Raw genomic sequence first — 57,671 nt, 5'->3', positions numbered from 1 at the left:
CGCGGCCGGGCAGCCGCGGCCATGCCAGCAGCAGGGTCAGGGTCACCGCGCTCATCGACACGGCGGCCGGGTGCAGGCGGGCCAACTGCTCCGGCAGTGCGCGGAGGTTGGCGAGGACGGAGCTGTCCGGGCTGCCGCCGAGCACGATGTGCAGCTGGGCGACGGCGATGGTGAGACCGATGCCGGCGAGCATGCCGTGCACCACGGCCGGGCTGACCGCGAGCGCGCCGCGCGCCACCCGCAGACAGCCGAGGCCGAGCTGGGCGAGACCGGCGAGGACGGTGATGCCGCAGGTGGCCCGCCAGCCGTAACGCTGGATCAGGTCGGCGGTGACCACGGTCAGTCCGGCGGCGGGGCCGCTGACCTGCAGCGGACAGCCGCCGAGCCGCCCGGCCACGATGCCGCCGACGGCGGCGGCGACGAGGCCGGCCTGGAGCGGGGCGCCGGTGGCGAGGGCGATGCCGAGGGACAGGGGCAGGGCGATCAGGAACACCGCGACGGCGGCGGACACATCGGCGCCCTCGACGGGGAGGCGGCGCCGGCGCCGGGCCGGTGGACTGTGCGGCGGGTGGGAGTGCTGGGCGTGAGGGGGTGCGCAGGCTGACATGGTCCCGTCTCCTCCGGGGGCGGCGCGGTCGCGGACTGGGCGGGATGGATCAACATCGGTAAACGAACCGTAATGAAGCGTAAAGACAAGGCATAGCTTTCCGGGGCAAATGGCACAGAGGATCACTCACCCGGGTGGAAGAAAGTCCTTTCATCGGTTTGTCGTACTAATTCCTTCCCGGTCCCGTGCGACCTTGGCGGCGCTGTCGGGACAAGCACGGCACATCATCCGAAATCCCCCTCGACAGCGTGTGCCTGAGAGAAGGAAGAAGGTGGGCGGAACATGGCCGCCACCCAGAGGATCGCCGTCGGCGCCGTCGTCGCCGCGGCCTGTGCCACCTCGCTCGCCGGTTGCTCGACCGGCACCCACGGTTCGAAGGAAGGGGCACCCGGCCCGCAGCAGGGGGCCCCGGCGCCGGGCAGTGTGCTGCGGCTGATCGGCGACGGATCCACCGCGTACACCGGCTCCCAGCCGCATCTGCCCAGGCCCGAGCGGTTGAAGCCAGGTCAGAAGCCGCCCCAGTTCGTCGTGTTCTCCTGGGACGGCGCCGGTGAGGACAGCCAGAAGCTGTTCTCGCACTTCCGCAAGGTCGCCAAGGAGAACCGCGCGACCATGACGTTCTTCCTCAGCGGCGTGTACACGCTGCCGGAGGAGAAGCGCGACCTGTACAAGCCGCCGAAGCACGCGCCGGGCAGCTCCGACATCGGCTTCAACGACGAGCAGGGGATCGCCGACACCGTCAAGCAGGCGCGGCTGGCCTGGCTGGAGGGCAACGAGATCGGCACCCACTTCAACGGCCACTTCTGCGGGCCCGAGGGCGGGGTCGGCACCTGGTCGGTGGACGAGTGGAAGAGCGAGATCGCCCAGGCCAAGCAGTTCGTGAAGACCTGGAAGACCAACACCGGGAGGAAGACCGCGGCCCCGCTGCCCTTCGACTACGACAAGGAGCTGATCGGCGCCCGCACCCCCTGTCTGGAGGGGCAGAAGAACTTCATGAAGGCGGCCCGCCAGTTGGGCTTCCGCTACGACTCCAGCGGCGTCAACAACCAGGTCTGGCCCAAGAAGAAGGAGGGCCTGTGGGATGTGTCGATGCAGCTGGTGCCCTTCCCGGGGCACACCTACGAGCAGTTGACCATGGACTACAACTTCATGGTCAACCAGTCCGGCACCCAGACCCAGGGCGACCCCGACATGTTCGACTACTGGGGCGACCAGATGCGTGACGGCCTGATCAAGGGTTTCTACCGCGCCTACGACGGCAACCGCGCGCCCTTGATCATCGGCAACCACTTCGAGTCCTGGAACGGCGGCACCTACATGCGCGCCATCGACGACGTGGTGAAGGAGGTGTGCAACAAGCCCGAGGTGCGCTGCGTCTCCTTCCACCAGCTGGTCGACTGGCTGGACGCCCAGGACCCGGCGACCCTCGACAAGCTGCGGACCCTGGAGGTGGGCGAGGCCCCCCGGCAGGGCTGGGCGTCCTTCCTGTCCGGCAAGCCCGCCCCGGCGCCCAAGGGAGTGCCCGGGGCGCCGGCGGCCAAGCAGTAGGCGTCAGGCGGGAGCCGCCACGCTCTCGCCGAGCACGAAGGCGGGGTCGACCTGCGCCGCCAGGTCGGCCCCGGTGCGCTCATTGCCCCACGCCTCGGCGTTCTTCAGGTGGAAGTGCACCATCTGGCGGGTGTAGCGCTCCCAGTCGCGCAGCCCGTGGGTGGCGTCCGCGGTGGCCCGAAGGGTGTGCAGGGCGCGGACGTTGGCCTCCTCGAGGAGGTCGAACCGGGGCGGGCGCCCCTTCTCCATGGCGCGCACCCAGTCCGAGCGGCCGACCGTCACGAGCAGGTCGTCCCCGACCTCGGTGCGCAGGAAGTCGATGTCGTCCTGTTCCTGGATCTTGTTGCCGACGACCTTCAGGGCGATGCCGAAGTCGCGGGCGTACTCCTTGTACTGGCGGTAGACGGAGACCCCCTTCCGGGTCGGCTCGGCGACGAGGAACGTCATGTCGAAGCGGGTGAACATGCCGGAGGCGAAGGAGTCCGAACCCGCGGTCATGTCGACCACGACGTACTCGTCGGGGCCGTCGACGAGGTGATTCAGGAACAGCTCCACCGCTCCCGTCTTGGAGTGGTAGCAGGCGACCCCCAGGTCGGCGTCCGTGAAGGGGCCCGTGACCATCAAACGGGCGGCGCCGCCGTCGAGTTCCACCGGCCGCGCGCAGGCGTCGTAGATCGGGTTGGGCTCCCGCACCCGGACCAGCCGCGAGCCCTCGCCGGGCGGGGTCGTCTTGATCATCGTCGCGGCCGAGGAGATGCGCGGGTTGGCTCCGCGCAGATGCTCCTTGATCAGCGGCAGTCGTTCGCCCATGGCGGGCAGCGCGGCGGCCTCCGCCTCGCCGAGGCCGAGGGCGGGACCGAGATGCTGGTTGATGTCCGCGTCGATGGCGACCACCGGGGCGCCGGAGGCCACGAGATGGCGGATGAAGAGGGAAGAGAGCGTGGTCTTGCCGCTGCCGCCCTTCCCGACGAAAGCAATTTTCATGTTCACCAAGAGTAGTCAGGTGATAGCTGTATGTGTCAGAGGGAAGTGAAGAAGACCACTCCTTCGAGGGGTCGGCCGGTGGGATGCGTAGGGTCGTACTCATGAGTACGACAGGCGCGACCGCCGATCCGCTCGCGGCCCTGGGTTCGCTGCCCGGTGTGGCCGAGTCCGTGGAGTCCGTGCGCAAGGCCGTGGACCGGGTCTACGGGCACCGGGTCATGCGGCGCCGCAGCAACGAGATCAGCTCCGAGGCCGCACTGCGCGGCGCCCGCGGCTCCGCGGCGCTGTCCGGTGCCGACTGGGCACTGGAGGAGGTGCGGCGGCGCACCGACTTCGGCGCCGACGCCGAGGCGCGCGTCGTGGGCGCGGCGCTGCGGCTGTCGGCCGAGGCGGGACAGCTGCTCTCCATCTGGCGGCAGTCACCGCTGCGGGTGCTGGCCCGGCTGCATCTGGTGGCCGCGGCGGGCGACGGCGACGAGGTGGGCAGGCCGCGCCAGCCCGGTGAGGCGGTCGACGAGCCGCTGATCGAGCTGCCCCTGCCGGACGCCCAGGAGGTCTCCGGCCGGCTGGAGGGGCTGGCCGGCCTGATCATCGCGGGTACGTCCGCGCCCGCGCTGGTGACGGCCGCCGTGGTGCACGGCGAACTGCTCGCGCTGCGCCCGTTCGTCTCCGGCAACGGGCTGGTCGCGCGCACGGCCGAGCGGATCGTGCTGATCGGCAGCGGCCTGGACCCGAAGGCGGTCTGCCCCGCCGAGGTCGGCCATGCCGAGCTGGGGCGCGCCGCCTACCTGGCCGCACTGGACGGATACGTCTCCGGCACCCCCGAGGGCATGGCGGCCTGGATCACCCACTGCGGGCGGGCCGTGGAACTGGGCGTGCGCGAGTCGACGGCGGTGTGCGAGGCGCTGCAGCGCGGGGCGGCCTGAGGGCGCCCGGAGAAGTCCCTGAACAGGGTTGCGGCGGTACGAGTGCTCGTACCGCCGCTGGCATGTTCACCGGGTTACCAAGCGTCCTCGATATGTGCCCATCAGGTCGGGGACTTTGCCCGTCACCTGGTGCGGCTGGCCCGTAATCGACGGGTCGACGTCGCGTGGGTGCCCGGTGTTCATGCGGGGGTCCGTGGGCCAAGTGCGTAGTAGTAGGTGATCCTCGCGGATGTCCTTTGGTCTCGCGGGCCTGAGTTCTTTGTACCGCGCGCCCCCGGGAAGCGGAACCCCCGCCCGCACTTCTTTACTTTCGGGTGCGAACGAGGGCGAAACGGGCGCCGCTCAGGCGGTGCTGCGGCGCCGGTTGGCGTACCAGACGAGGCCGGCGGTCGCGGCCGCCGCCCCTATGGCCGCCGCCGCGACCAGTGCCGGGCGGGGCGGCACGGACAGGGTGGGCAGCCGCTTCTTCAGCGGAACCGGGTGGCGGAACTCCAGCACCGGCCAGCCGCGCGCGACGGCCTCGCGGCGCAGCGCGCGGTCCGGGTTCACGGCGTGCGGGTGGCCGACCGCCTGGAGCATCGGCAGGTCGGTCGCGGAGTCGCTGTAGGCGTAGCAGCGTTCGAGGTCGTAGCCCTCGGACGCGGCCAGCTCGCGGATCGCCTCGGCCTTGGTCGGGCCGTAGGCGTAGTACTCCACCTCGCCGGTGAAGCAGCCGTCGTCGCCGACGACCATGCGCGTGGCCACCACCCGGTCCGCACCGAGCAGCTCGCCGATCGGCTCGACCACCTCGGCGCCCGACGTCGACACGATCACCACGTCCCGGCCCGCCGTGTGGTGCTCCTCGACGAGGGAGGCGGCCTCGTCGTAGATGATCGGGTCGATCAGGTCGTGCAGGGTCTCGGCGACGATCTCCCGGACCTGCTGCACGTTCCAGCCGCGGCACAGCGTGGACAGGTACTCGCGCATGCGCTCCATCTGGTCGTGATCCAGGCCTCCGGCCAGGAAGACGAACTGGGCATATGCGGTACGCAGCGCGGCCCTGCGGTTGATCAGCCCGCCTTGGTAGAAGGACTTGCTGAAGGTGAGCGTGCTCGACTTCGCAATGACCGTCTTGTCCAGGTCGAAGAAGGCTGCTGCGCGGGGCAAGGAGTGGTTTTCCACGCCCCTGAGCATAGGCGCAGCCCATTCGGCGTAAGGTGGGCGCGTGGGTTTGCCTGAGAGGGCTCTCGGGTACACCATGGAAGTCACGGATCGTTCGCGACCGTGCTAACCCGGTCCGGCTCCTCCCCCCCCCGAGTCGGCCGTGGAGACGACCCCCGCTCTCCCCCCCGGCGGGGGTCGTCGCATGTCCGGACGGGTTTTTCCCTCCTCCCTCTTTCTCCGTGCGGCCGCGAGGCCTGCGTCGCGGCCGCTGCGGCCGCCCTTTCTGCATGTCCATGATTGGTTACTCAAGGTAATCGCAGGGCTGCTCTGTGGAAAGACGTACACGGGCCGCTGCAGGGGTCACCGGTATGGGTGACGGAGATATTCACAGGCACCGAGTTGTCCACGGTTTTCGACCAAGATCCACACGATTTCCCGGATCGCTGCACCGTGATTCCAGCGCGCTCCGGCCGTGGCGAGTTCATGGCCGGTTCCGATTGCCGGAGTGCGTTTGGCCGGATTCTGTCGGCCGCTCCTATGGGGACCGCTCGGCGGTTCTCCACAGGTTGGGGAATCGCGTGGCCGCGGAGGCTGCGCGGAACACGCAGCGAAGGGGGAACACACGTGTCCGGAACCGTCACCCACGACCCGCCGCCCGGCACCGCGGACCGGCCGGGACGGCCGCTCATCGTCACCGAGGACGCCGGTCTCCTGGACGATCTGCTGCGCCTGTGCGCGGCCGCGGGCGCCACGCCCGAGGTGCGCCACGGCCCACCGGAGAACGGCGACGGCTGGCAGGCGGCCCCGCTCGTGCTGGTCGGCGACGACGCCGCCCGCCGGGTCCGCGGGGCCCCGCGCCGGCGCGGAGTGGTCCTGGTCGGCCGTGACCAGGACGACCCGGGGGTGTGGAAACGAGCCGTCGAGATCGGCGCCGACCACGTCCTGATGCTCCCCGACGGCGAGCAGTGGCTGGTCGACCGCATCGCCGACGTCGCCGAGGGTGTGGGCCGCCCGGCGCTCACCGTCGGCGTGATCGGCGGCCGGGGCGGGGCCGGTGCGTCCACGCTCGCCTGTGCGCTCGCGGTCACCTCCGCGCGCGAGGGCCTGCGCACGCTCCTCGTGGACGCCGATCCGCTGGGCGGCGGACTCGACGTACTCCTCGGCGGGGAGAGCGCCGACGGTCTGCGCTGGCCCGCCTTCGCCGCCTCCCGCGGCCGGGTCGGCGGCGGTGCCCTGGAGGAGTCGCTGCCGGAGCTGCACGCGCTGCGGGTGCTCAGCTGGGACCGCGGGGACTGCGTCGCCGTGCCGTCCCAGGCCGTGCGGGCGGTGCTCGCGGCGGCCCGGCGGCGCGGCGGCACGGTCGTGGTCGACCTGCCCCGCCGCCTCGACGACGGCGTCGCCGAAGCCCTCGCCCAGCTCGACCTGGCCCTGCTCGTCGTTCCCGCCGAACTGCGCGCGGTGGCCGCCGCCGGGCGGGTCGCGTCCGCCGTCGGCATGGTCGTGCGCGATGTGCGCGTGGCCGTACGCGGGCCGTACCCGCCCGGCCTGGACGAGCGGGAGGTGGCCCGGCTGCTCGGCCTGCCGCTGGCCGGAGAGGTGCCCGTCGAACCGGCGCTGGTGCGCCCGCGGGGCGGCGTAAAACCACCCGGCTCTGCAGGGCGCGGCCCGCTCGCCCGCTTCTGCGCGGACTTCTGGGAGCGTGCGCTGGTCGAGGCGGGAGGCACCCGATGACGTTCCCCGGACTCGACCGGGCCGACGGCGCTGCCCTGCTCGACGGCGTCCGGCGACGGCTGGCCGAGAGCGGCGCCGAACCCACCCCCGCGCGCGTGGCGCAGGCCCTGCGCGAACAGGGCCGGGTGCTCGGCGACGCGGAGGTCCTCGGCGCCGCCGAGCACCTCAGGTCCGAGCTCGTCGGCAGCGGCCCCCTGGAGCCGCTGCTCGCCGACCCGGCGGTCACCGACGTCCTGGTGTCGGCGCCCGACCGGGTCTGGGTCGACCGCGGGGGCGGCCTGGAGCCGACCTCGGTGACCTTCCCCGACGCGGCGGCCGTACGGCGCCTCGCGCAGCGGCTGGCCGCGGTGGCCGGACGCCGGCTGGACGACGCACGGCCCTGGGCGGACGCCCGGCTGCCCGACGGAACCCGGCTGCACGCGGTGCTGCCCCCGGTAGCCGTCGGCTGCACCTGCCTGTCCCTGCGGGTGGTGCGGCCCCGCGCATTCACGCTGGAGGAACTGGTCGCGGCCGGCACCGTGCCGCCCGGCGGCGACCGGATCCTGCGCGCCCTGCTGGCGGCCCGGCTGTCCTTCCTCGTCAGCGGCGGTACCGGCAGCGGCAAGACGACCCTGCTGAGCGCCCTGCTGGGCCTGGTCGGACCGGGCGAGCGGATCGTGCTCGCCGAGGACTCCGCCGAGCTGCGCCCCGACCACCCCCACGTCGTCCGGCTGGAGACCCGGCCCGCCAACCAGGAGGGCGCCGGTCTGGTCACCCTCGAGGACCTCGTCCGGCAGGCGCTGCGCATGCGGCCCGACCGGCTGGTCGTCGGCGAGGTGCGCGGCCCCGAGGTCGTGCATCTGCTCGCCGCGCTCAACACGGGTCATGAAGGCGGGTGTTGCACAGTCCATGCCAATGCGGCCGGGGACGTGCCGGCCCGGCTGGAGGCGCTGGCCACGGCCGCCGGACTCGACCGGGCCGCACTGCACAGCCAGCTGGCGGCGGCGCTCTCCGTGGTGCTGCACCTCGTACGGGACCGGTCCGGGCGGCGCCGGATCGCCGAGGTGCACGTGCTGGAGCGGGGCGCCACGGGGCTGGTGCGGACGGTGCCCGCCCTGAGCTGGGGCGAGCGGGCGTTCGTGCGGGAGCGCGGCTGGGAGCGACTGGAACACCTGCTCGGCGCATCTGGCGGGGCGGGCGACGCGGGGGAGAGGGGCGCACGTGAACGGTGAGACGTCCATGGGGGCCGCGCTGGTCTGCCTCGGCGCCGTGGCCTGGCTGCTGGGTGCGGGGCACCACGGGATGCGGCGGGCGCGGCTGCTCCTCGCGGGCGGCGGGGTGGTGGCCACCGGCCCGCCTTCCTGGGAGCGGGCCCGTGCGGAATTGCTCCGGCTGCGCTCCCGGGTGGGGCCCGAGTGGTGGGTGCTCGTGGCCGGGCTGCTGCTCGCCCTGCTGGGCTCCTCGGTGCTTCCGGTCGCCGCGGGGGCGGCCGGGGTGCCGGTGCTGCGCCGGGTACGACTGACGCGGCAGGCCCGGCACACCCGTGAGCGGCGGGTGGACGCGGTGATCGGCCTGTGCGGAGCCCTCGCCGGGGAGGTGCGGGCGGGACGGCAGCCCGGTGAGGCGCTGTTGCGGGCCGCGCGGGACTCCGGCGGACTCGGGGACGCGCAGGCGTCCGTGGTCGCGGCGGCCCGGTTCGGCGGGGACGTGCCCGGCGCGCTCGCCGCGGCGGCCCGGCAGCCGGGCGCCGAGGGCCTGCTCGGACTGGCCGCGTGCTGGCGGGTGGCCGTCGACCAGGGCGCCGGGCTCGCGGCCGGCCTCGACCGCCTGGACGCGGCTCTCCGGGCCGAGCGTGATCAACGGGCGGATCTGCGAGCCCAGTTGGCGGGAGCCCGGGTCACGGCACTGATGCTCGCGGCGCTGCCCGCCCTGGCCCTGCTCCTGGGCGCGGCCATGGGTGCCGACCCACTGCACGTCCTGCTCCACACCGGCGCCGGGTTCGGCTGCCTGGTGACCGGGGCGGCCTTCGAGGCTGCCGGGATGTGGTGGGCGACGCGGATCGTGCGGGGAGCGGAGGCGGTGTGAGGGGCGCCCGGGCGGGAGCGGCCGCGGCCCGGGCCGGGCCGGCCGAGGCCGGTACTGAGGCCGTCGGGATGCGCGGGACGGTCCGGAGCGTGGCAGGGGAGCGGGGCGTGGAGGGAGAACGAGCGGGATGAGCGGAGAAGTTGTCCACAGACTGGGGACGGCCGGGGTCGTGGCGCTGGCTCTCGGCTGGGGGATCCGGTGGCTGGAGACCGTTCGGCGGCGGCGCCGGGCACGGCGGCGGATGGCCGAGCTGCTGGGCCTGGAAGTCCGGGAGCGCGGGCGGACGTTCGAGATCGCGGGCGCGGTGCGCCGGTGGCTGCCGCCGACCGGAGCGGCATGCGGCGCGTGGGTGCTGGTCGGCGGTGTCACCGGGGCCGTACTGGGGCTGGGGGCGGGCGCCCTGCTGTGGCGGTGGCAGAGCCGTCGGGTGGCGGACGAGGCCGAGGCGGCCGGCACCGCCGAAGCGGCGCGCCGGCTTCCGCTCGCCGCCGACCTGCTGGCCGCCTGCATCGCGGCCGGTGCCGGGCCCGTGATCGCCGCGCAGGCGGTGGGGGAGGCGCTCGGCGGGCCGGTGGGGGAGGCGCTGGCGCGCGGCGCGGCGGAGGTACGGCTCGGTGGCCGGCCGGCGGTCGCCTGGCGGCAGTTGGCCGCGCTGCCCGGCGCCGGGACGCTGGCACGGCTCCTGGAGCGGGCCGACGAGACCGGACTCCCGGCGGCCGTGCCGGTCGCCCGGCTCGCCTCGGACGCCCGCGCGGAGTGGGCCCGCACCGCGACGGCCCGGGCGCGGCGCGCTGCGGTGCTGATCTCCGCGCCGGTGGGCCTGTGCTTCCTGCCCGCTTTCGTCGCGGTCGGCGTGCTGCCCGTGGTGATCGGTCTCGCGGGCGGGGTGGTGGGAGGCAGGTGAGGCAGGTGAGGCAGGTGAGGCAGGTGAGGTAGGTGAGACCTACGGAAGCGGATGCGGTGGAGGTGACCGCGAAGGACCGGTAGCGAAGAAAACCGGCAGCGAGGACGACGCACGCATCAGCGAAGACGACCGACGACGAACACGATCGGCGATGAACACGACCGGCGATGAACACGACCGGCGGCGAAGACGGCCGGCGGCGAAGACGACCAGTGACGGAACGGAACCTCACGGGGGTTGGAATGCGCAGGAAGATCAGGGAAGTGGCGGTACGGCTGCGGGCCAGGGGCCGGGCGGACGCCGGAATGGTGACGTCCGAGTACGCGATGGGGATCATCGCGGCGGTCGGGTTCGCGCTGCTGCTCTACGAGGTCGTCACCAGCGGCCAGGTCCGGGAGGAACTGCAGAGCATCGTGAAGAAGGCCCTCAGTGCGCGCATGTGAGCGAGGGGCGGACCGGGGGTTCGTGACCGCGGAGGCGGCCATGGTGCTGTGCGTGCTGGTGGCGTTCACGATGGCACTGGTCTGGGGGCTGCTCGTGGTGGCGGCGCAGATCCAGTGCGTGGACGCCGCCCGCGCGGGCGCCCGGGCCGCCGCCCGTCAGGATCCGGCCGACGCGGTGGTGACGGTGGCCCGGGAAGCGGCGCCGCGCGGGGCGCGGGTGACCGTGGGCCGCGAGGGCGACCAGGTCCGGGTGTCGGTGGTGGCCAGACCGCCGGTGCTGAGCGGACTGCCCTTCGAGGTGCGTGAGGAGGCCGTGGCCCTGGCGGAGGACACGGTGGGCGCGAGGGGAGCGGGGCCGTGACGCGGGGGCGGGCGCGGGACCGTCGGTGCTCCGACCGCGGGTCGGCCACTGTCTGGAGCCTGGGGGCGATGGCGGTGCTGTGCCTGGTGTTCGGCGCCGTGCTCGCTCTGGGACAGGCCGTCGTCGTACGGCACCGGGCGGCCGGCGGCGCGGACCTGGCGGCACTCGCGGCGGCGGACCACTGGGCCGAGGGCGGCGCGGCGGCCTGTGCCCGGGCCGAGCGGGTGGCGGCGGCCCAAGGGGTACGGCTCGTGCGGTGCGCGATCGTGGGGGAGACCTCCGAGGTCACGGCAGCCGCGGGACGCGGGCCGTTCGCGGCGGAGGTCAGGGCCAGAGCGGGGCCCGCGGGGCCCGTACCGCCCCCGCTCAGCGGCGAGGCACCCGCCCCGGAGGCGTCGGCTCCGCCACGCTCGTTTCCGCGTTCTCCGCCTCGTTCTCCCCCGGAGCGCCCCGCAGCAGCACCGTGAGCAGCCGGACCGCCCCTCGTTTGTGCAGCGGGTCGTTGCCGTTGCCGCATTTGGGGGACTGGATGCAGGACGGGCAGCCGGCCTCGCACTCGCAGGAGGCGATGGCCTCGCGGGTGGCGGCGAGCCAGGACCGGGCGGTGTGGAAGGCGCGTTCGGCGAAGCCCGCTCCGCCGGGGTGGCCGTCGTAGACGAAGACCGTCGGCAGGAGCGTGTCGGGGTGGAGCGGGATCGAGACACCGCCGATGTCCCAGCGGTCGCAGGTCGCGAAGAGGGGCAGCAGGCCGATCGAGGCGTGCTCGGCGGCGTGCAGGGAGCCGCCGAGGATCTCCGGGGTGATCCGGGCCTCGTCGAGCTGGTCCTCGGTGACCGTCCACCACACCGCGCGGGTGCGCAGCGTACGAGGAGGGAGGTCGAGTTTCGTCTCGCCGAGCACTTCGCCGGTGATCAGGCGTCTGCGCAGGTAGGAGACCACCTGGTTGGTGACCTCCACGGAGCCGTAGCACAGGCGGCCCGCGCCCCACGGGATCTCGGTGTCCGTCTCCAGGACGGAGATCGCCGTGGTGTCGCGGGCGACCGTGGAGTACGGCGGGTCGGCCTGCTCGACCAGGGCGACCGAGTCCTCCAGGTCCAGGTGGCGCACCAGGTAGGTGCGGCCCTGGTGCAGGTGGACCGCGCCCTCGTGCACCGAGGAGTGGGCGGCACCCGCGTCGACCGTGCCGAGCAGCCGGCCGGTGCCCGCCTCGACGACCTGCACCGGCCGGCCGCCCGCGCCGCGGATGTCGGTCAGGTCGGCGGCGCGCTCCCGGCGGGTCCAGTGCCACGCCTTCGTACGGCGGCGCAGCAGCTTCGCGGCCTCCAGCTGCGGCAGCACATCCGCGCAGGCCGGGCCGAAGAGGTCCAGGTCCTCCTCGGTCAGCGGGAGTTCCGAGGCGGCGGCGCACAGGTGCGGGGCGAGGACGTAGGGGTTGTCGGGGTCGAGGACGGTCGATTCCACCGGCCGGTCGAACAGGGCCTCGGGATGGTGGACCAGGAAGGTGTCCAGCGGGTCGTCGCGGGCGACGAGGACCGCCAGGGCGCCCTGTCCCGAGCGCCCCGCACGGCCCGCCTGCTGCCACAGGGAGGCGCGGGTGCCCGGGTAGCCGGCGATCACCACCGCGTCCAGGCCGGAGACGTCCACACCCAGCTCCAGGGCCGTCGTGGCGGCGAGGCCCAGGAGGTCGCCGGAGTGCAGGGCGCGTTCCAGGGCGCGGCGCTCCTCGGGGAGATAGCCGCCTCGGTAGGCCGCGACACGCCGGACCAGGGAGCGGTCGACCTCGGCGAGTCGCTCCTGCGCGATCACCGAGATCAGCTCGGCGCCACGCCGGGAGCGTACGAAGGCCACCGAGCGCACGCCCTGCACGGTGAGGTCGGTCAGCAGATCGGCGGTCTCGGCGGTGGCGGTACGCCGGACGGGTGCGCCCTTCTCGCCGTGCAGCTCGGTGAGCGGGGGCTCCCAGAGGGCGAAGACGAGCTCCCCGCGCGGGGAGGCGTCGTCGGCGACCTCGGTCACCGGCAGGCCGGTCAGCCGGCGGGCGGCGACGGCCGGCTCGGCGGCGGTGGCGGAGGCCAGCAGGAACACGGGCGAGGCGCCGTAGCGGGCACACAGACGGCGCAACCGGCGCAGCACCTGGGCGACGTGCGAGCCGAACACGCCCCGGTAGGTGTGGCACTCGTCGACGACGACGTACTTCAGCGACTTCAGGAAGGAGGACCAGCGCGGGTGGGAGGGCAGGATCCCGCGGTGCAGCATGTCGGGGTTGGTCAGGACGTAGTTGGCGTACTGCCGGACCCACTCCCGTTCCTCGAAGGGGGTGTCGCCGTCGTACACGGCCGGCCGTACGGCATGGCCCAAAGATTGTGAAAGTTCCTTCACCGAACGGCACTGGTCCGCCGCGAGTGCCTTGGTGGGGGCCAGGTACAGCGCCGTGGCACCGCGGCCGTTCGGAGCCTCGGAGCCGTCCAGGAGGGTGGACATGACGGGGACGAGATAGGCGAGGGACTTGCCGGAGGCGGTGCCGGTGGCGACCACCACCGAGTCGCCGTCCAGGGCGTGCTCGGCGACCAGCGCCTGATGCGCCCAGGGGTGCTCGATCCCGCACTCCTGGACGGCCGCGATCACCTCGGACCGAATCCGGTCAGGCCAGACGGCATGGCGGCCCGCGCGCGGGGGCAAGTGCTCCGTATGAGTGATGCGCGCAGCCCGGCTCGGCCCGGAGGCGAGTCGGCCCAGAACCGTGCCTGGAGACGGGCCGGAAGCCGGGTTCGCCGGGGGTCGATCGGATCGGTGATTCTTGGCCATCGGCACCGAGTGTGTCACCGGCGTGACGGACAATGGAGCCAAGGCGTCGTGCACGCCTGCCGGTAAGTGATTGAATGCCATCGCGGCTGGCGATGCGTTTCCGGGCGTGGCAAGCCGAGGTGCCCGAGAGGCGACCGCTCGATAGCAAGGTGCTGGAGGATCCGTGGACCTGTCCCTGTCGACCCGTACCGTCGGCGATCGTACGGTCGTCGAGGTCGGTGGCGAAATCGATGTATACACCGCGCCCAAGCTGCGCGAGCAGCTGGTCGAGCTGGTGAACGACGGCAATTTCCACCTCGTCGTCGACATGGAGGGCGTGGACTTCCTCGACTCCACCGGTCTCGGCGTGCTGGTCGGCGGTCTGAAGCGAGTGCGTGCCCACGAGGGCTCGCTGCGCCTGGTCTGCAACCAGGAGCGCATTCTGAAGATCTTCCGCATCACCGGCCTCACCAAGGTGTTCCCGATCCACACCTCGGTCGAGGAAGCGGTGGCGGCCACCGACTGACCCGGACCGTTCCCGGCGGCGGGCCGCTGCGCGCGGCCCGTACGCCGGTCGGTCCCGTCCCGGGCAGCCGGCCCGGGGCACTGAAGCACACCAGGGGGTACGGCTCTCGGCGGGCCCGCCCCCGACCGCACGCCCGTAGTCGCGAGGGGGATGCATGGCCACCGTCGAACTCCGCTTCAGCGCGCTGCCCGAGCACGTCCGGACCGCCCGGCTGGTGGCGGCAGCGGTGGCGCGCAGGGCCGGGGTGGACGAGGCCGTGCTGGACGAGGTCCGGCTCGCCGTGGGCGAGGCCTGCTCCCGCGCCGTCGGACTGCACCAGAGCCATGACATCACCTCACCGGTGAAGGTCGCGCTGATCGAGGAGGAGAAACAGTTCTCCATCGAGGTCGGCGACGAGGCTCCGCACGCCGCTCCGGGCGGCGACACGCCCGGCGACGCGCCCGACGGTGACATCGAGGCCGAGGAGGACGAGATGGGCCTCGCGGTCATCAGCGGCCTCGTCGACGACGTGGAGGTCACCACCGGGCAGAACGGCGGTCTGATCCGCATGACCTGGCCGACCACCCCGCCGGTCACGGCGCTTCTCTGACGCGTCGCGCACACTCCCGAGGGCCCTGCTCAGCAGGGCCCTCGCTGCATTTCCGGGCCCCTTCCGGCCCGCCGTCCCGGCGCCCGCGGAATTCGTGAAGGAATTCACGATCAATCGTTGCCGCTTTGATCAAGCGCCAATGTGTCGCGTCAATGCCCCGAGGGCATTACTCCATTCGGGTTCCTCGGTGCGACCTCGATCATTTTCCTGCTGAGCCGGTTGAGGCCAATTCCGTTTACCGTGCTCTGTTGCGATCAACCGCGGGTACCTAGAATCCGTCCACATCTTGAGCTCAGCCCAAGCGTCAAGGAGGACGAATGGCGGGGCTTTCTTCCCCTCATCAGTTGGGTCACCCCACTTCCCTCGCAGCCGCGGTCCTGACCGACGACAACCGGGTCATGGTGGCCGTGATCGCGGCCGTCGCCCTGGCCGCACTGGTGGTCGCGGGCATCCTGGTGCGCCAGGTGCTGGCGGCCGGCGAGGGCACCGACAGCATGAAGGAGATCGCCGGGGCGGTCCAGGAAGGCGCCAAGGCGTATCTCGCCCGGCAGTTGCGCACGCTCGGCGTATTCGCCGTGATCGTTTTCTTCCTGCTCATGCTGCTGCCCGCGGACGACTGGAATCAGCGTGCCGGACGCTCGGTGTTCTTCCTGATCGGAGCGGCGTTCTCGGCGGCCACCGGCTATATCGGCATGTGGCTCGCCGTGCGCAGCAATGTGCGTGTCGCCGCGGCGGCCCGGGAAGCCACCCCGGCCGAAGGCGAACCCGAAAAGGATCTCACCACCGTCTCGCACACCGCGATGAAGATCGCATTTCGCACGGGCGGCGTCGTCGGCATGTTCACGGTGGGGCTCGGCCTGCTGGGCGCCTCCTGCGTGGTGCTGGTGTACGCGGCCGACGCGCCGAAGGTGCTCGAGGGCTTCGGCCTCGGCGCCGCCCTGATCGCGATGTTCATGCGTGTGGGCGGTGGCATCTTCACCAAGGCCGCCGACGTCGGCGCCGACCTGGTCGGCAAGGTCGAGCAGGGCATTCCGGAGGACGACCCGCGCAATGCCGCGACCATCGCCGACAACGTGGGCGACAACGTCGGCGACTGCGCGGGCATGGCGGCCGACCTCTTCGAGTCGTACGCCGTCACCCTGGTGGCCGCGCTGATCCTCGGCAAGGTCGCCTTCGGTGACGCCGGGCTGGCGTTCCCGCTGCTGGTGCCCGCCATCGGCGTGATCACCGCGATGATCGGCATCTTCGCGGTCGCCCCGCGCCGCACCGACCGCAGCGGCATGTCCGCGATCAACCGCGGCTTCTTCATCTCCGCGGTGATCTCCCTCGCGCTGGTCGCCGTCGCCGTCTTCGTCTATCTGCCGTCGACGTACTCCGGCCTCAGCGGTGTGACGGACGCGGCCATCAAGGGCAAGGACGGCGATCCGCGGATCCTCGCCCTGGTCGCGGTGGCCATCGGCATCCTGCTCGCCGCCGTCATCCAGCAGCTGACCGGCTACTTCACCGAGACCACCCGCCGCCCGGTCCGGGACATCGGCAAGACCTCCCTCACCGGGCCGGCCACCGTCGTCCTGTCCGGTATCTCGGTCGGCCTGGAGTCCGCCGTCTACACCGCGCTGCTCATCGGGCTCAGCGTGTACGGCGCGTTCCTGCTCGGCGGCACCTCGATCATGCTGGCGCTGTTCGCGGTGGCGCTGGCCGGCACCGGCCTGCTCACCACGGTCGGCGTGATCGTCGCCATGGACACCTTCGGGCCGGTCTCCGACAACGCGCAGGGCATCGCCGAGATGTCCGGTGACGTCGAGGGCGCGGGCGCGCAGGTGCTCACCAACCTGGACGCGGTCGGCAACACCACCAAGGCCATCACCAAGGGCATCGCCATCGCCACCGCCGTCCTCGCCGCGTCGGCGCTGTTCGGGTCGTACCGCGACGCGATCACCACCAACGTGAGCGACGTCGGGGCGAAGCTCACCGGTCCGGGGGCGCCGCTCAGCCTGTCCCTGGACATCTCACAGCCCAACAACCTGGTCGGCCTCATCGCGGGCGCCGCGGTCGTCTTCCTCTTCTCCGGACTGGCGATCAACGCCGTGTCGCGGTCGGCGGGTTCGGTCGTGTTCGAGGTGCGGCGGCAGTTCCGGGAGAAGCCCGGGATCATGGACTTCACCCAGAAGCCCGAGTACGGCAAGGTCGTCGACATCTGCACCAAGGACGCCCTCAGGGAGCTGGCCACGCCCGGCCTGCTCGCCGTCATGGCGCCGATCTTCATCGGGTTCACGCTCGGCGTCGGCTCGCTCGGCTCCTACCTCGCCGGCGCGATCGGCGCGGGCACGCTGATGGCGGTGTTCCTGGCCAATTCCGGCGGCGCCTGGGACAACGCCAAGAAGCTGGTGGAGGACGGCCACCACGGCGGCAAGGGCAGTGAGGCCCACGCGGCCACGGTGATCGGCGACACCGTCGGCGACCCCTTCAAGGACACCGCCGGACCGGCGATCAACCCGCTGCTGAAGGTCATGAACCTGGTGTCCCTGCTCATCGCGCCGGCGGTGATCAAGTTCTCCTACGGCCACGACAAGAACATGGCCGTGCGGATCCTGATCGCGGTCTTCGCGCTGCTGGTGATCGTCGTCTCCGTGTACGTCTCCAAGCGGCGCGGAATCGCCGTGGGCGACGAGGAGAAGGCCGAGCGGGTCTCCAACTCACCGGACACCGCGGTGGTTTCGTAGCCCGGCTCGGGATAGTCCGCTCAACGGGCGGGCGGGCCGCACGTACTGACGTGCGGCCCGCCCGCCCGCGTGTGCGCGGACGCCCGGGCCGTGAGCCATCTCTCGCGGGATGTCCCTCGCATGGTGCGAAGAGTCACAAAGAGCGCCTTAGGGGGCGTACGGCGTGGGGAGCGTGTGCGTCCGCCGTGTAGGGTCCGGGGCCCGAGAGCCATGGAAGGGACCGATCCGGTGAACAAGAAGCTCGCGGCCGCGCTGTCCGGCGGTGCGGTACTGGTGGTGGCGCTGTCGGGATGCACCAGCAGCGGCGGCGACAAGGGGCCCGACCCCAAGCTGGTCGCCTGGGCCAAGACGGTGTGCGACGCGGTGCCCGCGCAGGACGCGAAGATCAAGGCCGCGAACGCGGCGATCAGCACCACGGCCGCCGACACCGCCAAGCCCGAGACGCTGCAGAAGACCGACTCGAAGGCCTTCCAGGACATGGCCGACGGTTACAAGGCGATCGCCACCTCCATCAGCGGTGCGGGAGCGCCTCCCGGGGTCGACGGGGGCGCGAAGCGGCTGCAGGACGTCGTGAAGAGCTTCAACAGCCTGGCCGCGTCGTACGGCGACCTGAAGAAGCAGGTCGACGGACTGGACACCAAGAACCAGGGGAAGTTCGCCTCGGGCCTGCAGGACGTCGCCGCGCGGATGACGGAGCTGGAGAAGAAGCACCAGGCCGGCACCGAGTCGCTGACGAAGCTGCAGCAGGGCGAGGTCAAGGACGCGATAGCCGAGCAGGCCAGCTGCAAGAAGATCTCGGCTTCGGCCGCGCCGTCGGCGGGCTGACCTCCGGCTCCGCCGGGCGTGTGCGGGGAGGTCGCCGGGGCGGGGCGCGGGACACAATGGGGGCGTGACTGACTCCGGACTCGCCTCCCTGCCCGCTTCCGACCGGACCGACACCGCCGCGCGTCTGCGGGACGCGCTGCTGGCCGCCTCCTTCACCGCCGACGGGCTGCTCGACCTGCTCGGCGCCCCCGCGTACGCGGCGCTGGGCCGCAGCGAGACCGTGCCCGCCCTCAGGGCGACCCGCGGCGACACGCCGCTGGAGACGCTCGTACGGCTGTTCCTGCTGCAGCAGCCGGTCGCCCACGCGCGCGTGGCCGCCGTCCTCCCCGTCGAGGACGCCCTGGAGGCCGGCTGGCTCACGCGGGTGGGCGCCGACGAGGTGGCCGCGACCGTCGACGTACGGCCCTACGGCGGTCCCGGCGGTGAGGACTGGTTCATCGTCTCCGACCTCGGCTGCGCGGTGGGCGGCGCGGGCGGCATCGGACAGCGCGACGAAGGGGTCGTGCTGGGCGTCGGCGGGGCCTCCACGACCCTCGCCGGCATCACCGTCCGCACGCCCGTCGCGTCCGCCCTGGACCTCGGCACCGGCTCCGGCATCCAGGCCCTGCACGCCGCCCAGCACGCCACGCGCGTGACGGCGACCGACCTCAACCCGCGCGCGCTGCACATCACGGCGCTCACGCTCGCGCTCTCCGGCGCTCCCGCCGCCGAGCTGCGCGAGGGCTCGCTGTTCGCACCGGTCCGGGACGACGAGACCTTCGACCTGATCGTGTCCAACCCGCCCTTCGTGATCTCGCCCGGAGCCCGGCTGACGTACCGGGACGGCGGCATGGGCGGGGACGATCTGTGCCGCTCGCTCGTTCAGCAGGCGGGGGAACGGCTGAACGAGGGCGGGTTCGCGCAGTTCCTCGCCAACTGGCAGCACGTCGCGGGGGAGGACTGGCAGGACAGACTCAGGTCGTGGGTGCCGCGCGGGTGCGATGCCTGGATCGTGCAGCGCGAGGTGCAGGACGTCACACAGTACGTCGAGCTGTGGCTGAGGGACGCCGGTGACCACCGCGGGGACCCGGCGGAGTACCAGGCGCGTTACGACGCCTGGCTCGACGAGTTCGAGGCGCGCAAGGTCAAGGCGGTCGGCTTCGGCTGGATCACCCTGCGCAGGACGGGGGCGGCGGAGCCCTCGATCACCGTGGAGGAGTGGCCGCACCCGGTCGAGCAGCCCCTCGGGGACGCGATCAGGGCGCACTTCGAGCGGCTCGACTATCTCCGGGAGCACGACGACGCGGCGCTGCTCGACAGTCACTTCACGCTCGCCGCCGAAGTGGTCCAGGAGCAGGTCGGGCTGCCCGGCGCCGAGGACCCGGAGCACGTGGTGCTCCGCCAGCACCGCGGGATGCGCCGGGCGACCAAGGTGGACACGGTCGGCGCCGGGTTCGCGGGTGTGTGCGACGGCACACTGAGCGCGGGCCGCATCCTGGACGCCATCGCCCAGCTCATGGGCGAGGACCCGGTGGTGCTCCGCGACCGGACCCCGGCGCAGATCCGGCTGCTGGTGGAGCAGGGCTATCTGGAGCCGGCGCGCTGAGCCGCGCCCCACTGAGCCGCGCCCCATTGAGCCGCGCCCGACTGAGCCGCAGGCCGCGCCGGGGCACGGGTGCCGTACGCCGGATACCCGTGCCGTCGTAGCCGCCCGCGGATCATCGTCGTAGCCGGTGGCGGGGGGCGGAACGCGCCGGTGCGTAAAACGGCCGGAAAAATATGGGAGCGGAGGGACGGCCGATGCGATTCGAACGGGCATGCGAAAAAGAGTCGGCCTTCCGTTCACCCCGATGTCGCCCGCCCGTCGCCCGCGCGTGCCACCCTCCCGGCGCTGGGCGGAGCCGGGTGGCACGGAGGGGCGGGCGGGCATGGAGAGCGAGTCGGCGATCTTCGCGGGGGTGGTGTTCGCCCTGTTCGGAGGCGCTCTGCTGGCATGGACCGGGGTGCGCCTGAGGCGGGGCGAGCCGGTGGCCCACGGTGTGAACCGGGTCGCATCGGCCACCCTCGCGAGCGTGTCCGGGACGGTCGCTCTTGCCCTCGGTGTGTACTGCCTGTCCCGCCTCTGACATAGGCGGGCACCGGTCCGCGGCGGTGCCGCGACAGTAAGGGGAGCATCACGCTCCGGACAGGGGACGAGGGGGTACCCGGTGGTCCGGGCGGCAGGAAGGGCGGTAGTCGGGTTACCGTTCGAGTGGCCGTTGTGGGCTTTTCCCGTTTGACACGGGAGCGGGATGTACCGTCACACTCCGCAGCGTCACACGAGCCACCAGCACGCCGCGACCCCGGGAGGAAGCCCTGGGGAGGCCCCAGCGTCGACCGGAGAGAAGAGCGAAGTTGTCCCCGACCAGCGAGACCGCACAGGGCGGCCGCCGACTCGTCATCGTCGAGTCGCCTGCCAAGGCGAAGACGATCAAGGGCTACCTCGGCCCCGGCTACGTCGTCGAAGCGAGCGTCGGGCACATCCGCGACCTCCCCAACGGCGCCGCGGAGGTGCCCGAGAAGTACACCGGCGAGGTCCGCCGCCTCGGTGTGGACGTCGACCATGACTTCGAGCCGATCTATGTCGTCAACGCCGACAAGAAGGCCCAGGTCAAGAAGCTCAAGGACCTGCTGAAGGATTCCGACGAACTCTTCCTCGCCACCGATGAGGACCGCGAGGGCGAGGCCATCGCGTGGCACCTCCTGGAGGTCCTGAAGCCCAAGGTCCCGGTCAAGCGGATGGTCTTCCACGAGATCACCAAGGACGCGATCCGCGAGGCCGTCGCCAATCCGCGCGACCTCAACCAGCGCATGGTCGACGCCCAGGAGACCCGCCGCATCCTCGACCGCCTCTACGGCTACGAGGTCTCGCCGGTCCTGTGGAAGAAGGTCATGCCCCGGCTGTCGGCCGGCCGCGTGCAGTCCGTCGCGACCCGTCTCGTCGTCGAGCGGGAACGCGAGCGCATCGCGTTCCGCTCCGCCGAGTACTGGGACCTGACGGGCACCTTCGCGACCGGCCGCGCCGGGGATCCGTCGGACCCGTCGTCGCTGGTCGCCCGCCTGCAGACCGTCGACGGCAGGCGGGTCGCGCAGGGCCGCGACTTCGACTCCCTGGGGCAGCTCAAGAGCGCGAACACCCTCCACCTCGACGAGGCGAACGCCCGCGCGCTCGCCGCCGCCCTGGAGAGCACGCGGTTCGCGGTGCGCTCGGTCGAGTCGAAGCCGTACCGCCGCTCGCCGTACGCCCCGTTCCGTACGACGACGCTGCAGCAGGAGGCCAGCCGCAAGCTCGGCTTCGGCGCGAAGGCGACGATGCAGGTCGCTCAGAAGCTGTACGAGAACGGCTACATCACGTACATGCGTACGGACTCCACGACGCTGAGCGACACGGCGGTCGCGGCGGCCCGCGCGCAGGTCACGCAGCTGTACGGCGCCGACTACCTGCCGCCGCAGCCGCGGACGTACGCCGCCAAGGTCAAGAACGCCCAGGAGGCGCACGAGGCGATCCGTCCCTCGGGTGATCGTTTCCGCACGCCCGCGGAGACCGGCCTGACCGGCGACCAGTTCAAGCTGTACGAGCTGATCTGGAAGCGGACCGTCGCCTCCCAGATGAAGGACGCGACCGGCAACTCCGTCACCGTGCGGATCGGCGGCACCGCCGCCGACGGCCGGGACGTCGAGTTCAGCGCCTCCGGCAAGACGATCACCTTCCACGGCTTCCTGAAGGCCTACGTCGAAGGTGCCGACGACCCGAACGCCGAGCTGGACGACCGCGAGCGCCGGCTGCCGCAGGTCGCCGAGGGCGACGCCCTGAGCGCCGAGGAGATCACGGTCGACGGGCACGCCACCAAGCCCCCGGCCCGCTACACCGAGGCGTCCCTGGTCAAGGAGCTGGAAGAGCGCGAGATCGGCCGCCCGTCGACGTACGCGTCGATCATCGGCACGATCCTCGACCGCGGCTACGTGTTCAAGAAGGGCACGGCCCTCGTGCCGTCCTTCCTCTCCTTCGCCGTGGTCAACCTCCTGGAGAAGCACTTCGGGCGGCTCGTCGACTACGACTTCACCGCCCGGATGGAGGACGACCTCGACCGCATCGCGGCCGGTGAGGCGAAGGCCGTGCCGTGGCTGAAGCGCTTCTACTTCGGCGAGGGCAACGTCACCGGCGCCGCGGCCGACGCCGGCAACGGCGACGGGGACCACCTCGGTGGCCTCAAGGAGCTGGTGACGGACCTGGGCGCGATCGACGCGCGCGAGGTGTCGTCGTTCCCGGTGGGCAACGACATCGTGCTCCGCGTCGGCCGCTACGGCCCGTACATCGAGCGGGGCGAGAAGGACACCGAGCAGCACCAGCGCGCCGACATCCCCGACGACCTGGCGCCGGACGAGCTGTCCGTCGAGCTGGCCGAGGAACTGCTGGCCAAGCCCAGTGGCGACTTCGAGCTGGGCGCGGACCCGGCGACGGGCCACCAGATCGTCGCCAAGGCCGGCCGCTACGGCCCGTACGTCACCGAGGTGCTCCCCGAGGGCACCCCGAAGACCGGCAAGAACGCGGTCAAGCCGCGCACGGCCTCGCTCTTCAAGTCGATGTCGCTCGACACGGTGACGCTCGACGAGGCGCTGAAGCTGATGTCGCTGCCGCGCGTCGTCGGCACCGACGCCGAGGGCCAGGAGATCACCGCGCAGAACGGCCGCTACGGCCCGTACCTGAAGAAGGGCACGGACTCGCGCTCGCTCCAGGCCGAGGAGCAGCTCTTCACGATCACCCTCGAAGAGGCGCTGGCGATCTACGCCCAGCCGAAGCAGCGCGGCCGGGCCGCCGCAAAGCCGCCGCTGAAGGAGCTCGGGGAGGACCCGGTCTCCGCCAAGCCGGTCGTGGTCAAGGACGGCCGCTTCGGCCCGTACGTCACCGACGGCGAGACGAACGCGACCCTCCGCTCGGGTGACAGCGTCGAGACGATCACTCCGGAGCGCGGCTTCGAACTGCTCGCCGAAAAGCGCGCGAAGGGCCCCGCCAAGAAGACCGCGAAGAAGGCGCCGGCCAAGAAGGCGGCCCCGGCGAAGAAGACCGCCGCCAAGAAGACGGCGGCCAAGAAGACGACGGCCGCCGCGAAGAAGACCACGGCCAAGAAGACGGCGGCCAAGAAGGCGACGGCCTCCGGCGCCGAGGGCTGACGCCCCGGCCGGCACTCCGGCGGGCCGGCGCTCCGGCCCGGCGAGCCGGAGCGCCCGGTCAGGCTTCGCAGAGCGAACGCCCCGGCATCACTTTGATGTCGGGGCGCGTTCATGTCAGGACGGGCGAGGTGTGGTGTCGGTGCCTGCGGATAGGCTGAACGCATGACGCGAGCCGAGCAGCCAACGGCCCACACCACAGCCCCGGACGACACCCTGGTCGCGGACTCCCGCGAGCGTGCCGTCCGTTCTCTGCTGCGCCGACCTCAGTTGCGGCGCCTGTGGAGCGCGCAGCTGGTGAGCGGTGTCGGAGACACCCTCGCCCTCCTCGTCCTGGTCGTCCTCGCCCTCCAGGCGGCGATCACCGAGGGCGCGTTCGGCGGTGGCTACCGGGGCGTGGCGTTCGCAGTGGCGACGGTCTTCGCGGCGCGCATCCTCGCCGTGCTGCTGTTCGGCGCGGTCCTCCTCGGCCCGCTGACCACGCTCACCGCCCAGGAGGGCCCGCTCGACCGCCGCTGGACCATGGTCGGCGCCGACGGCGTGCGCGCCGCGCTGCTGATCGTCGCGCCGCTGTGGATCGACTGGACCCCGGACAACGCACTGGCGGTCCTGTTGGTCACCGTGTTCGTCACGGGCGTCGCCGAGCGGTTGTGGACGGTGTGCCGGGAGAGCGCGGCCCCGGCGCTGCTGCCCGCCCCGCCGCCCGAGGGGGCGACCGTACGGCCGCTGCCGGACCACCTGGACGCGCTGCGCCGCCTCGCGCTGCGCACCGGCTTCCTCGCGGTCCCGCTGGCCGCCGCCGCCCTGGTCGTCGCCTCCCTGCTGAACAACCTGCTGGGCACGGGCGTGGCCTGGTTCGACCAGCACCAGGCGGCCCTCGCGTCGTACGTGGCGGCGGGCCTGTTCGCGGCCTCACTGTCCGTGCTGACCTTCCTGGAGCTGCCCGGCACGCGCACCCCGCGCCCGCGGTCCCCGCTGGAGGGCCTGCGCCGCCCGCGCACCGGGGCCGGCGTCGACAAGGGCCGTACGGGCGCCATCCCGCTGCTCGTCCCGGCCTGCGCCGCCGTCGCGGGGGCGATCGCCGCGGCCGTCTCGGTGTGCGTGCTGCACGCCAAGGACATGGGCGGCGGCCCGGTCCTGTACGGCCTGCTGGTGCTGGGCCTCACCGGGGGAGTGGCCGTCGGCATCCGTACGGCCCCCTCGCTGCTGCCCTCGCTCTCGCGCCGCCGGCTGCTGGCCCTCGCCATCGCCTTCACCGGTATCGCGCTGCTGGCCGCCGGGCTGGTCCCGGACGTCACCACGGTGGTGCTGATCGTCACGCTGGCCGGGGCCGGCGCGGGCGTGGCCGCCAACACCGGGCACACCCTGCTCGACCAGGAGACCGAGGACTTCCGCAGGCCGCGGATCACCGAGCACCTGCACGCGGTCGTCCGGGTCTTCATAGCGCTCGGCGTGGTCGTCGCCCCCGTGGTCGCGGGGTTGATCGGCCGGCACCGGCTGGAGAACGGCAGGTTCGTCTTCGCCCACGGCGGCGCCTCCTTCACGCTGATGCTGGTCGGCGCGCTGCTGCTGCCGGTGGCGGTCCTGGTGCTCGCCAAGGCCGACGACCGTTCCGGCATCCCGCTGCGCCAGGACCTGAAGGACGCACTGCTCGGCGGCGACGACCCGGACACCGCCCCGGCGGCCACCGGCTTCTTCATCGCCCTGGAGGGCGGCGACGGCGCCGGCAAGTCCACCCAGGCCGAGGCGCTCGCCGAGTGGATCCGCGGCAAGGGCCACGAGGTCGTGCTCACCCGCGAGCCGGGGGCCACGCCCGTCGGCAAGCGGCTGCGCTCGATCCTGCTGGACGTGTCCTCGGCGGGCCTGTCGCACCGCGCGGAGGCGCTGCTGTACGCCGCCGACCGCGCGGAGCACGTCGACACCGTCGTACGCCCCGCGCTGGAGCGTGGCGCCGTCGTGATCTCCGACCGCTACATCGACTCGTCCGTGGCCTACCAGGGGGCCGGCCGGGACCTGTCCCCGACGGAGATCGCCCGCATCAACCGCTGGGCCACCAACGGGCTCGTCCCGCACCTCACCGTTCTGCTCGACGTGTCCCCGGAGACCGCGCGCGAGCGGTTCACCGAGGCTCCGGACCGGCTGGAGTCGGAGCCGGCGGAGTTCCACGCGCGCGTACGGGCCGGCTTCCTCACGCTGGCCGCCGCCGACCCGGGCCGTTACCTGGTCGTGGACGCGGGCCAGGAGCCCGAGTCCGTCACCACGGTGATCCGGCACCGGCTCGACACCGTGCTGCCGCTGTCCGAGGCCGAGATCGAGGCCCAGGCGGAGGCCCGGCGGAAGGCCGAGGAGGAGGCCCGCCGCAAGGCCGAGGAGGAGGCCGCGCGCAAGGCCGAGGAGGAGCGCCTGGAGCGTGAGCGCCAGGAGCAGCTCGCCAAGCTCCGTGCCGAGGAGGAGGAGCGCAAGCGCCGCGAGCTGGAGGAGGCGCAGCGCCGCGAGGCCGAACGGCAGGCCGAGGAGGCCCGGCAGCGGGCCGCCGAGGCCGCCCGGCGAGCGGAGGAGGAGCGGCAGCGGCTGCTCGCCGAGGAGAAGGCCCGCGCCGAGGAGGAGGCCCGCCGCAGGGCCGAGGAGGAGCGGCGCCGCAAGCAGGCCGAGGAGGAGGCGCGGCAGCGCGCCGAGGAAGAGGCCCGGCAGGCCAGGCTGCGCGCCGAGGAGGACGCACGGCGGCTGGAGGCGCAGCGGAAGGCCGAGGAGGCGCTGCTGCGTGCCGAGGAGGCCCGCCGGCAGGCGACCGAGGCCGCGGTGGCGGCCGACGCGGCGGCCCGCAGGCCCAGCGGCCCGCGGCCGACGGCGCCGGGAGTGGTCCCGGACGCGGCGACGGTCCCGACGCCGGTGGTGTCACCGGGCGGCCGGGAGGCGGGTGCGCGTGCGCCCGAGCCGGCCGTGGAGGAGACGGCGGTGCTGCGTCCGGTGCGCGACGACCGCGCGGACCGCGCGGACGACGGCCGCTCGGCGCGGCGGTCCGAGTCCCCCTCCGACACCGAGGTGACCGCCGAGCTGCCGCAGCCGCCGGCGGCCGCGGGCGCCGCGGACGAGACGGCCGTGCTGCCCGCCGTGTCTCCGGGTGCGGCGGACGAGACGGCCGTGCTGCCGCCGGTGGGTTCCGGGGCGGCCGACGAGACGGCCGTGCTGCCGCCCGTGCGGGGCGAGGCCCCGGCGGACCGGATGCCGTCCGGCTTCTTCCGGGACGAGCGGACCGGCTCGGGCCCCGACGGCTCCGAGGACCGCACGCGCGAGATGCCCCAGCTCGACGCCGACGGCACGCCCCGCCGCCGGCCGCGTCCCGACTGGGCCGAGGAGACCCCGCTGGACGACCTGCCCACGCTGGCGGACGAGCTGCTGGGGTCGTACGACGAACCGGACCACGGCGACCACGACGAGGAGCGGGACCGCAGGGGCCGCGGCCGGCGGGGCTGAGGTCCGGCGCCCGCCGGACGCGTCCCCGTCGCCGGGCGAGCGCACCGGGTTGTCGGTGCCCACCCGCACAATGGACGCAGAACGCGGAGTGTGACGGAAGGACGGCGTGACCCGTGACCGTGTGGGACGACCTCGTCGGGCAGGAGAAGGTGAGCGCGGTGCTCGACGCCGCCGCGCGGGACGCCGACGCCCTCGTCACGGCCGCCGCGGCCGACGAGCCGCTGCCCGAGTCGTCGCGGATGACGCACGCCTGGCTGTTCACGGGCCCGCCCGGAGCGGGCCGTAACCAGGCGGCGCGGGCCTTCGCCGCCGCCCTGCAGTGCGGGAGTCCCGACCGCGCCCTGGGCGGCTCACCCGGTTGCGGCTTCTGTGACGGCTGCCACACGGCGCTGCTCGGCACCCACGCGGACGTCACCACGGTCGCCGCGGTCGGCGCCGAGATCCTGGTGAAGGACATGCGGGACACGGTCCGCAAGTCGTTCACCGCGCCGGCGAACGGCCGCTGGCAGATCATCCTGGTCGAGGACGCCGAGCGGCTGAACGAGAAGTCGGCCAACGCCGTCCTCAAGGCGGTCGAGGAGCCCGCCCCGCGCACCGTGTGGCTGCTGTGCGCCCCCTCCGTCGAGGACGCCCTGCCGACCATCCGCTCCCGCTGCCGCCACCTGAACCTGCGCACGCCGTCCGTGGACGCGGTCGCCGACATGCTCGTGCGCCGCGACGGCATCGAGCCGCCGGTCGCGATGGCCGCCGCCCGCGCCACCCAGGGCCATGTCGACCGGGCACGCCGCCTGGCCACCGACCCGGCGGCCCGCGAGCGCCGGGCCGCCGTGCTGAAGCTGCCGCTGCGGCTGGACGAGGTCGGGGCCTGCCTGAGAGCCGCGCAGGAACTGGTGGACGCCGCGGCGGAGGACGCCAAGCAGCTCGCCGAGGAGATGGACGGCAAGGAGACCGAGGAGCTGAAGGCGGCGCTGGGCGCGGCCCAGGGCGGCCGGCTGCCGCGCGGCACGGCGGGTGTGATGAAGGACCTCGAGGACATGCAGAAGCGCCGCAGGACCCGCACGCAGCGCGACAGCCTCGACATCGCCCTCGGCGACCTGACCGCCTTCTACCGTGACGTCCTCGCGCTCCAGCTCGGCTCCCGCGTGGCCATCGCCAACGCCGACGCCGAGGACGCCCTGGAGCGGCTGGCCCGGACCGGCTCCCCGGAGTCCACGCTCCGCCGCATCGAGGCGATCGCCGCGTGCCGTGAGGCACTGGACCGCAACGTGGCCCCGCTGCTCGCGGTGGAGGCGATGACCATGGCGCTGCGGGCCGGGTGAGCGAAGGAGGCGGCGATGTCCCTCGTACGAGCCACAATCCGTACGCGTCGCACCTGGTCCGTCGCACAGCGTTACGCTCGCGGGATGCACACCAGGCCCTCTCCCCGCCGCCTCACGGCCACCCTCCTCACCGCCGCCGCCCTGCTCGTGTCCGCCTGCTCCTCCGGGGGCTCGACCGTGCCGGCCGGCGGTGCGGTGGACGCGGCGCTGGCCGCGCTGCCGCGTTCGACGCCGTCGGCGCTGGCGCCCTACTACGGGCAGCGGCTGCACTGGCGCAGCTGCGGCGCCCCCGGCTTCAGCTGCGCGACGATGAAGGCCCCGCTGGACTACGCCCAGCCCGGTGCGGGGGACGTGCGGCTGGCCGTCGCCCGCAAGGCGGCCACCGGGAAGGGCAGGCCGCTCGGATCGCTGCTGGTCAACCCGGGCGGGCCGGGCGGCTCGGCGGTCGACTACCTGCAGAGTTACGCGGGCGTCGGCTACCCGGCCGCGGTCCGCGCCCGCTACGACATGGTCGCGGTGGACCCGAGGGGCGTCGCCCGCAGCGAGCCGGTGAAGTGTCTCGACGGCCGGCAGATGGACGCGTACACGCAGACGGACCTGACGCCGGACGACGCGAAGGAGAGGGACGCGCTGGTCACGGCGGACCGCAGGTTCGCGGAGAGCTGCGGGGCGCGCTCGGCGCGGCTGCTGCGGCACGTCTCCACCGTCGAGGCGGCCCGGGACATGGACATCCTGCGGGCGGTGCTGGGTGACCGGAAGCTGAACTACGTGGGGGCGTCGTACGGCACCTTCCTCGGGGCGACGTACGCCGGGCTGTTCCCGCAGCGGGTCGGCCGTATGGTCCTGGACGGTGCGATGGACCCCTCCCTGGACGCCCGCAGGCTGAACCTGGACCAGACGGCCGGCTTCGAGACGGCGTTCCAGGCGTTCGCGAAGGACTGCGTCCGGCACACGGACTGCCCGCTCGGCGGCGCGGGGACGACGCCCGCGCAGGTCGGCGACCACCTCACCGCGTTCTTCCGCAGGCTGGACGCCCACCCCGTCCCGGCGGGCGACGCGGACGGCCGCAAGCTCGGCGAGTCGCTGGCCACCACCGGCGTGATCGCGGCGATGTACGACCAGGGCTCGTGGGAGCAGCTGCGCGAGGCGCTGTCCTCGGCGATGAGGGAGAACGACGGCGCGGGCCTGCTCGTGCTCTCCGACAGCTACTACGAACGGGACGCGCACGGCGACTACAGCAATCTGATGATGGCGAACGCCGCCGTGAACTGCCTGGACCTGCCGCCCGCCTTCACCGGCGCCGACCAGGTGCGCCAGGCGCTGCCCGCGTTCGAGAAGGCGTCCCCGGTCTTCGGCGCCGGTCTGGCCTGGGCCTCGCTGAACTGCGCGTACTGGCCGGTGCGGGCCACCGGCCAACCGCACCGCATCGCGGCGAAGGGCGCGGCGCCGATCGTCGTGGTCGGCACCACCCGGGATCCGGCGACCCCCTACCGCTGGGCGCAGTCCCTGTCCCGCCAGCTCTCCTCGGGCCGGCTGCTGACGTACGCCGGGGACGGGCACACCGCCTACGGCCGCGGCAGCACGTGCATCGACTCGGCGATCGACACCTACCTGTTGCACGGCACCCCGCCGGCCGTGGGGAAGCGCTGCTCGTAGCCCCGTCCGCCCGCCCCCGGAGCCCCGCGCTCCGGGGGCGGGTACGAAGCACCCCCGGATACTGTGTAGACTTACCGACGTTGCCGACCGCACCATGGTGTGGGCAGCACGCCGCTTTAGCTCAGATGGCCAGAGCAACGCACTCGTAATGCGTAGGTCTCGGGTTCGAATCCCGAAAGCGGCTCCACCGGAACCCCAGATCAGGTAGATCCTGATCTGGGGTTCTGTCGTTCACGGCGTTCATGCCGTTCAGCGGTGATCACTAGCATTACTCGAGTTGAGCGCGATGGTCTCGCGTCATTCTGCTGCTTGGTTCGAGACTAGTGAGGCGCATATGGATAAAGCAGTAGAAAGGGCGATCGAGTACATTCGGCGGCGTTACAGTGAGCCACTGACTCTCGCGGAAATCGCCGACAGCGCACTGCTCAGCCGTTTCTATTTCACGCGGCTGTTCAAAGAGGAGACCGGACTCACGCCCGGAAGATTCCTGGCCGCCATCCGCATTCATCAGGCCAGGCGACTCATCGAGACCACCTCGATGAGCATCACCGACATCTCCTTCGCGGTGGGATACAACAGCGTCGGTTCCTTCACCAATTCCTTCACGGCCAGTGTCGGTGTTTCGCCGAGCCGGTTCCGCAGGCTGGCGCGGGAGGGCGGGGAGGGCCTGCCGGGACCGGAGCCGAGCGCCTGGACGGGGTTCGGGACGGTCGCGGGCACGATCAGCCTGCCGGAGGGCCACGGGAACGCCCGGGTGTTCCTGGGGGCCTTCCCCACGCCCGTCGTGCAGCATCCGTCCGTCGCCTCGGCCGTCGTCGACGTACCGAGCGGCCGCCCGTCCTGTTACTCGCTGGAGGACGTACCCGAAGGGAGCTGGTACCTGCTGGCGGTCGCGGTGGCCGACGGCATCGGGCCCGACCCCCGGGCCGGGCGGACCTCGCTGGTCGGCGGCCACGGTGTGGCCACCGTGGCCGTGGCCGCCGACACCGTCACCAGCGCGGCGGTGCGGCTGCGTCCGGGCCGGCTGTCCGACCCGCCGGTCCTGCTCGCGCTGCCCCGGCTCGAACCCCCGGCCACCGTGGTGGCCCATCCCGGGTGCGCCTCGGTGAACCCGGTTCCGGCTCCCGCCGGACGGCGCCAGGCCGCGGGACACCTCAGGGTGGCGTCCGCGGCACCGGTGCCGTCACGGTGAGGGCGGGGGGTCACGGCACCAGGTCCTGCTTGGCCTTGAGCCGTTCGGCGAGCAGGCCCCACTCCCGGGCGATGCGCTCGGCGATCGGGGCGACGACGCCGAGCCAGTGCGAGGGCACCGCGTCGACCAGCTCACGCCACTCCTCGTCGGGGTCGGTGGCGTGCAGCTGCATCCAGCGGAGGAACTCCCTGCCGCCCGCGTTGTAGCGGATGGCGGGGTCGGTGGCCATCTTGGCCGCCACGGTCGCCCACGAGGGCGGCGCGTCGGTGTGGTTCCGGCGGTGCACGGGCGCACCGTCGGGGCTCGGCGCCACCCGCAGCGGCACCCGGGGCCCGCCGCCGGACACCACGGCGGCGGGCCCCGCCATGTCGTCGGCCGGCCGTACCGGATGCCCGGCGTGCATGGGCCGGACGGGAGCCATCGGCTGCAGGGGCTGCAGGGGCTGCACGGGCTGGGAGTGGGCGGCGGGCCTGCGGCGACCGTCCCGCTCGGGGCTGTCGCCGCGCCGCAGCCGTGCGCTCACGTCGTGCACCGTGCCGAGGGACACGTCGGTCTCCCGGGCGACCTGGCGCAGCGGGGCGTTCGGATGCGCGGTGATGTACTCGGCGGCGCGCCGTCTGCCCTCGGCCGCGTCCACCGGGCGCCGCCGGCCGTCCCGGCCGACGCGCTTGCCGTCGAGGGGGGCGTCCGCCGACCGGTCGCGCAGCGACGCGATCGTCTTGGCGCTCAGCCCCGTGATCCCCGCGATGGCCCGGTCGGACCAGTCAGGGTGCGAGGTGAGGACCCGCCGGGCGCCGGAGACCCGGTCGGACTTCGACAGCGGCAGGCCGTGCGAGCCGTTCGCCTTCATGCCGATGACGAGCGCCTCGGAGTCGGAGCAGTCGAGGAAGCGCGCCTTGATGCTGGTGTCGCCCCGGAGCCGGGCCGCCTCCACCCGGTGCAGGCCGTCGATGACGCGGTACCCGTCCATCTGGACGAGAATGGGAGGCAGTTCCGCCGTGCCCGCCGCATCTATGAGAAGTTGGATGTGAGCGGAGTCCGTTCCGCCCTGGCGCAGGGCTACTCCGGTCGACAGCGCGTTGATGGGGACATCGCGTGCCGGCAGTTTCTCGAAGTTCTTCAGGTCGAATTCGCTGCGCGCCGAGGAATCGGCGATCTCCGTCCTGACGGAGCTGAATGCACTCGTTATCAAGACGGCTTGCCCGTTGCTCTGAGCCATTCCGGTTACTCCCTCTCTGCTGCCGCTCATCACGAGGGTGGCAAGAGGGTCTCCAGCTGTAGTCGAGGGCAGGTTGACGCTCTCTGGAAGCACGACCGCGGGTGCCCGCCGGTCGGCGGACACCCGCGGTGGGTGCCGAGGTCAGGCGTCCCTGCGGCGCAGCAGCGCCGCCGCGACGACCAGCAGGACGGCCGTCCAGAGCGCGAGCACCCCGAGGCCCTGCCACGGCCCCAGCACGTCGCCCGCGCGGGAGTGCTGCTGGGTGATCAGGTAGCCGGCCTCCGTGGGGAGGTAGCTGTGGATGTGCTTGCCCACGCTGCCGGGCAGCATCCGGGCCATCGGCTCGAGCACCAGGACGAAGCCGATGACACCGGTGATGCTCGCCGCCGTGTGCCGGATGATCGCGCCGATGGAGAGTGCGAACAGGCCGAGCAGCGCCAGGTAGAGGCCGCAGCCGAAGACGGCGCGCAGCACGCCGGCGTCGCCGAGCGAGACCGGCGCCTTGCCGTGCAGGATCGGCGCGCCGATGAAGAACGAGGCGAACGAGGTCACTTCGCCCACCACCAGGACGACCAGCCCGAAGACGGCGCCCTTCGCCGCCAGCACCGGCACCCGCCGGGGCACCGCGAGCAGGCTGGCCCGGATCATGCCGGTGGAGTACTCGGAGGCGATGACCATCACGCCCAGCACGCAGACGGCGAGCTGGCTGAGCAGGATGCCACTGCCGAGGATCGTGCCGGTCGGGTCGAGCCTCATCTCGGCCTGCTGGGAGGCGCTGCTCTTGTCCCAGTTGGCGACGCCCATCTCCATGAACACCACGGTGAAGATCAGGGTGAGCACGATCAGGATGGCGAGCGACCAGACGGTGGAGCGGACGGAGCGGATCTTCGTCCACTCCGAGAGCATCAGCCGGCTGAAGCCGGCCTTGCGCTCGTCGGCGACGGGCGCGGTCGCGGGGGCGGATGCGGTCACGGCGGTCACTTCACACCTCCGGCGGTGGGCACGTCGGCGTCGTACTCGACGGCGTCCTTGGTCAGTTCCATGAAGGCTTCCTCCAGCGAACCGCGGCGGGTCGCCAGCTCGTGCAGCACCAGGCCGCCGGCGGCGGCGAGTTCGGCGATGCGGGGCGCCTCGAGGCCGGTGACGTCCAGGTCGCCGTCCTCGGCGTCGGTGACGGTGGCGCCCTCGGCCCGCAGCAGCTCGGCGAGCTGCTCCCGGTCGGGGGTCTTCACCAGGACGCTCTGCTCGGTGCTGCGCTCGATGAACTCCTCGGTGGAGCAGTCGGCGACGAGCCGGCCGCGGCCGATGACGATGAGGTGCTCGGCGGTGACGGCCATCTCGTTCATCAGGTGGCTGGAGACGAAGACGGCGCGGCCCTCCGCCGCGAGCGACTTCATCAGGTTCCGGATCCAGAGGATGCCCTCGGGGTCCAGGCCGTTGACCGGCTCGTCCAGGATCAGCGCCGCCGGGTCGCCGAGCAGCGCGGCGGCGATGCCGAGGCGCTGCCCCATGCCGAGCGAGAAGCCGCCCGCCCGCTTGCGGGCCACCGACCCGAGACCGACCTGCTCGATGACCTCCGCCACCCGGCGCCTGCCGATGCCCTGTGTCTGGGCGAGGCAGAGCAGATGGTCGTAGGCGCTGCGGCCGGTGTGCACGGCGCGGGCCTCCAGCAGCGCGCCGACCACCCGCAGGGGCCGCGAAAGCTCCTGGTAGTGCACGCCGTTGATGGTGGCCTCGCCGCTGTCGGGCCGGTCGAGCCCCAGCAACAGCCGCATGGTGGTGGACTTGCCCGCGCCGTTGGGGCCCAGGAAGCCGGTGACCCGGCCGGGCTCGACGGTGAACGACAGGTCGTTCACGGCGGTCTTGTCACCGTAGCGTTTCGTGAGGTTCTTGGCCTCGATCATGGTCACCTCGGTTGAATGGGCTGCAAGGGATTACGGGCATAAAAGTGCTCCCCGCCTGTGGTACCAGGAGTGCGATTCCGTTCAACAGGCCTGGTCGGGCCGGTTATGAACGTTGGCCTCCGCTTCGCCCCCGTGGCTAATTTTGACGACGATGACGGTCCGCGGAAGCGGTTGTTTCATCTGCGCATTGTCCTCAGTTGAACCCGGACCCATGAGGGTGGTCATGAATTCAGTCGTGAATGACCCGGCGAGCGCCGGGCGGCCGGTGGTCGGGATCTGCGCGCGGACCGCGCCGGTCACGCTGCAGGGCAGCGACATGGTCGTCAGCCTGGCGCTGCAGACGCACGTGGCCTACCTGGCCGCTGCGGGCTGCACCCCCCTGCTGCTGCCGCTGCTGCCCGGCGTCGAGCGCCTGGTGGACCGGCTCGACGGCCTGCTGGTCCCGGGCGGCCCCGACCTGGATCCTGAGCTGTACGGCGCGGACCCGCACCCGGTGACCCGGGTGATGTCCCCGGACGCCGACCGGGCCGAACTGACCCTGGTCCGAACGGCACTTGAGGCACGGCTGCCCGTGCTGGCCATCTGCCGCGGCATGCAGCTGCTCAACGTGCTGCACGGCGGCAGCCTGCACCAGCACCTGCCGGACGTCACGGGCCACGACGGCCACCGTCCGGGGACACCGGACTTCACGCTCGGCCGCCACCGGCTCAAGCTGGAGCCGGGCAGCCGGATCGCCGGCGTCCTCGACGAGGACGAGCCGGAGACGGCCTGCCACCACCACCAGGCCGTCGACCGGCTCGGTGCCGGTCTGACCGCCACCGGCTGGGCCCAGGACGGCACCGTCGAGGTCGTCGAAGTCACCGGGCACCCCTTTGCGATCGGCGTTCAATGGGAGGCGGGACAAACGGCCGACAAACGACTTCATGAAGCACTCGCCCGAGCCGCCGGAGCCCCGGAAATCGGTTAGCCGGTGGAATTCGCATTAGTTGAGAAAAGACTGCCCGTGCGGGCAAGCTGATCCTGATCCCGATCGAAGGAGAATTACCGATGTCGCCGCGGATGCCTAACCCGTCGCTGGTCGTTCCCGATGTTCTGCCGCCCATGCGCGAGCTGGTCAAGGCCATCAACAACGTTGGTGTGCCGTTGCAGACGCTGGTGCTCATCCACTTGCGGGTGAGCCAGATCAACGGCCGTCCGGTCCAGATCCCCGTGAAGAAGCGCGAGTTCGAGGAGGCCGGCGAGGAGGACTTCCGCCTGCCCCTGGTGGAGGCCTGGCGGGAGCAGACCTGCTTCACCGACGCCGAGCGCTCGGTGCTGGCGCTGGCCGAGGCCGCCACGCGCATCAACGACCAGGAGGACCCGGTCCCGGACGACGTCTGGAACGAGGCCGCCAAGCACTGGAACCAGACGGAACTGGGCGCCATCGTCCTGCACATCGGTCTGGTCAACCTGTGGAACCGCGTCAACGTCGCCACCAAGCAGGAGCCGGTGGACTGGCGCATCAACCCCAAGAAGTGGACCCCGATGACCACTCGGCTCGCCGCGAGCCGGTAACTCCCTTCGACTTCAGGCCCTGTCCGGTGGAGGTTCCACCGGACAGGGCCTGAATCGTGTGCGGATTCGGTTGTCGGGTTCGGTTGTCGGACTCGGCCGTTCAGGTGGGCCGGAGGGTTCAGGCGCTTACTGCCGCCGCACCGGTGGTGAGGACGGCGAGCAGGCTGCGGGCCTGGACGTTGACGTAGCGGGTGTGTCCGGCCAGCCAATTGAGCTGGCCCGGGGTGACCCACTGGTACCCGGGCGGCGCCTGGGTGGGCGTCGTCTCCTCGTCGGTGTCGACGATCAGGTAGCGGCTCTCGGCGTTGAGGAACCGGCCGCCCTCCTCGGAGTGGACCGCCGAGTAGCGGATGCGGTCGGGCGAGGCGTTCAGCATCAGGTCGAGGAACGGCGGACGCTGCTCGGCCGGCAGGTGGAGGTAGTTCTCGGGGACGTACTGCACGGTCGGCGCCAGTTCCGCGGTGTCGAGGAAGCCGCCCTCCACGCGCGCGTGCACGAGGACGTGCGGGACGCCGTCGAAGACGCGGTGGGCGAAGGCGACGAGTCCGGGGCCCACCGGTTCGACGATCGGCTGGGTCCAGCCGGCCACCTCGCGGCCGGCGCCCTCCACGGAGACCGCCACCACCCGGAAGAACCGGCCGTCCGCACGGCGCACGGAGTGCTCGTCGCGCCGCCACCCGGCGATGTCCCGCAGCGGCATGCGGCGGGTGCGGATGTCGTGGTGGGCACGCCGGCCCGTGAACCAGGCCAGCAGGTCGGCGTCGCAGGACAGCGCACCCGGCTCGGGCGGGGCCAGCGGAGCGCTCGCCAGCACGGTGCGCGCGTCCATGTTCACCACGTTGTCCTCGCGCAGCAGCGTGGCGATCTGCCCGAGGGTGAGCCAGCGGAACTCGTCGTCGGCGGGCACGTCGCCGTCCACCTCGACGATCATGTTGCGGTTGCGCTTGCGGTAGAACCAGGCGCCGTGCTCGGACTGCAGGACGTCCGTGAGCACGCGTTCCCGGTCCGGGTCGAGGAAGTGCTCCAGGTACTTCACGGCCGCGCCGCCGTGGGCCTTGGTGTAGTTGCTGCGGGTGGCCTGCACGGTGGGCGAGAGCTGCACCAGGTTGGGGTTTCCGGGCTCCATCTTGGCCTGCATCAGGAAGTGCAGGACGCCGTCGAACTTCTTGGCCAGGATGCCGAGGATGCCGATCTCCGGCTGCACGATGATGGGCTGCTGCCACTGCAGCTCCGGCCGCTCCACGTGCAGGCCCTCGATGGTGAAGAACCGTCCGCTGCGGTGCTGCAGGTCGCCGGTCTCCGGCGCGAACGACCAGTGGTCGAGCTCGGCGAACGGGATGCGCCGGATCGCCGTCCCGCAGGACAGCCGGTGGAACTCCAGCCAGGCCCGCACGTCGGCCGTCGCGACGTGGACGCCCTCGGCGGTCGCGGCGGACAGCGCCAGCCGCTCGGAGATCCCGGCCCGGGTCCGCGGAACCAGAAGCGGTGTGCTCACGGCCGGCCCCCGCTCTCCTTGACCGGCTTCCACCACTGCGGGTTGTCCCGGTACCAGGCGACGGTCTCCGCCAGTCCGCGGTCGAACGGGGTGAGCGGCCGGTGGCCGAGCTCCCGCTCGATCTTCGTCTGGTCCAGCGCGTAGCGCCGGTCGTGCGCCTTGCGGTCGGTGACGTGCCGGATGAGGCCGGGGTCCGCCGCGCACAGTTCGACGAGCCGGTGGGCCAGTGTCAGGTTCGGTACGGCGTTGCCGGCGCCGATGTTGTACGCCTCGCCCGCCCGGCCCGAGGTGAGCACCCGGTGCACGGCCCGGCAGTGGTCGTCCACGTGCAGCCACTCGCGGATCTGCTGCCCGTCCCCGTAGACCGGGATCGGGCGGCCCTGGAGCAGGTTGGTCACGGCGAGCGGGATGAACTTCTCGGGGTGCTGGTAGGGCCCGTAGTTGTTGGAGCAGCGGGTGACCGAGACGTCGAGCCGGTGGGTGCGGAAGTAGGCCAGGGCGATGAGGTCCGAGGAGGCCTTGGAGGCGGCGTACGGGGAGTTGGGCAGGAGGGGGGACTCCTCGGTCCAGCAGCCCTCCGGGATGGAGCCGTACACCTCGTCGGTGGAGATGTGCACCACCCGCTCCACGCCGGCCGCCAGACACGCCTCGAGCACGGCCTGCGTGCCCTCCACATTGGTGCGGACGAACGCGGCGCCGCTCTCGATCGAACGGTCCACGTGGCTCTCGGCCGCGAAGTGCACGACCGCGTCCTGGCCGTCCAGCACCGTGCGCAGCAGTTCGCGGTCGAGGATGTCGCCGTGCACGAAGGTGAGCCGCGGGTGGGAGGCGGGGAGGTTGTCGCGGTTGCCCGCGTACGTCAGCAGGTCGAGCACCGTGACGTGCGCGTCCTCGTAGCCCGGAAATCCCCCGTCGAGCATGGTCCGTACGTAGTGCGAGCCGATGAAACCGGCTCCGCCGGTCACGAGGAGTCTCATGAGATCACGTCGCAGTCGCAAATCCACGGTCGAAGCATCTGCTGGCCCTTTTCGATGAGGGGGACGAATACCGTGGAATTCACGCTAGAGAGCTGCCTGAATTCAGGGCACCTCTCAGATTGCCGGGCGGCACGCGTTCGAGTGAGGGGCCGGCCTGCGGGACGGCGGTCACCCTCGGGCCGGCGGTGTGCGGGACGTCGGTCCCCCTCGGGCCGGCTGTGTGCGGGACGTCGGTCCCCCTCGGGCCGGCGGTGTGCGGACGGCGATCGCCCTCACCCGGACCCGGCGGCGACTTTCGGCCACCGCGCCCGAGCCCCTCGCGAGCCGGACTCGACCGGAACCCGAGCGGGGCTCGAGGAGGTCCGAGGGCGGCCCGAGAGGGGCTCGAGGGAGATTCGAGGCGGCTTCGAGGGCGGTTCGACCGCGATTCGACCGGAATTCGAGGGGGATGCGAAGGGGATTCGAGGGGGGATGCGAGGAGGGGCCGGGAAGGAGTCGTGAGGGATCCGTGGGGGGTGTGCGGGGGGAATTCGGGATCCCGGAGTCCCTGGGCGCTCAGCGGTCCTGCAACAGGCCGAGGACATTGCCGTCGGTGTCGATGACCGTGGCCACCAGACGCCCGCCGCCGACGTCGGCCGCCGGGTCCTTCACCGTGGCGCCCGCGGCGGTCACCTCGGCGAGCTTCGCCTCGATGTCGGGCACGTGCCAGTAGACGACCGGCGTGGCCATGCCCTGCGTACCCGCTCCCGGCACCAGCCCGATGTGCTGTCCCGCGACGTCGAAGCCGACGTAGAAGGGTTCGTCGGTCTGCGGTTCTACGCCGAGCAGGGCGGCGTACACCTTCTTGGCCGAGGCCAGGTCCGTGACGGGGTGCAGCACGGTCTTGATGCCCTGGGTGGCAGGGTCAGCCATCTTCACTCACTCCTGGGGGTCGGGATCTCGGAATTCATGCTAGGGAATTCCCACGTCACGGCGCTTCTCCGTTCTTGCTCGACTCCAGTGGGGTTCCAGCCATCTTTGACCGGAATCAAAGAGGGACTTGCCAGGGTGCGAGCGGGTTGTATCCAGAAGGGGAATCACGTGAAAAAGCTCGCATTGGTCACATCAGTGATCTTGGCCGGCCTGCTGGGGTCGACCGTCACACCGGTGGCGGCGCAGGACGCGGCGGAGGACGCCGCAGGTGGCGCGATCAGGCCGGTCGCCGGCAGCATCGCCTGGTCGCCGTGCCCGGACACGGACCCGAACCTCGGGAACCTGCTCAAGGGCCTGGAGTGCGGCTCCCTGCAAGTGCCGCTCGACTACCGCCACCCGGACGGCAAGAAGATCTCCCTGGCGCTGACCAGGGCCAAGCACACCGTCGCCGACGCCGATTACAAGGGTGTCGTGCTGCTGAACCGCGGCCAGTGGCCCGGGGGCATCGGCCGCGACCTGCCCACCCGGTACGCCAAGGGCACGAGCGGGCTGGCCCAGGACGTGGGCGGCGCCTACGACTGGATCGGCTTCGACCCGCGCGGTGTCGGGGCCAGCGAGCCGTCGGTCGTCTGCGACACCGACTACGTCGACCCCGGTTACGCCAAGCCGGACCCCGTGCCCAGCTCGCCCGCGGCCGAGCAGGCGCTGGTGGAGCGCGCCCGCGCCTACGCCAAGAGCTGCGGTGACATCTACGGCGACGAGCTGAAGCACCTCGGCACCAAGGACGCCGCGCGCGACCTCGACCAGATGCGGATCGCGCTCGGCCAGGACAAGATCACCTACTTCGGCACCGACTGGGGCACCTACCTGGGCTCGGTCTACGCGTCGATGTACCCGAACCGGGTGCGCCGGATGGTGCTGGACAGCGTGGTGAGCCCCAGCGGCGTCTGGTACCAGGACAACCTCGACAAGAACGAGACCACCGAGCAGAACGCGAAGATCTTCTTCGCCTGGGTCGCCAAGTACGACTCGGTGTACCACCTGGGTACGACCGAGGCCGAGGTCGAGGCGAACTACTACAAGGGTGAGGACGCGCTCCGCCGGTCGCCCGTCGACGGCAAGATCGGCCCGGCCGAGTGGGCGGACGTCTTCGAGCCGGTCGTCTACCGCAGCTGGACCTGGATCTCCCGCGCGAAGGTGCTCTCCGACTGGGTGGTGCGGAACGACCCGACGTCGCTGCGGGCCACCTACACGGTCCCGGGCTGGCCGCACCAGAACAGGCAGGCGGCGAACAACGCGGACCAGTGCCGCGACGCCTCCTGGCCGCGGGACTGGAACAAGTGGCACGCGGACTACTCCCGCCAGTACGCCGCCGGCAACCACTTCCTGACCTGGACGAACGCCTGGTACAGCGCTCCGTGCGCCTTCTGGCCGGTGGCCGCCAAGACTCCGCCGAAGGTCGGCGACAAGTCGGTGGACGTCCTGCTGGTGCAGCCGGAGTTCGACACCGCGCACGGGGACGGCGGCGCCTACGAGACGCACAAGCTGTTCCCGAACTCCCGGCTCATCCTGGAGAAGGGCGGCCACAACGTCGGTGCCGCGCTGTCGGCGAACAACGACACCTGCCTCAACACCTACGTCGGTGACTTCCTGCGGGACGGCACCCGTCCCGCCTCGCAGGACGGCGTCGACGCCACCTGCCAGGCGCCGGCGGACCCCGTGCCGGCGGCCTGACCCCGCCCGGCGGCCCCGCATGATCGCCATGCCTCATGCGGGGCCCCCGCGTCCGGGTCAGCGCGTGACGAGAGCCGCGCCGGCCCGGCGTCCCACGGCCAACTCCTCCAGGGTGTGCACCAGTTCGTTGGGAGAGGGAGTGGCCAGTACCTCCGCGCGCAGGCGCTCGGCGTTCGCCCGGATGCCTTCGTCCTCCAGCAGGCGGACGATCGCCGCACGGACCCCGGGCCCCGTCGCCTCGGCGGGGTTCATCGACAGCCCGGCCCCGCTGCGGGCCAGGCACTTCAGCTTCAGCGGCACGTCGAAGGCCCGGCTGACCAGCAGTTGGGGGACGCCGTGGCGCAGCGCGCAGCCGAACGACCAGGCGCCGCCGTGATGCACCATGGCCGCGCAGGTCGGCAGGATCTCGGAGAGCGGGACGGACTCCACCACACGGGTGTTGGCCGGCACCTGACGCAGCTGCCGCCGCGCCTCGTCCGGCAGGGTCAGCACCAGCTCGATCTCCAGGTCGCCCACCGAGTCGAGGATCTCCTGGAGGCGTTCGACGGGCAGCAGGTGCTGCACCGGACCGTCGTTCACCGAGTCGCCGAACGTCATCAGCACGCGCGGTGCCCGCGGCGGCTCGGCGAGCCAGGACGGGACGACCGCCGGCCCGTTGTACGGGACGAACTGCATGGGCAGCGTGGTCGGGCGGGCGTCGGGGCGGAACGCCTCGGGCAGCGGGTCGATGGTGAACTGCCCGCTCACCAGCTCCTCGGAGAACGCGAAGCCGTACTTCTCGGCCCAGCCGGCCAGCCAGTCGCCGAGGAGGTCGACGCGGTCCTCGGGCGGCTGCTGGGCCATGGCGTGCAGGTAGTCGTCCCGCATCCGGGGATAGACGTCGACCGAGTACAGCACCCGGGCGTGCGCGGCACCCACCGAGGCGGCGGCGACCGCGCCCGCGAACGCCTTCGCGCCCCAGAGCACCAGGTCGGGCCGCCACTCGCGGGCGAAGGCGACCAGGTCGTCCATCATCGAGTCGTTGGACCGCCGTGCCTGCGGCAGCACCAGGGTGCCGAACAGCCGGGTGACCTGCTCCCAGCCGAGCCGTTCGCGGTCCGGCCTGATGTCGAAGAGCGGGTCGAGCTCGCCCTGCGCGGGGCCCTTGCCGGCCGGCGCGGAACCCGTGGGGCGCCGCCGGTCCCGCTGCGCGCGCTCCTGCGCGCTCTCGCCGGGACCGACGGCGACGCCCGTCAGCCCGGCCCCGGTGACGGAGTCGAGGAGCTGCGGCCAGACGGCCACGCGCACCTCGTGCCCGGCCGTCTGCAGCGACCACGCCAGTGGAACCAGGTTGAACAGATGGGTCTTCCAGGGGAACGGCACGATGAGAACCCGCACGGCGGACTTCCTTAGACATGGGGGGACAGGGGGGGTGGCACGGGCGGACGCCGTGAGACGAACGGCGTACGCCCCTTTCCGCTCCCTGCCATCTTGATCAGGAGTCCCGCACAGGTCTTCTCCACGCTTGCCGGGTGTCACCGGTTGCGGCGGTGACCAGAAGTGTGGCCAGCACGACCACGAGGGTGCTGGGCACCGGGCCCACCAGGTCGCACAGAGCGCCCATGACCAGGATGGACACCGCCACACCGGAGGGCAGCAGGGTGGCCCGGAGCGTCACCACCGACGCGAGTTCCCCGGCGGAGGCGGCGGCCAGCAGACGGTTGTTGTAGTGGACGTAGGCGACCTCGAACAGCACCAGGAAGACCGCGTACAGCGCGAGCGTCGGCGCCGTGCGGCCGACCACCACCGCCGCCAGCAGCGGTGGCATGGGCAGCAGCGCCCAGGCGGCCGAGGGGAGCCGGTCGAGGTACCGCTGGGCCGGCAGGGCGGCGAGCGAACCGGCGAAGATCGCGACCGCCGAGACCGCGACGAACACGCCCACCAGCCGGGTGCCGCCGCCCAGCACGTGCAGCGGGATCACGGTGACGGCCACGGTGTGGAAGCCCTGCCAGAAGGCCACCAGGAGGAAGCGGGCGAACAGCCGGCGCAAGCCCGGGTCGTCGACGCGCGGGCGGGCGCCGGACGGGGAGCCCGCACCGTCCCGGGCGGCCCCGCCGGCCCGCTCGGGCGACGACGGCAACGCCCAGGCGAGGAGCGCGGAGCAGGCCAGCGTGGCCGCGTTGACGGCGAGCAGACCGCGCAGTGACAGGACCGCACCGGCCGGCCCGACCAGCGCCGCGCCGATGCTGAGCCCGGTCAACTTGCCGATCTCCGCGACGGTGTTGGCCCGGTCGAGGCGGTCCGGCGCGACCGTGCCGCGCAGGACGACCGACGTGGCCGAGCGGGTGATCGCCTCGAAGTACCCGCGGACGACGATGAGCGCGGTGGCGCCCACGAGCAGCGCGCGGCCCGGGACCAGGAGGGCGGCGGCGGTCAGGGCCAGGCTCGCCGCCTCGGCCAGCCGGACGAGCCGCTCCGGGGCGGGCCGGGCGAGCAGCCGGTTGAGCGGTGCGGCCAGCAGCAGCGCGGGCAGCCACGGCGCGCTCAGCACGGCTCCGGCGAGCAGCCCCGACCCGGTGACCGAGCCCACGTGCGTGGACAGGCTGACGAGGACGAGAAAACTTCCGAGCGTGTTCACGAAAAGCAATATCGGAGTGAAATGCGGCGAGCGGAGCCGCGCGATAAAAGATGTCATCCTAACCTCCTCCAGGGCTGGAGAATGTCAGAGATGAACAGATTTCAGCGAGGGTGGACTCTGTCTATCTTGAACATATGACAGAAACCATTGAAGGCCGCCCGTGCGTCGTGCTGGTCGATGCCTACGCGGCGGTCCGATCACTCGTTCTTGAATTCCGGAAGCAGGGCTGTTCCATCGTCCGCGTGCAAAGCACGCGCGAGGTGCCGTTCGTCTACCGGACGGCACCTTTCGTGCCCGACGACTTCGTCGCGAACATCGTGCACGACGGCGACCTGGACACCACCGTCGCCGCGGTCGCCGCCTTCGAGCCGGTCGCGGTGCTCTCGGGCGGTGAGATCGGGGTGGAGCTCGCCGACCTGCTGGCGGAGCGGCTCGGTCTGCCCGGCAACCCGACCGGCCTGAGCGCCGCGCGCCGCGACAAGCACCTGATGGTCGAGGCGATCCGCGCCGCCGGGCTGCGCGCGGCCAGGCAGCTGCGGGCCACCGACGCCGACGAGCTGGCCGCCTGGCACCGCGAGCTCGGCGGACGCGTCGTCGTCAAGCCGCCGCGCAGCGCGGGCAGCCAGGGCGTCTCCTTCTGCGACACGCCTCAGGAGTCGGTCGCGGCCTTCCGCGCCCTCGCCGACGCCGACGACGTCTTCTCGCAGCCCAACAACGGGGCGGTGGTGCAGGAGTACCTGCCGGGCACCGAGTACATGGTGAACACCGTCAGCCGGGACGGCCGGCACCAGGTGTGCGACATCTGGCGGACCGCCCGGGTCAGCCGCAACGGCGTCGTCGACCTCTGCGACGCGCTGTCGCTGATCGACGCGGAGAGCCGGGAGGTCGCGGCGCTCAGGGACTACGCGTTCGAGGTCCTGGACGCCGTCGGCATCCGGCACGGCCCGGCGCACCTGGAGATCCGGCTGACTCCGGACGGTCCGTGCCTGGTGGAGGTCGGCGCCCGGATCGCCGGCGGCGGCATCCCGGCCAGCGCCGGCCTCGGCATCGGCGAGTCGCAGCTGGAGTGGACCGTCGACGCCTTCCTGCGCCCCGAGCGGTTCCACGCCCGCGCCGGAACCCCGTACACGGTGCGCAAGCACTGCGCGATCTACGGCATGGTCTCGCCGGTGCGGGGCGTGCTCAGCGAGTACCGGGGCATCGAGGAGATCGAGCGGCTGGAGAGCTTCCACGCGCTCGTCGCGCTGGTCAAACCGGGTCAGGAGATCGCCCGGACGGTGGACGACCTCACCTTCCCGGTCGTCGTGACGCTGCTGCACGACCTCGAGGAGGTCGTGCAGCGCGACCTGAACACGATCCGCCATCTCGACGGCACCGGCTTCTACGTCCTCGACCGCGAGGAGGCCGGCTCCTGAGGGCACCGTTCGACCGCCGCCCCGCCGCAGTCGAACGTCACCGGCCCGCGGTGGCGGCGGCCGGCTCCCACCGCGTCCGCGTCCACGCGGGCCGGGGCACCTTGTAGACGAAGCTGACGGCGGTGCGCGGTTCGTTGGGGGTGGTGTTGGGGGCCGAGCGGTGCAGCACCATGCCGTCGAACATGACGGCCGACCCCGGCGCCAGGGGCACGGCGACGGCGTCCCTCCCACGGGGCAGGAGAGCGTCCGCGACGTGCGGCTCGACCGCGTCGGTCAGCGCCGGCTGGCCCGGCTCGCGCTCCTTGTCGCCGGAGTGCGGGAACAGCCCGTGCAGGTGGGAGCCGGGGAGGAACTCCAGGCAGCCGTTGCGCTCGGTGGCGGGCTCGAGCGCGATCCAGACCGTCAGGATGGCGTGCTCCTCCGGGTCGAAGCCGGGCGGGGCGAAGGCCATGTCCTGGTGCCAGGGCTTCGCCGAGCCCACCACGGCCGGCTTGGCCCACAGGAAGGAGTTCACCAGCGTGCCCGCGGTGCCGGCGACGCGGGCGACCGGCCCGCCGGCCAGCCCCAGCGACTCCTGTACGGCGTCGAACTCGGGCACGTGCCGGTGGATGCTGCCCGCCATCCGGAGCACCCCGGTGAGGGCTTCCTGATCCTGCTGCCAGGCCGCCCAGCCGCCGATGCCGGCCGCCTCCAGGACGAAGTCGCCGGACGAGACCGTACGGCCGCTCGCGAGGTCCTCGAGCCGGCCCACCGCGCTTCGGAGCCGGGCGAGGGCGTCGTCGTCCGCGACCGCGGGGAGCCGTACGAAGCCGTCCTCCCGCAGGCCGCGGGATTCGATGTCAACCGTCATTTTCTCCCTTTCCGCATGTTTCAGCGCGCCCTATTACGCATGTTCAAGCGCGCCCATTCTCCGTGTTCAAGTGCGCGCTTTCCGCATGTTCAAGCGCGCGGCTCGCGGCCGTTGCCGCGTCTTCTGCGCCCTGCGTATTCTTCCGAGTCGTGAGGCCGTTTGGCCACACAACAATGTGACGAAGGGAGAGAAGTATGTCGGACCGCGACTTCATCGAGACCCGTGACGCTCAGCAGGAGACCAGCAAGTGGTAATCCGCTGACGAGCAAGACCCGCCGCCCGTATGGAATTGCGTGCCACGCATTTCCGTGCGGGCGGCACGTCGTCCGAGAGAGGTTGAGATGGTAGGTAATCGCGTTTCACACGTCATCGACATTCCCGCCGACCTGCTGGCGATCGACGACTCCACGGACGACCGCTACTGGGCGTCGGTCGGGCGTGTCGTCGACCTCGCCGAGGAGAAGGGCAGGACCGCCGACGGGATCCCCCTGCTGGCCAGTGTCGTGGTCGGCCACCCGGAGTGGCCGGTGCGGGCCGGCGCGGTGCGGCTGCTGGCCGCGCACCACGCGGGTGTCCCCGCCGCCGACGCCGCCGTGGCCGCGGCGACCCACGACACCGTCGACTGGGTCGCGTTCACCGCGCTGAAGGTCATCACCGAGCACCGGATCTCCGCCGCCGTGCCCGACCTCATCCGCATCTCCGGCTGGCCCAGCAACTTCACGCGCCCCGACTGGGCGCGCAAGCCCGTCGGCTGCGGTGCCGCGCTCACCAAGCGCGCCCTCATCGCCGTCTTCGGCACCCGCGACCCCGCCGAGCTGCGCCGTCTCGAGGACGAGTACTTCTCGGACATGCGGTCCCGCATCGACGCCGCGCGCAAGCGGACCCGGAGCCACGAGGACGTCGTCCTGGTGCCGGCCGGCCCGGCGATCATCGGCGCGAACGAGCAGCCCGACGCCTTCCGCATGGCCCAGGACGACACCACGCTGCGCGCCGTCGACGTGCCCGCCTTCCACATCGACCGCACCACGGTCACCAACGCGCGCTACCGCCGGTTCCTGGAAGAGGCCGGCGACTCCGGTGAGTTCGACCACCCGGACCAGCCGCTGGAGCGGTCGCACCGCCCCGCGCACTGGCACGACCCGCGCTTCAACGCGCCGGAGTTCCCGGTCGTCGGCATCGACTGGTACGACGCCTACGCCTTCGCGAAGTGGGCGGGCGGCTCCCTGCCCAGCGACATCCAGTGGGAGAAGGCCGCACGCGGCGTGGACGGCCGCCGCTACCCGTGGGGCGAGGACTGGGACCCCGCCCGGGTCAACTACGTGGAGCGGTCCTTCGGCGAGGCCGTGGCCGACCTGGACTCCCTGGAGGCACTGCTGGTCACCATCGAGCAGGGGGAGAACCCGGCGCACCCGGTGCTGCCGGCGGACGCCCTGCCCGAGGGCGCGAGCCCGTACGGCGTCCTGCAGATGTCGGGGAACGTCTGGGAGCTGACCCGGACCAACTTCTACACGGGTGAGGACATGGACCCCTTCTTCAAGGGCCGCCACCCGCTGGACTTCATGAACCGCAAGGAGGCCTTCCACGTGCTGCGCGGCGGCACCTGGACGTCGCCGCCGGCCTGCCTCACCACGTTCTACCGGGGCAAGGACCTGATCACCGACCGGCACATGGAGGTCGGCTTCCGCTGCGTGTACGAGACGAGCGACTGATGCGTCTGACCTCCCTCGGCCATGCCGCGGTCCTCGTCGAGACGGGGACGGAGCGGATCCTCTTCGACCCGTGGCTCACCCAGCGTCTGGACCGGTTCTGGGAGCACCACCCGCCGTTGCCGGACGACCTGGTCGCCCGGGTGCTCGACGAGGGCGTCGACTACGTGGTGCTCAGCCACCACCACTTCGACCACCACCACTTCCCCTCGCTGCTGCGGCTGGTCGACGGCGCCGACGTGGACTTCGACGACAGCCCGCGGCAGAGCTCCGGGGTCACCTGCATCTACCCCGCGGGCCCGGTGCCGCCGAAGCTGACCGCCTCCGGGCTCGGCCACCAGGCGATCGCCTGGACACTGCGCCGCTTCGGCTTCGAGCGCCTGCACCCGGTGACGCCGGGCGACACGGTCACCCTGGGCGGGGCGACCCTGCGGACGTTCCCCTCGGCCGTGTCGTTCCCGGAGATGAGCGTGCTGGTGCAGACGGACGACGCCGCCGTCATGCTGTGCGGTGACGCCCTGCTGCACGAGGACACCGTGGCGGCGTTCCGCCGCGACGACGCGCCCCGCCTCGACGCCGTGTTCGTCCCCGCGCACAGCATGTCGCCGCCCGGCGTGCTCACCGAGCGCCGCCCGGTGACCGACCCGGACGGGGCCCGGGCCCGTGCCCTCGCCAACTTCGACCGGTACGTCGACGCGATCCCCGCGGCCGTGACGGTGCCCTCCTCCTTCGGCTGGCGGATCAGCGGCGACGGCGAGCGCGACTACTCCTGGTGCAACCGGACGATCTTCCCGCTCTCCCCGGTCCAGGCCCTGCGCCGCCTGGACGAGCTGGGCCGCGACGGGCTGCTGTGGGGCCCGGGCCAGGTCATCGAGGTGGCCGGCGGCAAGGCCGTACCGGCCGACGGCCCGGTCGCGCCCGGGGCGTACGACTTCGACGCGGTGTACGCCGAGGTCACCCTCGACCCGGACACCCAGGTGCCGCCGTTCGACGCCTCCCTGGACAAGTACGGCCGGCAGACGCGCGCCGGCGAGGAGTTGCTGCGCGAGGTCCTGGACCGGCTGGTGGCGACCGACTACTGGTACCGGGCCCTGGACGACGGCGCCGGACGGCACGTCGTCTCCCTGTACGAGGACGACGGCAGCGAGACGTCGTTCCTGCTCGACCCGGTGGCCGACCGCGTCACCCGGCTCGGCGCGGGACCGGCCCGCGGTCATGTCACCGGCGCCGAGGGCTGGACCGAGATGGCGGCGAGCACGCTGGAGGCCATGCTCGACGCCGACCTGCTGTTCGGCAGCTCCTTCGCCCTGTGGGCGAGCGACGGCGTGCTGCTCTCCGCGGTCTTCCACCACCCGTCGTTCTACACCCGGCACGTGGACCGGGCCCTGCGGGAGGCGAGCGGCACATGAGCGACGCGCCCGCAGCGGTCCTGCTCGACCACGAGAGTGCCTGCCTGCGCGACAACCCGCTGGGCGACCCGCACCGCCGCCGGATCGAGGTGCACCTGCCGCCGGGGTACGACGGCGTGCGGCGTTACCCGGTCGTGTACTGGCTGCCCGGGTTCGGCGCCCACCCCAGTCTCGGCGGCCGGGCGCTCGCCTTCGGCGCGTCCGTCGCCGACCGGCTCCGCGAGGCGATGGCGGACGGCCGGGTGCCGCCCGCGCTGCTCGTCGTGCCCGACGGCACCACCGCCTACGGCGGCTCGCAGTACATCGACTCCGCCGCCTCCGGCCGGTACGCCGGCCACCTCGCCGAGGTCGTCGCCGAGGTCGACCGGCGGTTCGCCACCCGGCCGGAGCCGGCGTGGCGCGCCGTCGCGGGCAAGTCCAGCGGCGGCTACGGCGCGCTCGTCGCCGGCATGACGTCCGAGCTGTTCGGGTCGGTGCTCGCCTTCTCGCCCGACGCCGGGTTCGAGCACTGCTATCTGCCGCTGCTGCCCGCCACGCTCGACACCGTGCGGGCGGCCGGCGGCGTCGACGCCCTGCTGGCGCGCCGGGGCAGCGGCCCGCACGACGTGCCCTTCATGGTGGCGATGAGCCTCGTCGCGATGGGCATGTGCTACGCCGACGACCCCCGGACCACCCCGGCGGACGCGCTGCCCTGCGACCCGGAGACGGGCGTGTTCCGTGACGAGGTGTGGCAGCGCTGGCTCACCCACGACCCGGTGCGGATGCTGCCCGCCCACGCCGGACGGCTCGCCGGGCTCGGCCTGTTCCACCTCAGCGTCGGCGAACGCGACGACTACGGCATGCACTGGGGGGTCCGGGCGCTGCACACCGCCCTCGACGCGCACGGCGTCCCCCACCTCTACCGGGAGCACGAGGGCGGACACCACGGCATCGAGTACGTCTTCGCCGAGGCACTGGCCGAGCTGTGGCGGGTGTGGCGGGAACCGGAGCGTGACGCATGTGCGGCATAGCGGGCTTCATCAGCCTGGACGGACGGCGGGACGCGGCGTGGCTGGACGCGCTGGGCCGGACCATGACCGCCGCCATGGCGCACCGCGGCGAGGGCGCCTGCGCCCCGTACGTCTCGGAGTGCGGCACCGTCATGCTCTGCGCGACCCGGCTGGCGGTGCGCGACCGCTCCGAGGCGGGCGACCAGCCGATGACCGACCCCACCGGCCGGGTCGTCCTGGTGCACAACGGCGAGGTCTACGGCTCCCGTTCACCCGCGCCGCCGCTGTGGCCGCGCCGTACCACCTGTGACACCGAGTTCGCGCTGCAGCAGGTCTGCCGCGAGTCCGACCCGGCGGCCGCGCTGCGCCCGCTGTCCGGCATGTTCGCGCTCGCCTGGCACGACACCGCCTCCGGCCGTGTGGTGCTGGCCCGCGACCACTTCGGCGTGAAGCCGCTGTTCTACGCCCGCGTCCACGGCGGGCTGCTGTTCGCCTCCGAGCAGGGGGTGCTGCTGCGCACCGGCCTGGTCACCCCCGAGGTGGAGCCGGAGGAGTACCTGCTGCGCTCCTGGATCCGGATGGACGCGGCCGACGACCACACCTGGCTGCGCGGGGTGGGGGCGCTGCAGCCCGCCGAGTACCTGGTGGTCGACCGGCCGCGCACGAGCACGCACCGCTACTGGCAGCCCACCCCGGTGGACGGCCTGGTCGGTGCCGAGGAGATCAGGGCCGCCTTCGACCGGGCGATCGCCGAGCGGTCCGTGTCCGACGTGCCGCGGGCGGCGGTGCTCAGCGGCGGCGTGGACAGCACCGCGGCCGTGGCGGCCCTGACCGCGCTCGGGGTGCCCGTCGACGGGTACGTGCTGCGCTACGAGGACGGCATCGGCGGCTCGGGCGACGACGTGGTGCACGCCGCCGAGGTCGCCGGCCGGCTCGGGGTGCCGCTCACCGTCTGCGACCTGGACCGGCACACCGCCGCCGACCTGGTGCCGGTGCTGCCCACCCGGCTGATGCGGCCCCTGCTGCACGGCGCCGAGCTGGCCATGCACCACCTGTACGGGACCATCGCCCGCGACCGGAACGTGGTCGTCTACTCGGGGCACGGAGCCGACGAGCTGTGGGGTTACCAGGCCGGCCGGTACTTCCCCGTCGTCGACCCCTTCGCACCCACGTACATCCACGGCCGCCACTACCTGACGAATCAGCTGTACTCCGACGAACGGCCCGTGTGGGCGCGGCTCGTGACGTGGATGGCGGGCGAACTCGGCGTCGACATGACGGCGGTGACCGACCGGGTGTGGGAACGCACCATGGACGAGTACCGGAACCTCAAGACGGCGTCCCCGCTCAAACGCGGCCGGTACCACCTGCTGCGGCGCTTCCTGGTCTACGTCAACGACATGGTGGACGCCACCTCGGCGACCTTCACCCTGGAGGACCGTCCCGTCTTCCAGGACGTCGCCCTCGCCGAGCTGGCCTTCCGCTGCCCCGAGCACCTGAAGGACCGCGGCGAGCCCGGCACCAGTCACAAGGGGCTGTTCAAGGACGCCCTCGCCGACCTGCTGCCCGACTCGGTGCGGCACCGCCGCAAACAGGGCTTCCCGACCCCCACCGACCCCGGCTACGTCCGACAGCTGGCGGAGCTGGCCGACGGGCTCGGCTCCCCGTTCGGGCTGCCGCCGCTGCCGGCCGGGCTCCGTGCCGAACTGGGCGTCGGCGAATGGATGTTCCTTGCATCGACCTCCGCCTGGCTGGACCACCTCGCGGAGCTGAGAACCGACCCGAGGAGTCATGGTGAGCAGTACCGTCCCTCCGTGGCGCTGGCAGATTCTGGCCGGCGCGGCCGACCTTGACCCGGTGCCCCCGGCGCTGACGGAGGCCGAGGCCCAGGACTGGTGCAACTTCGTGCTGTGGCGGCCCTCCGCCCTGCCCGAGGGCTGCGACACCGCCGTCGGCACACTGCGCCGCGAAGCTCCCCCGGGACGCGTCGACGCGGTGGGCCGCACCCCGTGGAGCGACGCCAACCCGGCCGGCTACCGCACCGAGATCTCCGGCGGCGGCCGCCGGCTGCGGCTGAAGCAGTTCCTGTACGACTGGGCGTTCCCGGCCGCGGACCACCCGTGCCTGTGGGGCAGCGAGACCCGGCCGTTCGGGATCGGCGAGGGACGCGTGGCCTGGCTCGGCACCGACTATCTGGGCCATCCGGCCGGCAGCGCCCGGCTGGCCCGGACCACCGTCGAACTGTCGGTGCTGGAGGGCGAGTTCTCCGACGATGAGATCGTCGCCCTGTTCGCCGCGCTGCGCCCGGCCGTGCCGGAGGCGGTGCCCCGGGTGCTGGGCACGCCGTTCGCCGAGCTGAGCTACTGGGCCCGGCACCCGGCCGACATGGTGTCGGTGCCCACCGGTGTCTTCTCCTTCCACCGGCGCGGGCGGGAGCACGAGGGCGACTGGGTCCCCTCGGCGGACGTCACCGCGTTCCTCACCCGGCAGGGCGTGCCGGTGTCGGTGGGCGGGTTCCGGGCCGAGAGCGCCGCGGCCTTCGGCGACGGCCGTGCCGTACGGGAGCTGGACGTCGTCTATCTGTCCGCGTCCGGCGACGAGGTGCGGCTCACGGCGCAGCGCACCGGCGGCGGCCGGCTGGAGTTCCCGCCGCAGCGGGACAAGCACCCGGCGAGCGACGAGCTGCGCGACCTCGACGGCCGACCGGTCCATCTCGGCTACCTGAGCACCGAGTTCGGGGCCTGCGACGCCTGGTGGCAGCACCCCGACGGCTACGACCTCAGGCTGCTCGGCAGCGCGGGTGCGGGCCTCGGGCGGGAGGCGTTCATCGGCCTGGTCGCCGAGCTGGACGCCGGGCTGCGGCTCGCCGGCCGGGCCGAGGTGCTGGGATGAGCGCGGCGGGCCGGCCGGTCCTCGACCCCGCCACCGGCCGGGCCCTCACCCACCTGCCGGACACCGACGGGCCGGGCGTCGCCGACGCCGTCGCCCGGGCGGACGCGGCCTTCCACGAGTTCTGGGCGGACACCTCCCCGGCCCACCGCGCCGGGCTGCTGCGCGACCTCGGCCGGCTGCTGCGCGACGACCGCGACGAGCTGGCCGCGCTGGAGCGCAGCAACACGGGCAAGCCCACGGCACGCGCCCTCGGCGAGGTGGACTTCGCCGCCGAGGTCGTCGACTGGTTCGCCGCGGCGGCCCGGTACCCGGTGGGGGAGACCCATCCGGCCGGGCCCGGCATGCGCACGTACACCGACCGGGTTCCGGTCGGCGTGTGCGCGGCGATCGTGCCGAACAACTACCCGCTCCTGCTGGCCGTCTGGAAGATCGCCGCGGCGCTCGCGTACGGCAACACGGTCGTCGTCAAACCGGCGCCCGAGACCCCGCTGTCGCTCGGCCGTCTGGTCGAACGGGCCGTCGACGTGCTGCCCAAGGGCGTACTCACGGCCGTCCACGGCGGCGCCGGGCCGGGCCGGCTGCTCTGCGGCCACCCGGCCGTCGGCATGGTCTCCTTCACCGGCTCCACGGCGGCCGGCCGCGAGGTCGCGCGCCGCTGCGCCGACGGCCTCAAGCCCGCCTCGCTGGAGCTGGGCGGCAAGAGCCCGGTCGTGGTCTTCCGCGACGCCGACCTCGACGCGGCGGCGCGGGCGGTCGTCACCGGCTTCACCGGCAACACCGGCCAGGTGTGCGTGGCGGGCAGCCGCCTGATCGTCGACCGCGCGGTGCACGCGGAGTTCGTCGGGCGCGTGGCCGAGCTGGCCGGTTTCCTCCGGGTCGGCCGGCCCGAGGACCCCGGCACCGACCTGGGGCCGCTGATCAGCCGGGCCGCCGCCGACCGCACGGTGGAGGTGGCCGAGGAGGCGGCGGCGCGCGGCGCGCGGATGATCCTGCCGCCCGGCCGCTCCACGGTCCGGCACGACCTCGACGGCGGGTTCTACGTCCACCCGGTCGTCCTGGACGACGTGCCGTACGACAGCCGTGCCTGGCGCGAGGAGATCTTCGGCCCGGTGCTGTCCGTCGCGTCGTTCGACGACGACACCGAGGCCCTCGCCCTCGCGCACGACACCGCGTACGGCCTGTCCGCCTCGGTCTGGACCTCGGACGCCGACCGGGCCGAGCGGTTCGGCCGGGCCCTGCGCGCCGGCATGGTGTGGGTCAACACCTGGGGGGACACCGAGGAGACGGTCAGCGTCTCGGGTCTGGGACAGTCCGGATACGGCCGTGAGCTGGGCGTCCACGCGGTGGAGGGCTACACCAGGCCCCGCGCCGTCTGGGTGGCCCACCGGACGGGGAGGTAGGCGGCGATGGATCACGGCACGTTCCCCTGGCTCGACTTCCGCAGCGACACCCGTACCGTGCCGGACGCCCGGATGCGGGCGGCGATGTCCGGCGCGGAGGTCGGCGACGACGTGTACGGCGACGACCCCACGGTCACCGCACTGGAGGAGCAGACCGCCGAACTGCTCGGCACCGAAGCCGCGTTGTTCACCCCGACCAGCACCATGGCGAACCTGCTCGCGCCGCTCGCCGTGCCCGGCCCGGGATCGCCCGCGCCCCGGGTGATCGCCGGCGCCGGCAGCCACATCGCGTTCCTGGAGGCGGACGGGCTGCGCCGCTTCGGCGGGGTCGGCCTGCAGACGGTGGAGCAGCGTCCCGACGGCCTGCCCGACCTCGACGCCCTGGAGGACCTGCTGGCCGCCGGGGCGGACGCGCCGACCGTGGTCTGCCTCGAGAACACGAGCATGATGTGGTCCGGCAACGCGCTCGACGCCGAGGCGACGCGCACCGTGGCCGCGCTGGCCCACCGGTACGGCGCCCACCTCCATCTGGACGGCGCCCGGCTCGCCAACGCGGCCGTGGCCCTCGGCGTCCCGCTGCGGGAGCTGGCGGAGCCGGCGGACAGCGTCACCTTCTCGGTCTCCAAGGGGCTCGGCGCGCCGGTCGGCGGACTGCTGTGCGGGACGCGCGAACTCGTCGCCCGGGCCCGCGAGTCGAGGACGTGGCTGGGCGGATCGCTGCACCAGGCGGGGGTCGTCGCGGCGCCCGCGCTGGTCGCGCTCGGCCGGCTGCCCGACCTGGCCGGCGACCATGCGACGGCCGCCGCGCTCGCCGCCGGGCTGGAGTCGGTACGCGGTGTGGAGCTGTTGCGCCCGCCCCGGCCGACCAACATCGTCATGGCGCGGATCGCCGGGCTCACCCCGGACGCGTGTGCGGAGCGCCTGGCCGCACACGGGGTCAGGGTGCTGCCGCTGCCGAACGGCTACGTGCGCTTCGTGACCCACCGGTCGCACGACATGATCGGCGTCCGCGAGGCCGTCAGGGCGCTGGCCGCCGTGGCGGAAACGGCGTCCACGTTCAGGTGACACGCGTGCTCGACGTGCTTGTCTGGCCCGAGACATGACATGAACTACCGCATGGAACAACCGACATGGATGGAGTAAGCATGACGGAGGCAGCACCGCCGCGCGGCCTGGAGGAGCGGCTGCGGGACACCCGCGCCCGCCTGGAGAAGGACGTCGACCTGTGGGTGGCGACCGCGGGCGGCTCGACCGGCGTCCACCTCGTTCCGCTCTCGTACCTCTGGGACGGGACCGCGATCCTCATCTCGACGCCGCGCACCTCGATCACCGGCCGCAACCTGCTGGCCGACGGCCGGGTGCGGCTCGGGGTCGGGCCGACCCGGGACGTCGTGATCATCGAGGGGGCCGCGGAGCCGGTGGACGTCGCCGAGCTGGGCGCGGACACGGCCGACACGTTCGCGGACAAGACCGGCTTCGACCCGCGCAAGCTCGACGACTACCAGTACTTCCGGATCGTGCCCCGCCGCATCCAGGCCTGGCGCGAGGCGAACGAGCTGGCCGGGCGCGGTCTCATGCGCGACGGCGCCTGGCTCGGCTGATCCCACAACCCCGGCGCCTCACCGCGCCGGTGCCGGCCGGTCACGCGGGTGACCGGCCGGCACCGGCGGAGTCCACCCGTTCTTGACCGGAGCTGAAGAGGGTTTTGCCACGCTGCGAGCGCTAGGCATCCGTCATTTCTGGAAGGGCGAATATGGGAGCAATCGAGGTTCCGGTCCTGATCGTGGGCGGCGGCGGATGCGGTCTGTCCGCCTCCGTCTTCCTGTCCGACCAGGGCGTCGACCACCTGCTGGTGGAGCGGCACCCGGAGACGTCCAGAATTCCGAAGGCGCACTACCTCAACCAGCGGACGATGGAGATCTACCGTCAGCACGGCGTCGCCGAGGACGTGCTCGCACAGGCGGCACCGCTGGACAAGTTCGGCAAGGTGCGCTGGATGACCACGCTCGCCGGCGACGGACCGCTGGACCGCCGCCTGATCCATGAGATGGACGCCTTCGGCGGCGGGGAGCTGGAGGAGACCTACGCGGCGGCCGGGCCCGTCCTGCCCGCCAAGCTGCCCCAGATGTGGCTGGAGCCGATCCTGCGCCGGCACGCGGAGGACCGCAACCCCGGGCGGATCCTCTTCCACCACGAGGTGACCTCCTTCTCCGACGAGGGCGACCACGTCCTGGCCGAGGTGCGCGACACCGAGACCGGGGAGATCACCACGGTCAAGGCGCAGTACCTGATCGGCGCCGACGGCGGCCGCTTCGTCGGCCCGGCGGTCGGCATCGAGATGCAGGGACCGCCCGGACTGGTCAACACCACCACCGCCTACTTCTCCGCCGATCTGTCCGAGTGGTGGGAGGAGGGCACGCTCATCACGCACTTCCTCAGCCCGGAGGACCCCGATCTGTCCAGCAACCTCATCGAGATGGGGCCGAGCTGGGGCAAGTCCTGCGAGCAGTGGGGTCTGCACTTCGCTCCCGGCCCGCCCGGACGCTGGGACACCGAGACGGTCGTCCCCCGGATCCGCGAGCTGCTGCGCATACCGGACCTGGAGATCACCGTCCACAAGGTCACGGACTGGATCGTGGACGCGATCCTCGCCGACCGCTACCGGGTCGGCCGGGTGCTGATCGCCGGTGACGCCGCGCACAAGCAGCCGCCCGCCGTCGGCCTCGGCCTCAACACCGGTGTCCAGGACGCCCACAACCTCGCCTGGAAGCTGGCCGCGGTGCTCAGCGGCCGCGCGCCCGACAGCCTGATCGACACCTACGAGGCCGAGCGCCGCCCCGTGGGCCGGCAGAACGTCGACTGGGCCGTGTCCGCCGCCGTCCACCACCAGGCGGTCATCGACGCCGTCGGCGCCGGCCACAACATCCCGGCGGGACGCCGCAGGCAGCGGCTGGAGGCGTACTTCGACCCGTCCCCGCTCGGCGACACCGTGCGGGCGCGCGCCCTGGAGATCTTCCACACCCATCGGGGCGGCTGCCAGTCGCTCGACATGGAGGTCGGCTTCCACTACGAGGACGGCGTGGTCCTCCCCGACGGCACCGAGCCGCCGGCCGTCGTCCCGATGCGCAACGAGCACACGCCGACGTCGCGCCCGGGGCACCGGCTGCCGCACGCCTGGCTCACCCGGGACGGCCAGCGCCTGTCCACCCTCGACGTGGCGAGCCGGACCGACTTCACGCTGATCACCGGCCCGGAGGGGACGCCGTGGTGCGAGGCGGCGGCGCGGGTGGCGGAGAAGTTCTCCATTCCGGTCGTCACGGCCCGCATCGGCGCCGGCGAGGAGTACGCCGACGTGGACGGCGGGTGGGAGGCCGTCCGGCAGATCGGTGACGCCGGCGCGCTCCTGGTCCGCCCCGACCATCACGTGGCCTGGCGCAGCACGGACGGCGCCGCGGACGCGGAGCTGGTCCTGGTGGAGGCGTTCCGGTCCCTGCTGGACCGCTGAGCCGCAAGCGATCGAGCTGGGATACGGCGCGCCGATGGAGGACGTGGCGCGGCGGGCGCGGGTGGGGGTCGGCACGGTCTACCGGCGCTTCCCGAGCAAGGACGTGC

At 72.5% G+C, this 57,671-nt stretch carries 47 protein-coding genes and 1 tRNA gene (1 of these 48 running past the window's edge); 35 read left to right on the top strand and 13 right to left on the bottom strand.

Annotated features, from left to right (window positions below; genetic code table 11):
• Window positions 1-607 carry the 5' end (the start) of a SulP family inorganic anion transporter gene (locus AB0N17_RS14815; protein ID WP_366011697.1) on the bottom strand. Its footprint begins 1,865 nt before the window's first position, so 607 of the gene's 2,472 nt are visible here — the first part of the coding sequence; the start codon lies at window positions 605-607; its stop codon lies off the left edge, out of view.
• 282 nt (window positions 608-889) lie between these two features.
• On the opposite strand from AB0N17_RS14815, the gene AB0N17_RS14810 reads away from it, so the two are divergent.
• Window positions 890-2,155 carry a hypothetical protein gene (locus AB0N17_RS14810; protein ID WP_366011696.1) on the top strand — a complete coding sequence of 422 codons (1,266 nt, stop codon included), beginning with the start codon at window positions 890-892 and terminating at the stop codon, window positions 2,153-2,155.
• A 3-nt stretch (window positions 2,156-2,158) separates the two neighbouring features.
• On the opposite strand, the gene AB0N17_RS14805 is transcribed toward AB0N17_RS14810, so the two are convergent.
• Window positions 2,159-3,139 (bottom strand): ATP-binding protein, encoded by a 981-nt coding sequence (locus AB0N17_RS14805; RefSeq protein ID WP_366011695.1) that lies wholly within the window; start codon window positions 3,137-3,139, stop codon window positions 2,159-2,161.
• Between the two features lie 101 nt (window positions 3,140-3,240).
• On the opposite strand from AB0N17_RS14805, the gene AB0N17_RS14800 reads away from it, so the two are divergent.
• A complete protein-coding gene (locus AB0N17_RS14800; protein ID WP_366011694.1) occupies window positions 3,241-4,065 on the top strand; it encodes a Fic family protein in 825 nt (274 codons plus the stop codon).
• Between the two features lie 342 nt (window positions 4,066-4,407).
• On the opposite strand, the gene AB0N17_RS14795 is transcribed toward AB0N17_RS14800, so the two are convergent.
• Complete coding sequence (locus tag AB0N17_RS14795) at window positions 4,408-5,238, bottom strand: HAD-IB family hydrolase (protein ID WP_366011693.1); 831 nt, start codon at window positions 5,236-5,238, stop codon at window positions 4,408-4,410.
• Window positions 5,239-5,832: 594 nt separating this feature from the next.
• On the opposite strand from AB0N17_RS14795, the gene ssd reads away from it, so the two are divergent.
• The 7 genes from ssd to AB0N17_RS14760 all read left to right on the top strand — a co-directional run bounded on the left by ssd (window position 5,833) and on the right by AB0N17_RS14760 (window position 11,178).
• The gene (ssd, locus tag AB0N17_RS14790) at window positions 5,833-6,939 is read left to right on the top strand and encodes a septum site-determining protein Ssd (RefSeq protein WP_366011692.1); all 1,107 of its coding nucleotides are present in this window, start codon (window positions 5,833-5,835) and stop codon (window positions 6,937-6,939) included.
• Window positions 6,936-8,150 carry a TadA family conjugal transfer-associated ATPase gene (locus tag AB0N17_RS14785; RefSeq protein WP_366011691.1) on the top strand — a complete coding sequence of 405 codons (1,215 nt, stop codon included), beginning with the start codon at window positions 6,936-6,938 and terminating at the stop codon, window positions 8,148-8,150. The genes ssd and AB0N17_RS14785 overlap by 4 nt, the downstream gene beginning before the upstream one ends.
• A 7-nt stretch (window positions 8,151-8,157) precedes the next feature.
• Complete coding sequence (locus AB0N17_RS14780) at window positions 8,158-9,003, top strand: type II secretion system F family protein (RefSeq protein ID WP_366011817.1); 846 nt, start codon at window positions 8,158-8,160, stop codon at window positions 9,001-9,003.
• 127 nt (window positions 9,004-9,130) lie between these two features.
• Complete coding sequence (locus tag AB0N17_RS14775) at window positions 9,131-9,907, top strand: type II secretion system F family protein (protein WP_366011690.1); 777 nt, start codon at window positions 9,131-9,133, stop codon at window positions 9,905-9,907.
• Between the two features lie 242 nt (window positions 9,908-10,149).
• Window positions 10,150-10,350 carry a DUF4244 domain-containing protein gene (locus AB0N17_RS14770; RefSeq protein WP_366011689.1) on the top strand — a complete coding sequence of 67 codons (201 nt, stop codon included), beginning with the start codon at window positions 10,150-10,152 and terminating at the stop codon, window positions 10,348-10,350.
• Window positions 10,351-10,372: 22 nt separating this feature from the next.
• Window positions 10,373-10,711 (top strand): TadE family type IV pilus minor pilin, encoded by a 339-nt coding sequence (locus tag AB0N17_RS14765; RefSeq protein WP_366011688.1) that lies wholly within the window; start codon window positions 10,373-10,375, stop codon window positions 10,709-10,711.
• Window positions 10,708-11,178 (top strand): Rv3654c family TadE-like protein, encoded by a 471-nt coding sequence (locus tag AB0N17_RS14760; protein WP_366011687.1) that lies wholly within the window; start codon window positions 10,708-10,710, stop codon window positions 11,176-11,178. Before AB0N17_RS14765 ends, AB0N17_RS14760 begins: the two co-directional genes overlap by 4 nt.
• On the opposite strand, the gene AB0N17_RS14755 is transcribed toward AB0N17_RS14760, so the two are convergent.
• Window positions 11,078-13,597: a DEAD/DEAH box helicase gene (locus AB0N17_RS14755; protein WP_366011686.1), complete on the bottom strand. Its 2,520-nt coding sequence runs from the start codon at window positions 13,595-13,597 to the stop codon at window positions 11,078-11,080. The genes AB0N17_RS14760 and AB0N17_RS14755 overlap by 101 nt on opposite strands.
• 82 nt (window positions 13,598-13,679) lie before the next feature.
• Between AB0N17_RS14755 and bldG the strand changes: the two genes are divergently transcribed.
• From bldG to AB0N17_RS14695, 12 genes are all read left to right on the top strand, one after another.
• Window positions 13,680-14,021 carry an anti-sigma factor antagonist BldG gene (gene bldG / locus AB0N17_RS14750; protein ID WP_010986038.1) on the top strand — a complete coding sequence of 114 codons (342 nt, stop codon included), beginning with the start codon at window positions 13,680-13,682 and terminating at the stop codon, window positions 14,019-14,021.
• A gap of 154 nt (window positions 14,022-14,175) precedes the next feature.
• Entirely contained in the window at window positions 14,176-14,610 is a 435-nt protein-coding gene (locus tag AB0N17_RS14745) for an ATP-binding protein (protein ID WP_366011685.1), read from the top strand.
• A 317-nt stretch (window positions 14,611-14,927) separates the two neighbouring features.
• On the top strand, window positions 14,928-17,333 hold the full coding sequence (locus AB0N17_RS14740) for a sodium-translocating pyrophosphatase (RefSeq protein WP_366011684.1): 2,406 nt from the start codon (window positions 14,928-14,930) through the stop codon (window positions 17,331-17,333).
• Between the two features lie 228 nt (window positions 17,334-17,561).
• Complete coding sequence (locus tag AB0N17_RS14735) at window positions 17,562-18,158, top strand: small secreted protein (RefSeq protein ID WP_366011683.1); 597 nt, start codon at window positions 17,562-17,564, stop codon at window positions 18,156-18,158.
• Between the two features lie 64 nt (window positions 18,159-18,222).
• Window positions 18,223-19,743, top strand: coding sequence for a class I SAM-dependent methyltransferase (locus AB0N17_RS14730; RefSeq protein ID WP_366011682.1), 1,521 nt, complete (start codon window positions 18,223-18,225; stop codon window positions 19,741-19,743).
• 322 nt (window positions 19,744-20,065) lie between these two features.
• Window positions 20,066-20,263 carry a hypothetical protein gene (locus tag AB0N17_RS14725; protein WP_366011681.1) on the top strand — a complete coding sequence of 66 codons (198 nt, stop codon included), beginning with the start codon at window positions 20,066-20,068 and terminating at the stop codon, window positions 20,261-20,263.
• Window positions 20,264-20,531: 268 nt separating this feature from the next.
• Entirely contained in the window at window positions 20,532-23,348 is a 2,817-nt protein-coding gene (gene topA, locus AB0N17_RS14720) for a type I DNA topoisomerase (RefSeq protein ID WP_366011680.1), read from the top strand.
• A 162-nt stretch (window positions 23,349-23,510) separates the two neighbouring features.
• Window positions 23,511-26,819, top strand: coding sequence for a dTMP kinase (gene tmk, locus AB0N17_RS14715; protein ID WP_366011679.1), 3,309 nt, complete (start codon window positions 23,511-23,513; stop codon window positions 26,817-26,819).
• A 113-nt stretch (window positions 26,820-26,932) separates the two neighbouring features.
• Entirely contained in the window at window positions 26,933-28,138 is a 1,206-nt protein-coding gene (locus tag AB0N17_RS14710) for a DNA polymerase III subunit delta' (RefSeq protein ID WP_366011678.1), read from the top strand.
• Between the two features lie 84 nt (window positions 28,139-28,222).
• Window positions 28,223-29,794, top strand: coding sequence for an alpha/beta hydrolase (locus tag AB0N17_RS14705; RefSeq protein ID WP_366011677.1), 1,572 nt, complete (start codon window positions 28,223-28,225; stop codon window positions 29,792-29,794).
• Window positions 29,795-29,904: 110 nt separating this feature from the next.
• Window positions 29,905-29,981 (top strand) — tRNA-Thr (locus AB0N17_RS14700).
• Between the two features lie 99 nt (window positions 29,982-30,080).
• Window positions 30,081-30,986, top strand: a complete 906-nt coding sequence (locus AB0N17_RS14695; protein WP_366011816.1) for an AraC family transcriptional regulator — start codon at window positions 30,081-30,083, stop codon at window positions 30,984-30,986.
• 10 nt (window positions 30,987-30,996) lie between these two features.
• Here the strand turns inward: AB0N17_RS14695 and AB0N17_RS14690 are convergent, their stop codons facing one another.
• From AB0N17_RS14690 to AB0N17_RS14680, 3 genes are all read right to left on the bottom strand, one after another.
• A complete protein-coding gene (locus AB0N17_RS14690) occupies window positions 30,997-32,205 on the bottom strand; it encodes a ParB N-terminal domain-containing protein (protein ID WP_366011676.1) in 1,209 nt (402 codons plus the stop codon).
• 141 nt (window positions 32,206-32,346) lie between these two features.
• A complete protein-coding gene (locus tag AB0N17_RS14685) occupies window positions 32,347-33,177 on the bottom strand; it encodes an ABC transporter permease subunit (protein WP_366011675.1) in 831 nt (276 codons plus the stop codon).
• A 5-nt stretch (window positions 33,178-33,182) separates the two neighbouring features.
• Window positions 33,183-34,109, bottom strand: coding sequence for an ATP-binding cassette domain-containing protein (locus AB0N17_RS14680; RefSeq protein ID WP_366011815.1), 927 nt, complete (start codon window positions 34,107-34,109; stop codon window positions 33,183-33,185).
• Between the two features lie 223 nt (window positions 34,110-34,332).
• Here AB0N17_RS14680 and AB0N17_RS14675 point away from each other — a divergent pair, with 223 nt between their 5' ends.
• Window positions 34,333-35,076 carry a gamma-glutamyl-gamma-aminobutyrate hydrolase family protein gene (locus tag AB0N17_RS14675; protein WP_366011673.1) on the top strand — a complete coding sequence of 248 codons (744 nt, stop codon included), beginning with the start codon at window positions 34,333-34,335 and terminating at the stop codon, window positions 35,074-35,076.
• 80 nt (window positions 35,077-35,156) lie between these two features.
• On the top strand, window positions 35,157-35,663 hold the full coding sequence (locus AB0N17_RS14670; RefSeq protein WP_366011672.1) for a carboxymuconolactone decarboxylase family protein: 507 nt from the start codon (window positions 35,157-35,159) through the stop codon (window positions 35,661-35,663).
• Between the two features lie 118 nt (window positions 35,664-35,781).
• Here the strand turns inward: AB0N17_RS14670 and AB0N17_RS14665 are convergent, their stop codons facing one another.
• From AB0N17_RS14665 to AB0N17_RS14655, 3 genes are all read right to left on the bottom strand, one after another.
• Window positions 35,782-37,158, bottom strand: coding sequence for an NDP-hexose 2,3-dehydratase family protein (locus tag AB0N17_RS14665; RefSeq protein WP_366011671.1), 1,377 nt, complete (start codon window positions 37,156-37,158; stop codon window positions 35,782-35,784).
• Window positions 37,155-38,135 (bottom strand): dTDP-glucose 4,6-dehydratase, encoded by a 981-nt coding sequence (rfbB, locus tag AB0N17_RS14660; protein WP_366011670.1) that lies wholly within the window; start codon window positions 38,133-38,135, stop codon window positions 37,155-37,157. Before rfbB ends, AB0N17_RS14665 begins: the two co-directional genes overlap by 4 nt.
• Before the next feature lie 555 nt (window positions 38,136-38,690).
• The gene (locus tag AB0N17_RS14655) at window positions 38,691-39,047 is read right to left on the bottom strand and encodes a VOC family protein (RefSeq protein ID WP_366011669.1); all 357 of its coding nucleotides are present in this window, start codon (window positions 39,045-39,047) and stop codon (window positions 38,691-38,693) included.
• 168 nt (window positions 39,048-39,215) lie between these two features.
• Between AB0N17_RS14655 and AB0N17_RS14650 the strand changes: the two genes are divergently transcribed.
• The gene (locus AB0N17_RS14650) at window positions 39,216-40,781 is read left to right on the top strand and encodes an alpha/beta fold hydrolase (protein ID WP_366011668.1); all 1,566 of its coding nucleotides are present in this window, start codon (window positions 39,216-39,218) and stop codon (window positions 40,779-40,781) included.
• 57 nt (window positions 40,782-40,838) lie between these two features.
• Here AB0N17_RS14650 and AB0N17_RS14645 read toward each other — a convergent pair whose 3' ends face one another.
• Window positions 40,839-42,158: an activator-dependent family glycosyltransferase gene (locus AB0N17_RS14645; protein WP_366011667.1), complete on the bottom strand. Its 1,320-nt coding sequence runs from the start codon at window positions 42,156-42,158 to the stop codon at window positions 40,839-40,841.
• Between the two features lie 97 nt (window positions 42,159-42,255).
• Entirely contained in the window at window positions 42,256-43,398 is a 1,143-nt protein-coding gene (locus AB0N17_RS14640) for a hypothetical protein (RefSeq protein WP_366011666.1), read from the bottom strand.
• A 134-nt stretch (window positions 43,399-43,532) separates the two neighbouring features.
• On the opposite strand from AB0N17_RS14640, the gene AB0N17_RS14635 reads away from it, so the two are divergent.
• Window positions 43,533-44,813: an ATP-grasp domain-containing protein gene (locus AB0N17_RS14635; RefSeq protein ID WP_366011665.1), complete on the top strand. Its 1,281-nt coding sequence runs from the start codon at window positions 43,533-43,535 to the stop codon at window positions 44,811-44,813.
• A gap of 37 nt (window positions 44,814-44,850) precedes the next feature.
• Here AB0N17_RS14635 and AB0N17_RS14630 read toward each other — a convergent pair whose 3' ends face one another.
• A complete protein-coding gene (locus AB0N17_RS14630; RefSeq protein ID WP_366011664.1) occupies window positions 44,851-45,663 on the bottom strand; it encodes a phytanoyl-CoA dioxygenase family protein in 813 nt (270 codons plus the stop codon).
• A 341-nt stretch (window positions 45,664-46,004) separates the two neighbouring features.
• On the opposite strand from AB0N17_RS14630, the gene AB0N17_RS14625 reads away from it, so the two are divergent.
• The 10 genes from AB0N17_RS14625 to AB0N17_RS14580 form a co-directional block, all read left to right on the top strand.
• Window positions 46,005-47,372, top strand: coding sequence for an SUMF1/EgtB/PvdO family nonheme iron enzyme (locus tag AB0N17_RS14625; RefSeq protein WP_366011663.1), 1,368 nt, complete (start codon window positions 46,005-46,007; stop codon window positions 47,370-47,372).
• Complete coding sequence (locus AB0N17_RS14620) at window positions 47,372-48,778, top strand: MBL fold metallo-hydrolase (protein ID WP_366011662.1); 1,407 nt, start codon at window positions 47,372-47,374, stop codon at window positions 48,776-48,778. Before AB0N17_RS14625 ends, AB0N17_RS14620 begins: the two co-directional genes overlap by 1 nt.
• Entirely contained in the window at window positions 48,775-49,788 is a 1,014-nt protein-coding gene (locus AB0N17_RS14615) for an alpha/beta hydrolase-fold protein (RefSeq protein WP_366011661.1), read from the top strand. The genes AB0N17_RS14620 and AB0N17_RS14615 overlap by 4 nt, the downstream gene beginning before the upstream one ends.
• A complete protein-coding gene (locus AB0N17_RS14610) occupies window positions 49,776-51,620 on the top strand; it encodes an asparagine synthase-related protein (RefSeq protein WP_366011660.1) in 1,845 nt (614 codons plus the stop codon). Before AB0N17_RS14615 ends, AB0N17_RS14610 begins: the two co-directional genes overlap by 13 nt.
• Window positions 51,559-52,659, top strand: coding sequence for a hypothetical protein (locus AB0N17_RS14605; RefSeq protein WP_366011658.1), 1,101 nt, complete (start codon window positions 51,559-51,561; stop codon window positions 52,657-52,659). Before AB0N17_RS14610 ends, AB0N17_RS14605 begins: the two co-directional genes overlap by 62 nt.
• On the top strand, window positions 52,656-54,059 hold the full coding sequence (locus tag AB0N17_RS14600) for an aldehyde dehydrogenase family protein (RefSeq protein ID WP_366011656.1): 1,404 nt from the start codon (window positions 52,656-52,658) through the stop codon (window positions 54,057-54,059). The genes AB0N17_RS14605 and AB0N17_RS14600 overlap by 4 nt, the downstream gene beginning before the upstream one ends.
• A 6-nt stretch (window positions 54,060-54,065) precedes the next feature.
• Entirely contained in the window at window positions 54,066-55,124 is a 1,059-nt protein-coding gene (locus AB0N17_RS14595) for a GntG family PLP-dependent aldolase (RefSeq protein ID WP_366011655.1), read from the top strand.
• Window positions 55,125-55,204: 80 nt separating this feature from the next.
• The gene (locus AB0N17_RS14590; RefSeq protein WP_366011654.1) at window positions 55,205-55,660 is read left to right on the top strand and encodes a pyridoxamine 5'-phosphate oxidase family protein; all 456 of its coding nucleotides are present in this window, start codon (window positions 55,205-55,207) and stop codon (window positions 55,658-55,660) included.
• Between the two features lie 152 nt (window positions 55,661-55,812).
• On the top strand, window positions 55,813-57,564 hold the full coding sequence (locus AB0N17_RS14585; protein WP_366011653.1) for an FAD-dependent monooxygenase: 1,752 nt from the start codon (window positions 55,813-55,815) through the stop codon (window positions 57,562-57,564).
• 34 nt (window positions 57,565-57,598) lie between these two features.
• Window positions 57,599-57,671, top strand: a 73-nt coding sequence (locus AB0N17_RS14580) for a helix-turn-helix domain-containing protein (protein ID WP_366011814.1), incomplete at its 3' end; no start/stop codon positions are given.

It is taken from the genome of Streptomyces sp. NPDC051133, from assembly GCF_040682635.1.
Taxonomy (GTDB): Bacteria; Actinomycetota; Actinomycetes; order Streptomycetales; family Streptomycetaceae; genus Streptomyces.
Note: the sequence above shows the minus strand (reverse complement) of the source record. Positions and strands in the feature narration are given on the sequence as shown.

Bases quoted from the DNA above. Each gene is read 5' to 3' on its own strand.
- AB0N17_RS14810 (WP_366011696.1), top strand. From the start codon at position 890: ATGGCCGCCACCCAGAGGATCGCCGTCGGCGCCGTCGTCGCCGCGGCC.
- AB0N17_RS14805 (WP_366011695.1), bottom strand. From the start codon at position 3,139: ATGAAAATTGCTTTCGTCGGGAAGGGCGGCAGCGGCAAGACCACGCTC.
- AB0N17_RS14800 (WP_366011694.1), top strand. From the start codon at position 3,241: ATGAGTACGACAGGCGCGACCGCCGATCCGCTCGCGGCCCTGGGTTCG.
- AB0N17_RS14795 (WP_366011693.1), bottom strand. From the start codon at position 5,238: ATGCTCAGGGGCGTGGAAAACCACTCCTTGCCCCGCGCAGCAGCCTTC.
- AB0N17_RS14785 (WP_366011691.1), top strand. From the start codon at position 6,936: ATGACGTTCCCCGGACTCGACCGGGCCGACGGCGCTGCCCTGCTCGAC.
- AB0N17_RS14780 (WP_366011817.1), top strand. From the start codon at position 8,158: ATGGGGGCCGCGCTGGTCTGCCTCGGCGCCGTGGCCTGGCTGCTGGGT.
- AB0N17_RS14775 (WP_366011690.1), top strand. From the start codon at position 9,131: ATGAGCGGAGAAGTTGTCCACAGACTGGGGACGGCCGGGGTCGTGGCG.
- AB0N17_RS14770 (WP_366011689.1), top strand. From the start codon at position 10,150: ATGCGCAGGAAGATCAGGGAAGTGGCGGTACGGCTGCGGGCCAGGGGC.
- AB0N17_RS14755 (WP_366011686.1), bottom strand. From the start codon at position 13,597: ATGGCATTCAATCACTTACCGGCAGGCGTGCACGACGCCTTGGCTCCA.
- AB0N17_RS14745 (WP_366011685.1), top strand. From the start codon at position 14,176: ATGGCCACCGTCGAACTCCGCTTCAGCGCGCTGCCCGAGCACGTCCGG.
- AB0N17_RS14740 (WP_366011684.1), top strand. From the start codon at position 14,928: ATGGCGGGGCTTTCTTCCCCTCATCAGTTGGGTCACCCCACTTCCCTC.
- AB0N17_RS14725 (WP_366011681.1), top strand. From the start codon at position 20,066: ATGGAGAGCGAGTCGGCGATCTTCGCGGGGGTGGTGTTCGCCCTGTTC.
- tmk (WP_366011679.1), top strand. From the start codon at position 23,511: ATGACGCGAGCCGAGCAGCCAACGGCCCACACCACAGCCCCGGACGAC.
- AB0N17_RS14705 (WP_366011677.1), top strand. From the start codon at position 28,223: ATGCACACCAGGCCCTCTCCCCGCCGCCTCACGGCCACCCTCCTCACC.
- AB0N17_RS14695 (WP_366011816.1), top strand. From the start codon at position 30,081: ATGGTCTCGCGTCATTCTGCTGCTTGGTTCGAGACTAGTGAGGCGCAT.
- AB0N17_RS14690 (WP_366011676.1), bottom strand. From the start codon at position 32,205: ATGGCTCAGAGCAACGGGCAAGCCGTCTTGATAACGAGTGCATTCAGC.
- AB0N17_RS14680 (WP_366011815.1), bottom strand. From the start codon at position 34,109: ATGATCGAGGCCAAGAACCTCACGAAACGCTACGGTGACAAGACCGCC.
- AB0N17_RS14675 (WP_366011673.1), top strand. From the start codon at position 34,333: ATGAATTCAGTCGTGAATGACCCGGCGAGCGCCGGGCGGCCGGTGGTC.
- AB0N17_RS14670 (WP_366011672.1), top strand. From the start codon at position 35,157: ATGTCGCCGCGGATGCCTAACCCGTCGCTGGTCGTTCCCGATGTTCTG.
- rfbB (WP_366011670.1), bottom strand. From the start codon at position 38,135: ATGAGACTCCTCGTGACCGGCGGAGCCGGTTTCATCGGCTCGCACTAC.
- AB0N17_RS14655 (WP_366011669.1), bottom strand. From the start codon at position 39,047: ATGGCTGACCCTGCCACCCAGGGCATCAAGACCGTGCTGCACCCCGTC.
- AB0N17_RS14635 (WP_366011665.1), top strand. From the start codon at position 43,533: ATGACAGAAACCATTGAAGGCCGCCCGTGCGTCGTGCTGGTCGATGCC.
- AB0N17_RS14630 (WP_366011664.1), bottom strand. From the start codon at position 45,663: ATGACGGTTGACATCGAATCCCGCGGCCTGCGGGAGGACGGCTTCGTA.
- AB0N17_RS14625 (WP_366011663.1), top strand. From the start codon at position 46,005: ATGGTAGGTAATCGCGTTTCACACGTCATCGACATTCCCGCCGACCTG.
- AB0N17_RS14620 (WP_366011662.1), top strand. From the start codon at position 47,372: ATGCGTCTGACCTCCCTCGGCCATGCCGCGGTCCTCGTCGAGACGGGG.
- AB0N17_RS14615 (WP_366011661.1), top strand. From the start codon at position 48,775: ATGAGCGACGCGCCCGCAGCGGTCCTGCTCGACCACGAGAGTGCCTGC.
- AB0N17_RS14610 (WP_366011660.1), top strand. From the start codon at position 49,776: ATGTGCGGCATAGCGGGCTTCATCAGCCTGGACGGACGGCGGGACGCG.
- AB0N17_RS14605 (WP_366011658.1), top strand. From the start codon at position 51,559: ATGGTGAGCAGTACCGTCCCTCCGTGGCGCTGGCAGATTCTGGCCGGC.
- AB0N17_RS14600 (WP_366011656.1), top strand. From the start codon at position 52,656: ATGAGCGCGGCGGGCCGGCCGGTCCTCGACCCCGCCACCGGCCGGGCC.
- AB0N17_RS14595 (WP_366011655.1), top strand. From the start codon at position 54,066: ATGGATCACGGCACGTTCCCCTGGCTCGACTTCCGCAGCGACACCCGT.
- AB0N17_RS14590 (WP_366011654.1), top strand. From the start codon at position 55,205: ATGACGGAGGCAGCACCGCCGCGCGGCCTGGAGGAGCGGCTGCGGGAC.
- AB0N17_RS14585 (WP_366011653.1), top strand. From the start codon at position 55,813: ATGGGAGCAATCGAGGTTCCGGTCCTGATCGTGGGCGGCGGCGGATGC.